Consider the following 46,627-nt stretch of genomic DNA (forward strand, 5'->3'; position numbering starts at 1 on the left):
GGCATCACCCCGTGGGCTGTGAGTTCGACTGATCAACTGCAAGTAGGAACTGGCTCTAGAACTGACTGGGCCGGTTATCGGGGACCTGCCAGAGATGCACAACCCGTACGGGCCTGGACGTCAGAACACTCGATTAGCGTATCTGATTGGCACCCTCAAGCGGATGTCCGATAAGTTGCGATGACGCACAGCACTGGCCGATTCTGAATTTGCTTCTCAGAATTACCGGACCCGACATCCGCGGCCGCGTCAAACAGTCAATGCGTCACAGTGACGAAACGCGAAGATCCAAAGTTGACCGGGAAGTCAGTCTAATACAGGATGAGATTCGGTCGTCTCGGCATAAACATCAAGGCGGACAACAGCTCCCGGACGGTGCGCAATTACGGCTTAGTCGGCAACGCGTCAGCGCTCGACTCAACTCAGGACCGAACCGTTGTCAAACGCCGACAAAACCACGGCCAGATTCGCCAACTCGATGACATTTCGCCAGTCTGGGCGATCATCGACACACACCGGTGTGACCGAGCAGGAGGAGTGGCAAACAGCGGCATGCTGACCTGCGGTTTGACATTCTGGGTGAATATGGCGGCTTCGGCTTGTGTTCAAAACCGCTGTCAAATGTTCGGGAACGGCGTCTACCAGGTAGTTTGCATGCTGGAATGACAGCATCTCATCACTTCCGGCGTGATCGCCTTCGAGCGAAAAACCCACTCAGCGACAAGGATGTGCGGCTTCATGCCCCGCTCAACCTGGACGACAAGCAACGGCTCGACGAGCCGGTCCCCGGTGGTCTCGTGGCGGCCGCGCAGGGCCCGTCTATCTCGCGGGATGCGGATTGGCGGTACCAGCCGAGTCTCATCGCGCCGCGAGGGAACTAAGGAGTCGGTCGGCAATAGGACTGCGTAAGAGCGCGATTGAGATGATGGGCGGCTCGGCAAGCAAGGTCGGTGAGGATCAGCCGTCTGCGCTGGGCATTGGTAAAGCCCAACCTCGGCAACGAATCTCGTTGCCGAGGTTGTTTGTTGTCGGTCTAGTTGAGCAACTCGCGGATCTGCCGCATGACACCGAGCGGGTGGGGCGCGGAGCTGTGGACGACGATCTCGTGGTATCTCTCCGCGTCGATCTGCAATGGTGGGAGCGGGGCTTCGCGGAGTCGGACGACGATCAAGCCCTCGGCGAGCAGGTCGAGTGACTTCTGGGTGTCGAGCTCGATCTTGTCGGCGTGCCAGTAGGCGCCGTCATACTCGACGGCGACCCGTCGGCCGTCGGCGAGCGTGATCAGGATGTCGACGGTCCACGATGCACGTCGTACGAAGGCGTCGGTGCGAGCCCTGACGCCGGATGCCGCGGTACCGAAGACCTTGCGGGCGGCGTCGAGATGGTCCAGCTCGACGCGGGACTTGCCGGTGGTCCGGCACTCCGGGCAGCCGGTGCCCCGGACCATCGACGCGGGTGTGGCAGTCCAGCGATGACGGGGATTGGTGTCACAGATCCAAGTGACGAGGTGTTCGGTGTCGGTGGGCCGGACCTGCCACGGTGACAAAGTGTTCTCCGCCGCCCAGCCAGCAGCGATCTCGGGGTAGTGCCACGCCAGGCTGTCGAGGACCGTATCGCACTCCGGGCAGCGGCGGCGCGTGTACTTGTCGCGCTCACGCGGGGTCTGCTGCCACTCATGACCGCACACGGGGTCTCGCCACCAGGCTAGGCGCCGGGACTCCCGACTTGCCTGTACGGCGGTCCAGGAGCCGTTGCGGTCGGGATGCCACAGGGAGGCGATTTCGGGGCTCAGTCTCGACTGGCCGGTCGCGGTATTGCGGTCACGGGTCGTCTTGCTGCGGCACGACGGGCAGCCACGCTCCAGGAAAGATGTCGGCGAGATCCGTGGGTGGTGCCCGTTCGGGCACTTGAAGCGATAGGTCGCTCGCGGCTGGAACCCGCGGGAGTACGGACCCCAGCCGTTCGTCGTGAATGCGCCGTCGAGGATGCGGGCGAAGCGGGGGTGCATCTCGTCGTCCCAGGCTTTGAGGAGTTCGGGGACGTCTGCGACGGTCTTGCCTTCGAACGAGGCGAGCCAGTCGCGGTACTCGCGCAGCCGGCGCTCGGCGCACGGCGGGCAGGCCGGCTGCTTGGTCATGTCGCGGATGACGGCGGTGAAGTGGTGGCCACACTCGGGGCACTTCCACGCCGCGGTCTTGGGCGACTTCAGTTTGGCGGTTTCCCAGAGCGATTCAGCGTTGCCGTCGTGATCCCACCACGACAGTGCCTCGCTGTCGGAGGTGCGCAGGAGGTTCGCAGTCGGTGACTTGGCCGGTATGCTCTGGCGCTTGGGGTTGCGCCGACAGGTGCAACCCCATCCCATGTCGCCGACGCGCTCGGCGCTGATCTTGCCGCAGTCGCGGCAGCGGGTGCGATGGGGGTCGTCGGGCAATGATGGTGAGGTGAGCGGCCCCAGGTAGTCGAGGTGATTGGCCTCGGCGAGTGCCCGCACCTCGTCGAGGTCGACGGGAATCATGCCCTCACCCGACATCGAGCGGGCCCAATGGGCCCACTGACGCCAGTGGCAGGCCTGGCAGATCGGCTCGTCGGACTTCATCGGGAGCTTGTCGAGCACGTATTGCAGGCGCAGGTGCTGCTCACAGCCGCAGCTCAGGCAGCGCATGAGTGTCCACGAGTCCCGCTTTGCGACCGGTTCGAGCGGTTCGAGGCCCGCGGTGCGTAGGATCTCGGCGAGGTGGGGCTGGCACCATGCCGGCCGGGTGCGGGAGCGGAAGGCCGCAGTCTCATCGCACCCGTCGACGGCACACGGGGTGGACGTGGTCATGCAGTCTGCCTCGCCTGTCCGACGGTGATCACCCAGTGCACCATACCGACCGACACCGCGACGCTGGCGGCGATGTCGCGGATGGACTCGTCGCGGTCGTGGCGGGCCAAGATGGCGGCGCGTTTGTCGGTGGTGACGACGGTGGGCCGGCCACCCACCCGCACGGCCTTGGCCCGGGTCGCCTCGTCGTACTTCGTAGGCATGATGCCAACCCTCCCTCGCAACGAGGTGTGCACCAAACGCGGGGACGTTCATCATCGTCACCAGCGTGGACGACTGCGTGGGGGACGTTACGTCGGCGCTTTCGTATGCTCACAGCATGACGATGGGTGGTCGCGAGGCAGGAGGGGACAAGATCCAATGGACCAGACTCGATCAGCCGTGGTACGACCGCATTGTGGAAACGCTTCTGCTGCGCAAGTTCCGCGGCATCGCGAAGGTAGAGGCGATTGACGGTAGAGGCGGCGATGGAGGTATGGATGTCGGCGTCACCTATCCGGACGGCCGCTTGGTCATCTACCAGTTGAAGTACTACCCCGAGGGAATGTCCGGCGGTTGGAAGCCTCGAAGGACCGAAGTCAAGAAGTCGTTCAAGCAGGCGGTGAACAACCACGAGCCACACGAATGGGTCTTGGTGACCCCGCGCAACCACACCAACTCCGAAAAGCGTTTCGTGCGTTCACTACCGGACGAGACTCCCCACGGGAAGCGGCGACCGACGAGCGACCGTATCGGTCGAGCAGAACTTGACCAGATGCTCATCGATTACCCCGAGGTCGACCGATGGCTGACACTTGACCACGTTCGACACACCCGCGAAATCTTCGAACGGGAAAGGAGAGCCTTCCTCGATTCCCCCGCAACCGACCTCGCCAAGCGCATCTCTGATCTGGGCGAGCTGATCGATTCAACCGACCCCGACTGGACATGGGACTTCGCACGCCACGAGAATATGTCCGTACAAGCGCTCAGACCACTGCACGACAACGCGGCGGAGCGCAGCCCCATCGCCATCACTTTCGGCACCAGCCTCGACTCGAATTCCTCTGTCGGACGGGCCTTCCGCCGCTCAATCGAGTACGGCACACCAACGCAAGTCGTGATTCCGGGTACTGCGCTCACCCGCTTTGAAATCTCCGGACCTCCCATCGTGAGCGGACTGACCAACCCTCAGCACCTGGTCGTCACCAGCCTCCCCATCGAGAGCAGTCCCGCTGTCGGCATGCTCATGGAGATTCGATTCCGCGCCGACGGGGAGATCGTTGCGACCCAAGAGGGAACGACAACGGAGGTCCACCATGGCACCCGAGGGATCACCAGCGTGATGTCATTTCACGGCGGTCGTCTGACCGTCAACGCCGAGATTCCATATACAGAATCATCAGGCGCGACAACGATGACAGTGGGATACGACCCACATGGGTTGAGTCCTCGCGCCGTGGCACAGCTACTAGAAACCGTTCTGAGACTGCACGTCGAGCAAGAAGCTGAGTTTCTTCTCGATGGGAGACTCCTGACGAAGTACAGCCGCCCAGCACAGGAAATCGACGACAACGAATTCAAGGAAGTGGCTCTGATCTGGAACTTCGCCGACGACCTGGCCAAAGTCCTCGACCACTCGCGACAGAACATGACATTCCCAGACAGTTTCAGCGTGGACGACCGGGTGCACGCTCGCGTCGCCCGCCAACTGATCAGTGGCCACATCGTCGCATCACCGTTGGCCCAAGGCGTAATTGGTCACATCCCCGAAGACTCACCAATCAACGAGGACGTGCGCAAGATTTTGACAACACGGCAGTATCGCCTGTGTCCCGCGGGACGGTATGTCGCCCCAATTGCCGGCCGAGACTTCGATCTCGGCGAGGCGATCGCCGTGCACCCAGAAACATGGGTTGAGAACGGCAGCAACATCGTCGAAGCTCTTGAACGTCATGAGAACAGTGGCCGCCACTTCGTCTTGCGCCCAGGGGACGATCCTTACTTCTTCATCTACCTCGCCGACACAGCTCCCCACGACTACGCCGACCGATGGTTCGTCGGGTGGAATCTCGACGGAATCGACGAACCATGGTTGGATCGGCCATGGCTGGCCACGGAGGAGAACCAAAGCGCTTAGCGAAGAACCATCGCCGGGGGTGATCGCATTGCAAAACCTGACAGCCGCCTGTCCGGTCTCAGGAAGGTGATGGCGCGCCCGTTCGAGATCAGACGTCGTGCCACAATGGATGGCCGTTTGAAGAGTGTGAACGAGCAGGGAGAGTGACAACGCAGGCCGACCTGGGGTTTGCCATTTTGCGTGAACACAGTGAGCACGAAGTCTGTTCAAGAACCTCGGCAAAGGTCTTGCACAGGCCGATCGCCGACTCCATGGGCGCACTATCGAGGGCATCGCCGACGATCCTATGGACCCGGTGATGTGTGCGTCACGCAATTCTTTGGTGAACGCGATGCATGCGTACTCACTTCCCGCATCGCTAAGATGCACCAAGACTGTTGGGGTAAAGGAGAAGTCAGATCTACGACGGGGCAAACAAGTCTTGTTCGAGAACGCTGGTCACCAGCGGTGTTGACGGCGCTCAAGAAAATTCCCCAGTGATGCTCATCTAATTTCCCCACCCCCGTGGCTCCGCCAAAGAAGGCGAGCCTCCCGTTGTCATTTGCCACCGCTATGGGACCATCTGATTTGCCACGAGCATGGGACCACCTTGGCGCGTTATTGAGGATGCTCGTTCGGGGTCGTGACGGTCAAGTCCGGGGCGGTGTCGTTGGCGGTAGGACGGGCCTTCGATGACGAGTGTGTGAGCGCGTGAGGTGAGTCGGTCGATGGCTGATTGGGCCAGGAGTGCGTCGGCGGTCATGGTGAGCCATTCGGCGTGTTCGCGGTTGGAGGCGATGATCGTCGTCTTGTGCTGGTGGCGTTCGACGACGAGTTCGTAGAAGTCGTTTGTTTCCGTCGCGTCGAGACTGCGTGGCGCGAAGTCGTCGATGATCAGGACGTCCACGGCGGTGATGCGACGGAGTTCGGCCTCGACGCTGTTGTCGAGGCGGGCGGCTTTGAGGCGGTGGAACAGTTTGTCCGCCCGCGCGAACAACACAGTTTTGTGGCGGCCGATGGCCATGTGGCCCAACGCGTTTGCCAGATGTGTTTTGCCGACTCCGACGGGGCCGAGGAGGATCGCAGAATGTCCGGCATCGATGAACCGCAGCGTGGTGAGGTCCTCGAGCAGGGTGCGGTCATAGCGTAAATCGTCTGCCGTGCGACGACAGTAGTGCCACGTTCATCGGTCTCCTGCATCGCTCGTGGACCTGTGTCAGACCGCACCGAACTCACGCGGCATTGGGACCGTCGCCGACTGCAATGGGCACAGTCGGCGACGAGGCGAGCAGAGGTCTTGGCGCCGCTAGCGGCGATCACACGGCGCGCCTCGGGTCGCCTATCCCTGACGCCACTCGAGTGGTTCCTCTACCCATCACCAACACGGCATCGGTCAGATACACCCCGGGCTCAGCGCCTCCGAATGACGAGAATTAATGTGCCGCAATGAAATTACTCACACGAACGGTCTTCTACATGGTTAGGCTCTCTTGGAGCACAGGGTGCTGTCTGTCACCGCAATTCGGATAGCACGCTGTCGGTGTGTTCACCCAGAGAGGGCACGGCAGGTTGTGTAGCCTCGTCAGGATCAATGAGGTTGAACGGCGGTCGAACTGTGGGCGCGGGCCCTCCTTGGGTTCGTATCGTCATCCATCGATCACGCGCGGCGAGTTGTGGATGGTCAACGAGGCCGGCGAGATCGTTGACTTCGCCCACCGGAATGCCCGCGGCGAGTAGGCGTTCGAGCGCCTGGTCATGTCCGATGGACCACAGCCGCTTCTCGATCTCGGGTTCGAGGTCGACACGGTTACGGACGCGGTCGGCGTTGTTGGCGTAGTCAGGGTGATCGGTGAGCTCGGGTGCCTCGAGAACCTCCTCGCACAGAACCTGCCAGTGATTCGTGGTCTGTATGGCGAAATTGACCGATGTGGATGGGCCGGTTCGGTAGAGCCCGTAAGGCACCATCATGTTGTGTCGTGCGCCTTCTCGGCGAGGTGATTTCCCGGTGTGGATCTGATGGAAGGCTGGGGCCATCATCCATTCGGCGAGACAATCGAGCATGGAAATGTCGATGCGACGCCCTCTATCGCTGGTGCTTCGGCCGATCAGTGCGGCCTGAATCGCGGAGAGCGCGTACATCGCTGTGCACATGTCCACGATCGAGATGCCGACCTTGGCCGGCCCGTCTTGGGTGCCCGTCACCGACATCAGTCCGGCTTCTCCTTGGACGAGCAGATCGAACGCTTTACGTTCGGCCATCGGTCCAGATGTCCCGTAGCCGGATATGGCGCAGTCGATGAGTCGGGGATTGGTTTGTGCCAGGTTCTCGCCGCTGAACCCCAGGCGGTTCATTGCGCCTGGGCCCAGGTTGTGGATCAGTACGTCGGCGCCGGCGATCAGCGCGGTGAAGTCCGCGCGACCAGATTCCGAGCGCAGATCGAGCACGACACTCCGTTTTCCATAGTTGGCCCAGGCAAAGTACGCGGAGTCGCCGCCGACGACATCGTCATATCGCCGCGCGAGGTCGCCGCCGGGCGCTTCGACCTTGATCACGTCGGCGCCCAGGTCGGCGAGATGTCGGGCGCAGAGCGGGGCGCAGACGGCGTGTCCCACCTCGACCACCCTCAGGCCGTTCAGAGGACCGGCGCCGCGTTCGGTCACGGCGACTGACGATGTCGTATTCAATTGCGGGCTCCTTAGTTTCGCGACGAGGCTGTGTTGTCGACGTTAGGGCCGGGGCAGTCGGGTGCGCGTCGGGTAGACCTACGAGAGCTGAACCACTGGGTTGGCGTTTTCTGCAATGAGGCGGGCTCGTGGCGTGCGCATGACTCAGGGTCGACGCTGCGGTGTGATCGCACAGTTCATGCCGGGGGACGTGGTGCATTTCTCCAACGCGTGATGGGCGCCACAGGCAGTAACTTTCGAAGCGGCCGAAGACCGCTTGCTTGAACGTCACAAGGGCGAGCGCATTGGTCATTCCGTCGCTGTCCGCGGGGTTGCCCACGGAGTGAAGCGAGCCACCCCCCACCCGAGTGTCGGTTTTGCAGCTGTTCACAGATCATCGCCACCACCGAGCTCTTGCCGCTGCCCCAGGGCCCGGTGAGGCCGAAGACGATGCTGTCGTCCCATGTGTGGCTCGCTGCGATGAGGTCCGCAGTGTGGATGGCGTAACCGGCGCGTCCGAACTCATCGTCGGCGCAGGAGGTAATCGGCGCATCGTTCCAGGTGGTGTTCATCGATACCTACTCTAGGGGCGGGTTTGGTAGCGCCGCAGGAGCACCCAGACAGTGGTGGCAGACCCCAACTGGCAGGTCAACTCGCGGCTGCAGGGAGCAAGATGCTCAACTTAAGCGATCCGGACAGCGCTCGTCACGTTCCGACGCGAGCGTGACCACGTCACCACCATCCGGTCACGCGGAGACGAAGCGATTTGCTCCACACCTTCGCACTGTGCCCGATCCGGAAACCGACGCAGAGGTCACGACCGACGAGACAGCAGGGGCCGCGGTCTCGGTGAGCGCACCCGGAAGGAATTCTTGAGTCCCGTAACCTCGGCGCCACAGTCAGTGTCGTCGTGCACCGCTACATGATTCTGAGAAGAGCGATACCCGTTCGCGCGCTTGCGTTACGCCCATTGCCACCAATCCAGCGACTTAGGCTCAAAGGTGGCTCCGAGTAGTCGTAGGAACTCTGCGCGCGCAACGGGATGCAGGTATTTGGTTAGTTCTCGCAGGTCATCGTCGCTGTAGTTGACCGTGCCATGCGAGAGCCCGTTGCGGATCACTCGTAGCGCATCGATGGTTGACGACGCACCATTCGCTGAAATAAGAGCCGCAACAGCCGGAATCTCGGCGAGATGAATTTCCGTGCTCAGGTTGGAGTGTTCATTCAGGTAGTGTCGCAGTGCTCGTTCAAGGGTTGGGTAGACCACCTTCGGCATTGATTTTGCCAGAAGGAACTCTCTTGACGTGAGGATCTGCTCGTCCCTCATCGCTCTGAGTTTCTCGATCAGTGCGGCGCGATCCTCGCCATGGGCAATTTGGTCGATCTCGACCTGATCGCGATTCTCGAATCCGTAGCTCGCTTCAAGTAGCTGTAAGAGTAGCAGCAGTCTTCCGCGTGGATTCTGGTCAGGAGCCAAGGCAAACGCGTTGTACCCCAGCATCAATGGATGCCCATCGTCATGCAGATCGCCCCACTTTTCCAGGGCGGAGGCGAGCGAGAACTGTCGGTCGTCGGCGGTGAATGCGAGCAAGAGTCTGGATTGCTTCACCGCGTTGTATGGCTGTTGTGTGATCGGCTTCGCGTAGACGGTGTACTCGGTTCCGTCGAGCCTGCCGACCCTCATATGAGTCAACTTTTCCGGCTTGCCCGTCGAAGCGGCAATTAGTTGAACAAGCGGATAGCACCACTGCTCGTGCCAAACCCGAACATCAAGCGGCTCACTGCTTTTGATCACTAACCACGGAGCAAACCGCACTGACAGTAAGAACGGGTCAATGGTTGATTTGTAGCTGTAGCAAAACGTAGCCGATCCGCGTGTCCCTAGCCATTCACGACTCAACTCCGTTGCTGTGGCTCCCCATCGCCTATGGCTTCCTTCAGAAGTTGGAATCTCCTGATTACTGAGTGGTGCCACTCCCGAGAAATAGTCGAGGTTGGTCACTTGTGCCGTCATCTGGTCGAACCGTAGATCATCGGGAAGCGGCTGACCTCGTCCGACAATTGCAGCGGCAGCATGCAGGAGCGCCTGGCCGCCGAACCAAGTGACCGCGGCCACTTCCGTCAAAGCTACATAGGCATTTTGGTCCTCGATGAACCCGCGAAGCACCGCGTAGGTTCGTTCGTAGGGCAGTCTGGTGACGTTCGGATCGAGGACCACTCGTGCAGTCCCCACCGGCGCACCATTCCCACGAAGATCGATAGACCCGGACACGTCTCGCCCATCGACGCTCCAGATACATGGGTACTCACCCGGCGGAATCGAACCAGCGACGTCGACATGATTGGGTTCGTCGGTCACACCCGCATCGTAGTGGCTTTTGCCCACTATCACGGTTCAGAGTCGAAGAAGACCACCGACGCCACCTCGGGCCATTGGTCGTAAATCTGGTAATCGGGGAGTCCCGTCATCCAGTCGTTATCAGACAAAGGCGGTCCCTTCGCGTGGGCAAAGAACTTGCCACCATTAGCAATGGTGGCCTGCTCAGAAATGCTTCCGCCGGCGCTCGGGCGCCGAGTATCGGATGCCGCAGTGTCCCAACGGGGTTGCCGACAAACTGTCGGGCCAGCGAGAGATGATCACCACATGGGCAACCGGCGCATCAAGCGTGGCAAGGGTCGATCAGACGGACTCAAGTTGTCGTTCATGGCAGACCCGACTTGCTCAATGCTGCAGATTGCTCAATGCTGCAGACTTCCCCCATGGACGAGCACGCCCTGAAGCGGGGGGCAGGCGTCCGTGGACGCGTCTCATGATCAGCGAACGCACCACTACCAGGCCGAGTTACTCAAACACGATTCCCTCGACTACCGTCGTCACTGGGGTCGGTCGATCGCCGAGACCGATCCCTGCATTTCTCGCGATATGCCGGGGTTGTTCCGGCTTCTTGTACCAGGAGTCTGCCAGTGCTAAGTATCTTGTCAGCCCGCTTCGTCTGTGAGACTTCATGGTTGGAGACGCCGCCGAGCGCACCGCCCACTGCAGAACCGCAATGCCGAGAACGCCGGGACTCGCGCGCGAGCCTGACGTGAGGCTCTACGCGATTGAATGGGACGGTAGAACCGTCACGCTTCCACCGGCCGGCATGATCAATCCGGGCGGGGTGTCGTGGGCCTCGATCAGAGACAACGATGGTGAAGGCGTTTACGATCGTCGTTTGGTGGAGTTCGCGGACGCCGCCTTCGCCGGCAACAGTGTCGGTGTGGGACGCATCTCCGTGCCGGTTGTACTGATACCTCGTCCCGACAACCCATTCGACAGCGACGCTGTATCCATCGCACTCCCGGCTTCGCAGGGCGGAGATAAAGAAGATCGTTGCCTCGGCTACTTGTACCGACACACAATCGATTACTGGAGCATAGCTAACGACGGTCGCAAAGATCTTGTGACCCGGCTGGCAGCGCTCTGCGAGGACGGCGAAGTTCATTTCACCGCAACTCTTTCACGCGACACCACCCCCGCCGACATCGAACGCTTTCGGGGCTACGACGACGAGGAAGGGTGGGACATCGCCCTGCGCATGCCCGAGCTCAGCCTCGACCTGCCGGACGCCAGGATCATGGGAGCAGCGATCGCCACTTTCCTCGCGCAGCATGAAACGAATCGGAGTCGCCGTTCCGGCGGCTGAGTACCGAGATCGTGCGCGATGCGCGGACACCGAGGTTCTTCGAGTCCCACCACCCGAGAACCCCAAAGTGGCACGAACTTTTTCATCGCTCGCCAAGTTCGTGAAAGTCGAACATGAATCCATGACAATTCGCCAATCTCGTTGACAGCTGACAACAACGAATCTGTGACCGAGCAGGGGGAGTGGCAAACACCGACAGCCTGACCTGCTGTCAACGGCCAGTTTGATGTCCCCGCTGGTGGCCAGGTAAAAGTCCCCGCCCTGTGCGGTTGGTTTAGTGGTGGGGCGCCTCCGTTCGGTGGGTCATGCGGTAGGAATCGCCGTCGGTGATGACGGTGGTCGCATGATGGAGCAACCGGTCGAGGATGCTGGCGGCGGTGGTGTGTTCGGGCAGGAACCGGCCCCATTGTTCGAAGGGCCAGTGACTGGCGATGGCCAGGGAGCGGCGTTCGTAGGCGCCGGCGACGAGCCGGAACAGTAGTTGGGTGCCGGTGTCGTCGAGCGGCGCGAATCCCATTTCGTCAACAATGAGAAGGTCCTGGCGCAGCAGGGTTTCGATGATCTTGCCGACGGTGTTGTCGGCCAGGCCTCGGTAGAGCGTTTCGACCAGGTCGACCGCGGTGAAGTAGCGGACTTTGTACCCGGCGTGCACCGCGGCGATCCCGAGCCCGATCAGGGTGTGACTCTTGCCGGTGCCGGCGGGCCCGATCAGTGCCAGATTGTGTTGGGCGCGTATCCATTCCAGCGATTCGAGGTAGGCGAAGGTGTTGGCCGGGATCGAGGAGGCGGCCACATCGAAACTGTCCAACGTTTTGGCGACCGGGAAGCCTGCGGCTTTGAGTCGGTTGCGGATGTTGGAGGCATCACGGGCGGCGATCTCGGCCTCCACCAGGGTGCGGATGAGTTCCTCGGGTGTCCAGCGTTGGGTTCTCGCCGTCAGCAGCACCTCGGGTGCCAGGTGGCGGATCGCGGCCAGTTTCAGCCTGCGCAACGCCATGTCCAGATCCGCGGCCAGGGGTGGTATCTCCTGCGGTGCAACTGGTTTCGGCGACTTCGCGGTGGTGCTCATGACACCACCTCGTCGGTGCCGGTGACCTTGTAACGCTGCAGATCACGGGTCGGTGCTTGGGGTAGCTCGGTGACCAGCGCGTCACCGGCCGGGCGCGGATTGGGTGTACCGGGGCCGGCAGCCAGGATCGAGCGCACGTCGGCGGCTTTGAACCTGCGGAACGCCACCGCCCGGGTCAACGCCGCACCGAACTGCTCGGCGCCGTGGGCAGTCGCCATCGCGAGGAGTTCATCGATCTCACCGCCCAGTCGGGTGTTGCCGATGGCCGCCGCCCCCACCAGGAACTGTTCAGCCACCTCGCCGATCGCGCAAAACTGTTTCTCCGCATTAGTTTTCGGACGTGGCGCCCGGCTCGGAGGTTTCCGCGCACCACCGTAATGGGCGTCATCGAGCACCACCTCACCCGGCGCACCCAACCGGTGATCGGCCACCACCTCACCACTGGCATCAACGATGAGCAGCCGACCGTCGTCCTGCACCAGCCGCACGGTGGTGCCCACCAGTCGGGTCGGCACCGAGTACCGCACCGAGGCATACCGGATACAGGACAGCTTGTCGACCTTGCGGGTCACCGGCGGCGGGCCGACCTCGGCCCGTAGAGAGGGCAACGGCGCCGACACATCCCGCTCGATCAGCAACTGCTCGGCGGGTATCTGGCAGGTGTCGGTGTGGCGGCGGGTGTTGACCTCCACACACCAGCCCACCGCCGCCCGGTTCGCCTCATGCACATCGAGTGCGATGTCGTCGCGGCCGGCGGCGATCTTGGCTTCGGTCCACAATGGTTGCGCCAGATCCGACTGCACATAGCCGCATAGGTTCTCCACGATGCCCTTGGACTCGGGGTCCTCGCCGTGGCAGAAATCCGGCGCGAACCCGTAGTGGGTGGCAAACCGGATGTAGGTCGGGGTCGGCACGACCACGTTGGCGACGACCCCACCCTTGAGGCACGCCATCCGATCAGCCAACACCCGCTTGGGTACGCCGCCGATCTCCTCGACAGCTTGGGCGATGAAACCCAAAGTGGTGGTTGCTGTTTCATCGGTAGCGAACCGCACGAACCGCCAGCGGGAGAATGCCAGCACCGCGCAGAACACGTGCAGCCCACCCACGGTGGCCCAGTCGATCACCAGATAATCGCCCGGGGTCCACACCGCCGGCCGCCGCCCCGAGTACTGGCTGCGCCGCCACTGGGCTTTCGTCCGCGACACCAGCCGCCGGAAATTGCGGTCTGAGCCGGTGTAGCCGGCTGCTCGCGCGATCGGCAGCAACCGCTTGGCGGTGATCCTGCCCTGGGACTTCGCTACGCGGTGCGCGACCAGATCGGTCACCGCCTGATAGTTGTTGACCCGCTGCTTGCGTGGCGGCGGTGCCTGGCCGGACTGGCCGGCCTCGAAACGCTCCACGACACGCTTGACGGTCTTGTGAGTGGTACCGCAGATCTCAGCGGTCCCACGATAGCTACCGACATCGCGGTAGGTCGAGATGATGTCCATTTGGTCCCTCGCAGTCAACAATGGAACTCCCGGGCGGTGATGGTGATCGGTTGGCACCTTCACCGTCACCGTCTGGGCTTCCATCACAGGTTCGACACGTCGAACACAAGGCGGGGACTTTTATCTGGCCACCACCGGGGACCTCGATCTGGCCACCAGTGGGGACTTTCTCATGGCCATTCACACCTGCGGCTTGCCATCCGAGGTGAATTTCGCGGCTCCAGATTCTGTTCAAAACCGCTGTCAAATGTTCCGACAACGTCTCTACCAGCTAGTTCAGGTAGAAACGGGCGGTTCCCCGGCCTTCGGACTCGGCGTCCCGTCGGATCATTAGATTACTCACCGCACTGCGCATCATCCGTACCCAGCTTCGTGATCACCCGCAAACGAGGCGGGCTCGGGTTCCATTGAGCTTCCTCGATCGCTGCCTGGATCGCGGCGACTGACGACTGTTCCCACTCGTCATGCGTTGTTGCAAGAAGGATCTGGTCTGCCTCGATCATCTGGGCAGCTCGGACACGTTTGCGGGCGGCCGCGCGCCTCTCCGTCGAGGTCGATCCAATGCAGTTTGCGTTCTTGACCTCGGCAACGATGAGTTCGTCGTCAGCGAACGCGGCGAGATCAGTCTCATGCTGCTTCTTTCCTTCAGATATCACTTCGAACTCGACAACGTCGGCGTATTGACGGCTTGAATTTCGCTCCAGGTAATTGGCGAGAACCAGCGGATACTGACCATTCTCCTTGATGAGAAAACGAAACGCTGGGTTGAGATCGTAGAACCATGCAGGCTCATCGATTGGCTGACGCCAACGCGGTTGCGTCAACGAATTGGTGTCGAGACACCGTTGGCAGGTGAAATCCGCACTCAACACCGACAACGGGTAGAACGCGACGTAGGAACAAGAACTGCACCCTAGAACCAGTCCTCGAACCAGAAGTCCAGCCGTAATCAGCTGATCCACGCGTCTACGGACGTCTTCTCTCGACTCTTCACTGAACTCGGCGAATCCGGAAAACGTCAAATAGCCCTCGTTGCGAACTACGCATCCATGTGCCGGATCGTACGCATCCGATGACGCGCCGGATCGGAGGAACGCCGCGAGTGCTGGCAGCGAACCCGAACCAATTACCTCGCGCAGTACGCTGCGCCCACCTAGCCTCGTCGCGACGACATCACTGTAGCGACCAGCCGCAGACACTTGGATTGTCATGTCTCGCAGAGCGGCTCGCATTTCAATCCACGACCACAAGGACGGAAAAGACAATCGAGGGCGGGCGAGGCGTTGCTCGGGAGTCGGATTAGCAGGCACAAAGTTAAAGCGTTGCGCCTCATACGAGATCGTGTTCCCCCGGCCGATCCGGATCTTGGTGTGATACCTATCCAAGTCTGAGTGTGAGCTGACAAGGCTTTCCGATCGAATGGCTCGACCACTTGGAAATTCACGCCCACCCAGAGTCGCATCTACTTGCCACGATAGCCTGCTCGACGGCAGTGATGTGTTGGTGACGACCGGAAGTGGCGGAATGGTTGCGAGGTCTGCGCTACCTCCATGCCCTATTGCGACAGCGACAGACGACTGTCCGAAGAACTGATCTCCGATTGCTAGATGCCGAGAGGTTCCAGACGTAAACTGCAGCAAAGCAGGTGGGGTGACGTCGACGACCTTTCCGGGGACAAGTTGCTCGCCATCCGCGGAATAAAAGATTGGCTGAGTCAACCTGAGTTCCTCGGCGAATGCGCTTTGTCTGTCTGGGGATTCGGACAGGGAGGTCACTTGATTGCTGCCAGACTCATGGAGGTTTCGGGGGTAATGCACGACTTGTTCGATGGTGTGCCTGTGATTCTGGTCAGCCCACCATTCCGAGGGAAGCCACATACCGCACCCGTAGGTGCGATCGATAATGGTCGCCAGACTGAAGTCGTCCGCTGAATCACCATAGACGACAGTCGATTTCATGCCGAGACCAGCTCGTGCGACATCTGTGAGGGCGACACGTGTGCGGTCGAAGTCTGAGGGGAGAGGGTCATCAGCGGTCGGATAGCTGGTCAAGGGCCTACAGTCGGTCACCGGAAATTCAGCCGAGAACACAGCACGAATGATGCGGCGGCGTTCGGCAACGTCGAGTTCGGGTCCGCTCGCCTCCGTCGGCTCAGCGCGCTGTCCCCATCTGGCCGCCACCGCCAGACCAAGGAGGCCGGCGTCGGCGACCGGACCGCCGACTGTCACATTCCAATCGTGAGCGTCATCGTCAAGGTCTGTGACACTGACGAGTGATCCATGCGCGGTGCCTGACCAGTGTCGGATAGGTAGATCGGCGGGGCCAGGCGTCAGTGGGGTAGGAGCCTTGATTTGCCGGTAGCAACCGCAGGCTGCGGCGATCGACGACCATGCCGATTCGCAGTCGTGAGTGGCGAGTTGTGTGGGCAACATCAGGACGTAGTCAGGATCGTAGGCGCGAACGGCCCTGAGTAGGGTCGTGTCGACCACGCCTGCGCTGTGGGACACGAACGTGAATCCGCTGCCTCCCCACACCTGTGATGCAAGGTGTAGACACACCCTCGCATACCAGGTCCAGTTCGGCACGTCGCCAGGGAACACCAGAACGACCCGAGGAACTCGGAGCCCTAGGGTCAGGATTTCCTGCCTCAGCGACTGACCGCTCGCCGTGATTGCATCGCGATCACTTCGATTTCCTGCCACGACGGAACTCTAAGGCATTTGGGCGAACTGCCGTTTGCAGGTGTGCCCCGCTTCCGCGATCGCCACAGGTGCGGAGCCGCACTGGAGGTCGGTGCGTCGGCTCACGGTACCAGCGACGGCATGCCCGCGCGGCGGGCCGCGTGTCGGGGGGAGAGAACGCACCGGTAGCAGACTGCCCGTCACGCGAGCGCGAGGGTCTACTGCGTTGTGATCTGTCGGTAGGCCGATGCCGCCTTACCGAAACGAGTCTCGACGAGCGTCGCCTCGGCCGTGGTCGCGCCGACAGTGGAACGGTCTCCGAGCCTGGTGCAGCAGTTGTGTCGGTGTGCGCGAGTAGGATGAACGCCGAGAGCCAGAGTCACATCGATGTAATTCTGCCTCACCCGTTCGTAGGAGGCTTGTGACAATCGACGGAGCGTTCGAACAATACCAGCGCACCGTGAACGCCGACATCAGCCAGGTCAGGCTTGCACGAGAACGCCGCGATACCTTCAAGGGTGCGTTCAAGTCGCAAGCAGACGTCCTCGACTGCTTCGGGTCAGGCTCACTAGCTCGGAGCACGCAGCTCAAACCAGTGCACGATGTTGACCTCGTCCTCGTTTACGATCCGGAGCGGCATCAGGATTGGGGCCAGCCCGGTGGCTCTGCAGAGGCTGCGGTTCGGCATGTGCAGGCCGAAGTCACGAGGTTGCTCGGAATGAGCGGCACCATTGACCAATTGGTCCGTGAGACGCGGGTCGCCGGACGAGATCGCGCGGTGAAGTGCTTTATCGATCCGCCAGATTCAGACGATGCTTTCACGGTCGACGCAATGCCGGCGTTACGGTCGCCTACCGGCACACTCCTGTTGCCCAGTATCAGCAGCCAGAGTTGGACTGAGGCAGACCCCGAGTACCTGATCGCGGAGGTTGCTGATCGGCAACGAAAGTGGAGCTACTTCCGACCCATGGTCCGGGTACTTAAGGACTGGCGACTTGACCAGGACACGAAGATCAAGTCGTTAGTCATGGAGGTCCTTGCCCTCAAGTGCCTGCCCACTAACCGGAATCGAGCGACAGCACTTCGAGAGTTCTTCGCAGCAGCGGCGGTGGAAGTGTTCTACGGAGTGGAAGACCCAGCGCGATTCTGTGGTTCTGTACAAACCGATCTCGATACCGCTGCTGTATCGGCTGCGCTCTCGTCGGCCGCCGATAACGCGCGACTCGCGTGTGCCGCGGGCGATGACGGCGACACCGACACCGCGAAGTTTTGGTGGCGACAGGTCTTCGGCACGGATTTTCCCGGGCCCGAGAGTCAGCCGAACCCACCGTATAGCGCTCCGGCAGTGACAGCCCCACGACGAGTTCGAGACGCACCGCAGGGATGACCACTCAAAGACTCGCTGCGACTCAACGCAGGTGGCGCGATCGAGATCAAGTCCGCTATGCGCGAGACCTCCAGGACGTTGGGGCGCGCTTCCCCAATCTACGGTGGGTCGATGACGAGGCCGGGGGATGGGATGGTCGCCTACCGTTGTGGCCGTTCGACCGACCTGCGCCTAGCGGGCTGCTCCAGCACGAGATTCGTGGTCTCGCAATCGAATTGCGCTACTTGCAGGCCTATCCCATGGTCGCTCCAATGATCCGCCCGATCGATCCCCAACCAGAGTTGCGCGAGTGGACGGCGCACGCTTGGCACGTCAACGGTGACGGCACCCTATGTCTTCTCCGGTCAACCTCATTGTGGGACCCGCAAGCGTCTGTGACAGAACTTCTCCTGAAGGCGGCAGGGTGGCGAGTCGAGTACGCACTAATGAAAACCGGCCTCATCGAGACGATGAGCACGACCGGCATCATCTCCGATGATTCGCTCGATCATCTGGTCACTGACTTCACTCTCCAGAACCCCGAGTCTGGAGAATCTCGGTGACATCCTCATTGGTACTCATCCCCAGCGATGCTGCTGACCGAATACGCAACGGCGGACGCTGGGGCAAGATCACCACCCGAGCTTCTGTCGCCGAAAACACTGCCGCAATAACGCATCTCAGCGTCGAGCACGGGCCCATTCTGCCAGTTGAACTTCCCAAAAACCACTGGCTTAGTCATGCAGACACCCATCCCAGTGGCCGCTGGTATCGCGTAACCGCCGATTTGCATGCCGCGTGGTGCCTTTCCGCCGCGCGAAAAGGCACCGGCATACCTATCTCCGAGTTCAGCAGACTCGTTCCCACCAACCTTCACCCTCGTCCGCACATCGCAGTCACCTACAGCCCCGACGCAACACTGGAGTTTCCCGGCGTCGGTCTGCCCGAACTACTTGGCTGGCACGTCACCGACGATGCCGCAATACCAATGGATGTCGAGGTATCGCCGCACGTGTGGGGAACCGAGCAGCTTCGCGCGCATTGGCCGGTGAACGTGTTGGAAGAATCCACGGTGATGGTGGTGGGCGCCGGGAGCATCGGCGGAGCGGCAGCCCTCGAACTAGCCACCTACGGGATTGGGGAACTGCATATTGTCGATCCCGACCGGCTGCGCTGGCACAACCTGATCCGTCATATTGGCTCTCAACGCGACGTCGGACGACTCAAGGTGAACGCCCTTCACGGCCAGATCACGAGTACACGGCCCGACACGAACGTTAGACCGCACGACCTCGACGTCGTCTCCGATGCCGATACGATTTTCAGCTTGCTCACCAAGTCCGACGTCGTTCTCTGCGCTGCCGATGGCGTGGCGCCACGCCGCACAATAAGCCACCTCGCACGTCGCGCCAACATCGACGCAGTCATGGCATGCGTCCTCGAAAACGGCACTCTCGGTGAAATTGTCCGCATCCGACCGTGGGCGGGACGAGGATGCCTCCTGTGCCACCGCCGACACCTCCGCGACACCAGCGCTCTCGACCCCGAGCCGACACTCGATGCCGGCTACGAAACAGGTTCCACACATCAACCAATGACTGCCGTCGGCGGGGACCTCCACCTTGTCGCCGCGCTCGCAGCCAAAGCGACCGTCGCCACGATTCTCGAAAGACGCGGACACCCCGCCCACCGACTACCGGGCGAACACGCAGTTCTCGGCCTACACCCAAATGCACACTGGGCAGCGCCATTCGACGTCAAATCCGCAGGTGATATCAAGTGGTCAGGCGCGTGGCCGTCGTACCCCGACTGCATTACATGCGGACCCTGATGCACCACAGGTTTCAACGAATCACGATGCACCAGCGAGCGGCGGATCTGATCAGAGCCGAACTAAGCCAAACCGATGACGGCCGCGAAACCGGTGGAATTCTCCTGGGCCAAACCGCGCGTGACACCGCAACAATCCAGCACGCTGGCAGACCAGGGCCACGGGCAATCCGCACACTTACGTCATTCTCTCGGGACCGGAACTACTCCCAGGCGTTCGCTGACGCATGCTGGTCCTACGACCACAGCGTGTGGATAGGCGAGTGGCATTCGCACCCAACCGGACCCCCAATCCCTAGCAATAAGGACTCCGAGACCTATGAGCAACTCCTGGCAGATCCCGATCTCGATTTCGACGTCTTCATCTCAATCATCGTGACTCCTAGTCAGAGCGATCTCCTGCTCGGTGGTTGGTGGTACGACGTGCAGGGCTCGCAACGTGCCACAATCAGGTTCACGAGAAATGCATTGTGATGCAGTCTATCTAGACAAGAGATACCCGATAGTTGGGCGTACCTGCCCCCGGTCAGACCGATCCGCGCCGTTGCGACTTCGGCCGCGTTCAGGCAGAAGTTCAACGCGAGCCACACCACAGGAACCACGCCTAATGTTGTCTACGATCGAGTCTCCAACATCGCTATCACACTACGAGGCAGGATAGAAGGGCAGCCGGTATGACCACCGATCAGTCTTCACCGCGGTTCGATTTGCGAAACGCCTTCCTCAACAAGCAGCGTGCACTCGAAGCTTCCTACCTCGCGATCAGAAGTGTGACAACTCATCCTGGGACCAAAGGCGACGAATTCGAAGCCGACTGGATCGGCCTGATCCGGGACTTCTTGCCTCGACGTTACGAAGTTGGTCCCATATTCGCGGTTGACCATACGGGAGCGATGAGCGACCAGATCGATGTGGCGGTGTATGACAGTCACTACTCGCCCCAGTGGTTCGGCGCTGCCAACGGAACTCGATTTGTACCAGTTGAAAGCGTATACGCGGCATTCGAAGTCAAGCCCGAGTTCAACGCGGACTATGTCCGATACACCATGGACAAGATCGCAAGCGTCCGACAACTAAAGCGGACAAGCGCGCCGGTAATCCACAAAGGTGGGCGGTATCCGAAGTCCGAGATCGCAGTCGAGCCGATCATCGGTGGACTCCTCGCAATGCGCTCTTCGTGGGCCGACTTTGTCACGACCTTCGACACCTACCAACCTACAAGCCGAAGCGATGATCGGTTCCTCAACATTGGAATAGCCGCTGACTCCCTCTGTTTCGACTACACACCCTCGCTCGACCCAGATGGCGACCTCAATGTCGAGCAGACCGTGAGCCAACCCGGCCAAGCGTTAATTCACTTCGCTATCAGGCTATTTCGTCAGCTTCAGGCTATCGGCACAGTGCCGGCGATCGATATGCAGTGCTACGAGAAACGACTCGTGGGATCCGTTCCGGAAACGTGAGCGCGGTTCAGCACGCATACACTGAGGTAGCCGTTCTCGTCGCGTCTGAGCGTGCGGACAAGACGATCTTCTCGACGTAGTGACGTTTCTAGTGCACATGAACCAGGCAGGGAGAACAGAGGGAGTCGCTTTGCCAGACAATCCAGCTCGCAAAGCACCTACAAGAGCCCCGACGTTCAATCACGTAAGCCACACCAGCACCCAAGACCCCAAAGTGGCACGAACTTTTTCACCGCTCGCCAAGTTCGTGAAAATCGAACATGAATCGATGACAATTCGCCAATCTCGTTGACAGCTGACAGCGGATGTGATCGGTCAGGCGGAGTGGCGAACGAAGACGCTCTGACCTGAGGCTCGCCACTTGGCGTGAAATTCAATAGCCGCACATATTGTCAAAACTGGTGGCGAATGTTCGGGAAGGTGTCTGACCTGCGGATTGTGGTCCTGGTGTTCTGTCAGTCATCATTCTGGGGTTGTCGTGGAGGTCAGCGGTGATGGCTCGTTGATGAGTGGGCGCAGTCCAGGATGGCAGTCCAGAGTTCCTCGATGTCGAGGGCGGCGATTGAGCAACCGCGGGAGGTGCGTGTGCACTCCTGGCCGACGAGGGTAGCGAGACGGGCGAACCCTGGGTGCGACCGGATTGCTATGTACTGGTTTCAATTTCCGTAGGCCATGAGTTGGCCGGACTGGTCATCCGATCAGATATCTCCGTTCTCGAGGTTCCGCGTTTGAGGCCTATCGCGAGCCTCGAGCCGTGTTCGGCTAGCCGCGGTAAGTTCAACCTATGGATGAGGAAGAGCTCGCAGGTTTCCTGAATCAGTTCGAAACCATGCTCACTGAACTGGGGTTTGGAGCGCCCGTAGATCAGGAGCGGCGCGCAGCAGCGGAAGGCCGTGCAGTCGAAACGGAGCAGGCGCGCCTACCTCGTCGGCGAGTCACTTCGTCAGCTCAAGACAGGGGAGATGTTCGGCTTGTAGCACTTCCGACACGAGATCGACTCGCTATGTTGATCGACCTTCTCGAGGCGGCTATCGGCGGAACGTACTTGATAACGGAAGATCTCCAGACCCTTTCTCGGGAAGGAGGAGTAGCCGAAGTTCGGTTCTCTCCCGACCGCAGTGAGGGGCTTGTGTCCGATGACGACAGGGGATGGATATTGCCTACAGTTGAGGAACTCAGGCAACGCCGCACCGCCGTTGAAACTGTCCTACGAGACCTCACCGAACTCAGGGAACTGGTGGGCGTATCACGTTCGTCCGATTTAGACCGGCACCGGGGTGACCTTCACACTGGCTCCGATCAGATTGTGGGCTGGTCGTGACGGTGCCCGCTTCAAGGACGCCTGACGAACTATTGAAAAGCCTCAGGTCAGAGCTCCCAGCTGCGCTGCCAACAACAATGACATCTTCGGGGCCGAAGCCTACTGCCGGAGATGATCTATACGAAGCATATATATTCGGGCTTGTTATAAAGGCAGCAAAAGCGGTCGGATACACTGTCAGATTCTGTGTGGATGGTAGTGCACCGGCGGCTATCCTTCATTTTCGCCGTAGCCCGGGCCGAATTTGCAGTGGCCCCGCAGTGATACCCTTCACCCATGCGGTTTTGGAGATCGGCACGCGCCCCGCATTGGAATTGCACGTAGGTGTTGTGGTAGCGGGTAAGTCAAAAGTTCTTCACGAGGCGGACATTCTGCTGTTACCCAAGGCTGATGCAGATCGAGCTCGCAGTACCAACTCAGATCCATCAAGTGCGAAAGCAAGGCTCCTGGTTGAGGCAAAGTACTATACAAGTCCGGTAAATCTTGGAACTTCCCGTGGTTTCTTGGGTCTCGGAAAGGATCTATCGACACAAACGATATTTGTTTGCACAGTATCAGATCCATCCGCAATTGCACTTCTAGCAGGAACTCCAAGTGTTGAGTACGACGTTGGCGTCCTGCCCTTCAAATCCGGAGAGTCGAGCCTTCTTCATTTCTTTCAACGCACCTTGCGCGATTATCGTGATCGCCGTTGAAGCTCTTCAAGGTGAAGACGGACGCTTCGCAATATTTCAGGCCTCCGGAGCCCAAGGGCTTGGCGTCTCCGTCACCCGTGCCCGAAGCTCTGACCACGAAACTTCAGCTCAGACACCTTCGCCAACTCGATCAATTTTCGCCAATCTGGTTGATCATCGACAAAAGCATCTGTGAACGAGCAGGGGGAGTGGCAAACACCGACAGCCTGACCTGCGGCTTGCCATTCGAGGTGAATATCGCGGCCCTGGATTCTGTTCAAAACCGCTGTCAAATCTTCCGGCAACGTCCCTACCCGGGGGGGGGGGGGGGGGAGTTCACGTACCGACGGTTTCCGGTCACTGGCGAACATGATTTTCGAGTGGCGTGTCAACGGTGTCATTTGCCACCGTGAAGGGACCATCCTGGGCTGATTGTTTGCCATGAGGACGGGACCACCTCGATTGCCAGTTATGGGATCACCTGGAACGTCGCGCTTGTGGTTCTTAGATCTGCGAAAGCATCGTGGGCGCAAATCGTCTCCGACGCCGGGAGAATGCGACCGTGGCAGCGGTCGCCTGCTGCTGCGGACGCTGCGGCGGTCCCAACGCGGTGGGGCCGGAGGTACTAAACCAATTCCTGTTTGCCAACAACGAGTTCTGGGTCGCGGCTTTCGGTTTCGGCTGCTTCCTGTGCCTCACTCGCCTTGAGCAGTTCGTTGAATCGCGGTCCGACCTTGGCGATGAGGTGCACACTTGCAAGGCTGAACCCGATGGCGATGAAGGCGAAGAGATACTTCATCGGCATCGACCATCCCGAGTTGAGCGCAGTGGCGATGGGCCAGCCAACGATGCCCGCGGCCGCACCGAGTCCGGCACACGGCAGCAGGATCAGCCACAGCTGCTGGGCACCCTTGAGTCGCCGGTAGAGGAAGAACGTCAGCGTGCCACCGAGGGTGACGTTGAGTCCGTCGATCGCGGCCCACCACACGGGGAATCCGGCGATCATCATTGGTCCGTCGCCGTAGAACTGGATGATTCCGAGCCAACCCGAGAGTCCGATGGCGGTGAAATCGACGACAAGAACGCCCAAGTAGAGCAACCAGATCACCTTGGTGGAGTACCACCGCTCGAAGACTCGCGCGAGGACGTAATGCAGTCCGCCGCAGAACCACGCGTAGCCGATGAACACGAACATGGGCACGAAGCGTTCGTAGGCGATGAAGGTGGGCAGGTTCTGGTCAACGGGCCATCCGACCAGGATGATGTTGTCGAGCCAGGACTCCATCAGACCCGAGATGCCGCCGCCGATCAGCAGCATGAGTAGTGCAGGGCCCTTCTTCCTTTCGCTGATCAGCCACCAGAATAGGAAGCCCAGGGTAATGAGCGTCATCAGGACGGTGAAAACGATCAACGCGGTTTGTGGCGTTGTCCGTATTGGCATGTCGGGGATTGTGTCGAGCATGACTAGCGAGACTCCTCATAGTTGGTATCAGAGTGTGAAGTACACGACGTGATGATCTGACTATAGGACGCATTTCACCGAATTCCAAGACTAGATACAAATTTTGCGTAACTCCACGGTGAATGACGCGCTACCATGCCAGATGGATGCTGGTCATGGCGGTGACGAATCGACCTGCCGACCGGCCCATCCGGTCCGAGCTCATATGCCGGCACGTCTCTGTATTTCCACCCGTGAAGGACGGTCAACTGTGTCTCTGCTATCGAATAGTGCTGTGCAAGTGGGAGTTTCCCGTCGCATTCACTGGAACAGTCACGTGGAGCGGCATGCCGCGATGCAACCCGATCGCGTGGCGATGCGTTTTGAAGGCGCAAGCACGACGTGGGCACAATTGGCCACTCGCGTGAGTATGTTGTCCGACGCTTTCGCGCAGCGGGGTGTGGGCGCGGGGGACCGGGTGGCCGTCATCATGGGAAACAGGCCTGAGTTCATCGAGACGGTGCTGGCTACGAACCGCCTCGGTGCGATCGCTGTACCGGTTAATTTCCGCCTCACGGGCCCGGAAGCCGCCTACATCGTCAACGACTGCGGAGCAATCCTCGCGGTAGTCGATGAGTTCGGCTTGCCGATCATCACCGCGGCATTGCCGGAGGTTGATCAGACAATCCAGGTCGTTGTCGCCGACGCGGAGTGCGATGGTTTCGAGTCGTATGCCGAGGTGGTGAGCGATGGCACGTTGCGGCAGGCTGTCGATGTGCCGGAGGAGTCGGCGGCGTTGATCATGTACACCTCGGGGACGACCGGCAGACCGAAAGGCGCGGTGCTGTCCCATCTGAACTTGCAGGCGCAGGCGGTTACGCTCATGCGCGCCTTTGACTACATCGATGAGGCGGAGACCAACCTGATCGCCTCGCCGCTGTTTCATATCGGCGCAATCGGTTCGGTGGTTCCGACCATCTTCGTCGGCGGCACCCTCGTAATCATGCCTACCGGAGCGTTCGACGCGACCCACCTTGTCGATCTGCTGGACACGGAATCTGTGACCAGTGTCTTCTTGGTACCCACGCAATGGCAGGCCGTGTGCGAATCGCGCTCAGTGACTACCCGCAGTCTCCCCAGACTGCGCGTTCTGGGATGGGGTGCGGCACCGGCGTCAGACACATTGCTGCGGAACATGTCCCGCACGTTTCCTGGGGCACGTCGGATTGCACTGTTCGGGCAGACCGAGATGTCTCCCGTGACGTGTGTGCTGCACGACGGGGACGCATTGGAGAAGCTGGGGTCCGTCGGTAAACCGGTCAGTACGGTGGCAATGCGAGTGGTCGACGCGCAGATGAATGATGTGGCCACCGGTGAGGTCGGTGAGATCGTCTACCGCGGACCAGGTTTGATGCTCGGCTACTGGAACAACCCTGCAGCCACCGAGGAAGCCTTGCGCGGTGGCTGGTTTCACTCGGGAGACCTGGTGCGCGTCGACGGCGAGGGCTTCGTCTACGTCGTCGACCGGGCCAAGGACATGATCATCTCTGGTGGCGAGAATATCTACTGTGCGGAGGTCGAGAATGTTCTCAGTGCGCACCCCGATATCGCCGAAGTGAGCCTCGTCGGACAACCGGATCCGAGGTGGGGTGAGACGCCGGTGGCATTCCTGGTCCTACGGCCGGGGGCGCACGCTCCGAGCATTGAGACGTTGCGCTCCTGGGCGGCATCATCGTTGGCGAAGTACAAGTTGCCGACCACGGCAGAAGTGGTGGAAACACTGCCGCGCAACGCTTCTGGCAAGGTTCTGAAGGATCGCCTGCGCGCGTCGGTGACCACCGGTAGCGTCGGCTGACGCCGGAACGCGGGAATGATCCACCCTGGCATCCAGGGTGGATCATTCCCGCGATAGGTGATTACGGCACGTTGACGCCGGCCACCGGCTTGGGTTGCGGCGAGCTCGACTCTCCGACCTCGACCGATGCGTTACCCAAATAGGCGGTCCTGACGTTGTCGTCGGCGCCGACATCCGCGGGGTCGCCATGGAAAATGGTGCGTCCGAAATCCAAGACGTGGACGGTGTCCGAGGTGCGGAGCACCATCGCGACGTCATGCTCGATCAGCAGAACGCCCATGCCCCACTCGTCGGCGAGACGACGGATCAGGTGCCCGAGTTCCTCGGTCTCGGTCGCGTCGAGCCCTGCGCCTGGTTCGTCGAGGAGCATCACTGACGGCGACATCGCAACGGTTCTCGCGATGGCGACCCTGCGTCGTTGACCGAAGGACAATTCATCGAGTCGCCGATCCAGGAACTCGCCGAGTTCCAGTTCATCAACGGCGGCGCGTGCGGTGGGCGACAGGCTGCCTGGCCGCGGCCAGATCAAGTCGATCAGGTAGGAGCGACGACTTCGTTCGTCACAGGCCGCGAGGAGGTTCTCGCGAACGGTGAGTTCGTCGAAGAGTTCCAGGCTCTGGAATGTTCTACCGAGACCCGCCCGGGCCCGTCGGGATGCCGACCAGCCGGTGATGTCCTCGTCACCGAGAAGGATTGTGCCTTCAGGATTCACATATCCGGTGATCGCATCGATCAGGGTGGTCTTCCCCGCGCCGTTGGGCCCCAAGAGGCCAAGGACCTTGCCGGGTTCCACAGTGAGGGTGACCTCTGAGAGTGCGGTGACACCCCCGAAACGTTGCGTCAATCCAGTGACCTGGAGCGTCTGCTGCGGCACGGGAACCTTATTGCCGGCGGACTCCACTCCGGGGACGGAACTGCGCTCACGGATGCGCGCCGGGATGAGTCCGGTCACCGCCGCTGCGATGCCATTCTGGTTGACAATCAACAAGACAAGCAGGATGAGCCCACCGACCAGGGGCACGTAATCCTCGAACCCGCCGCTGGAGAGATCGCCCACGAGAACGACACCCAGGCCGCCGGTCACGAGGAGCGTGCCCCAGATCGGGCCGCACACCCAGCCGATGCCACCGATGACCGCGGCGGTCAGCACCGCGATGGAGGTGAATGGGCCGAAGAGGTCGGGATAGAGGATCGTGGTGTAGGAGAACGCCAGCAACACTCCGCCGAGGCCGGCGATCGCAGCGGACAGTGAGAATGCGTAGAGCTTGGTTGCAAAGACGTTGATACCCAACGACGCTGCGGCCCGCTCATTGGAGCGTACGGTCAGCAGACGCCGTCCGGTCGCTCCTCGGCGCAGGTTGGCCACGATCACCGAGGTCAGCGCGAACGCCAACACGGTCATCGTCGCGTAGTTGTTCATATGGAGGACCGGTTCGATCGAGATACCCAAGATCTCTTGCGGGACGATGCTGGTTCCGCTGGTGCCGCCGGTGAAGCTGCTGTTGTTGAACAGAACCGAGAACAAGGCGAATCCGAGGCCGAATGTGACGACCGTGAGGTTGATGCCCCGGGTCCGCAGCGCGGGCAGGCCGAACACGAGTCCGGCGATACCTGCCGCGAGTACGCCGATGACCAGTGCTGGGACAAACGGCCACCCGTGGTCGGCCGCCAGTCGGCTGGCGGCCCAGGCACCCACTCCGGCGAGGGCCATCTGCGCGAGCGAGAGCTGCCCTGCATATCCGGTCAGCACGACGATCGAGAGCACAACTATCCCGATTGACGCCGACACCACCATCGCCTGCATGGCACTGTCATCGAACACGAACCGTACCAACACTATTGCTGCCACGGTCAAAGCGACCACGACCAAAGGACGGATGCGGCCGGTACCGACGCTGGGCAATCTGTCGGTCGACGTTCCGCGGACGGGCAGCCCCTTGCCGCGGACGATGAGGAGGATGACGATGAAGATGAATGGAATGGCATCGGCAAGACCGGTCACGTCGATGTAGCGCGTAGACAAGCTCTGCGCTATGCCGATCGCGACGCCGGCGACCGCGGCCAGGGTGAAGGACCGGAACTCGGCGAACAGTGCCGCGGCGAGGGTTCCCACGATCAGCAGCGACAGCGATCCGGTGGAAAAGAATCCGTTGGTCGTCGAGGTGACCAAGGCGCCGGCGAGACCGGCGAGGGCGCCGCCGACACTCCACGTCACGATTGCCAGGAGATCCGGCGACCACCCGAGTGCGGCTGCCGCCCTGGTATTTTCGGCCGATGCGGAGATCGCCAGGCCCAGGCGTGTTCGTGCGCTGATGACGGTCAGGATGAGCACGATGATCACCGCGACGGCGACCAGGTACAACGATTGCCGCCCGATCACCACCGAGCCCAGCGCGACTGTCTTGGTCGACAGGATGGAGTCCATCGACAGCTGACCACCACCATAACGAAGGCGGATCGCCTCGTTGATGACGGTGAGAACGGCGAGCGTGGCGATCACCCGCGACAGCGGGCTCGCCAGACGGAGCGGGCGCATGATCAACAGATGGATCAGCGCGCCGATCACGGCAGTGGCAAGGATCGTCGCCACCAACGCCGGGATCGCTCCCACCTTATGTTCGGTCTGCAGCTCGTACATCAGGTAAGTGCCGAGCAGGGCCATGTGGCCTTGGGCCAGGTTGATGGTTCCAGAGCCGCGATAGATGAGGACCATTCCGGCCGACAGGATCGCGTAGATCGCGCCGATTCCCAGGCCGAGGATGGCGAATTGAACGATGTCGACCACGATCAGGCCTCCAGATAGAGTTTGGCAACGGTCTCAGGCGAGGCACGAAGCTCGTCCGCGGCACCGCTGTAGACGATGCGGCCGCGTCGCATGATGTATGCGCGGTCGGCCTTCTCCAGCGCAAGATTGACATGTTGCTCGACGAGCAGGACCGCGACACCCTCGTCGGCGGCCGCGCGGATAGCGGTCAAGAGTCGCTGCACGATCACCGGTGCAAGTCCGAGTGAAAGCTCGTCGGCCAGAATGACTTTGGGGGAGGCGGCGAGGACACGTCCGAGTGCCAGCATCTGCTGCTGTCCGCCCGACAACAAGCCGGCGGTGCGGTCGAGATGATCGGCGAGCTCGGGAAAGTACTCGAGCGCCGTGTCTGGATCGCCCTGTCCGATGCGGAGATTCTCCCGAACGGTGAGACGACTGAAAATGCACCGCTCCTCGGTGAGCAGGCCCATACCCATGCGGGCACGGCGATGCAGCGGCGCCGAGGTGGCATTTCCCAGGATCTCGACGGTGCCGCCGGAGTTCTTCACGGCCCCGGCCAGCGCCATCAGCGTCGACGTCTTGCCTGCGCCGTTGGCACCCAGGAGAGTGACCACCTCACCTGCAGCGACCTCGATGGAGACATCGCTGACCGCTGCGACGCCGCCGCCGTAGGTCACGGTCAGGTCGTCGGCCCTGATGGCGATCGCCCTGGTCTTCACTGTTGTCGACATGCGACTGAACCTCTCTTGAACTGAAGAAACGAGGGACCAGGGTGACGGGTCATCCGTCACCCTGGTCCGGGGAGCGTCAGCTCGCGAGGGTCCGAAGGTCGACGAACCCGCCATCTTGCACGAGCTTGCCGTCCTTGATCTCGAAGTTGACCACGACCGGGTTGAAGATCCGACTCATACCGGGCAGCGGCAGACCCTTGCTGAAGTTGATCGGCTTGGTCAGTCCGCCGGTGTCGACGGCCGTGGCCTGGTTCATCGCGTCGAGGACAGTCGCGGCGGTGACGTCACCGCTTGTTCCCTCGAGCACCTTCTGCAGCACGACAAACGAGACCCACGTGTTCTGGGTGATCGGGTTACCGAAGTCGAAATCCTCGGGCAGCGCGGACTTTGCCTGGTCCCACGCCGGATCATCGACCGACGGGAACGGGGACAGCGTCCAGGAACCGTTGACGGTGGACGCGAAGTCGGACAAGATCTTCTCGTCGAACGTGCCACCCATGGTGAACATCTTGGTGTTGACGCCCAGCTGCGCTTGGGCTGCGACAAGCGAGGCCATCTGCGAACTCCCGAGCAGGGTGACGTTGCACTCGTGTTCACCCATGGCCTTGGCCGTACCGGCGAAGTCGACGGTCGTCGGAGCCACCTTGATTGAGCTGCTGAACTTCTTGCCTTCCTTGGCCAATGCCTTCTCGGCCACCGGCAGCAGGCCCACGACGCCGGGGGTGTCGAATGCGACGACGGCAATGTCGTCGCCACACTTGGACCCTGCCTGAGTTGCGACAGCGGCCAGCGCGAGCGGACCGGGATAGATCGGGTAGGTGACCTTGGAGCTCATCTGCTTCGCCGACGACGCGAGGTTGCCGATGTAGGGGATACCGGCGGGGTCGACATAGTCCAATGCGCGATCGATGTTCAGCGTATGGCCACCGACAACCGCGGCCACCTTCTCCGACACTGCCTGTCGGCCACAGTTGGCGGTCTCGTTGGGATCCCCCTTGTCGTCGCAGATGACGAGATCCACTTTGTGCCCGGAGATTCCGCCGGTGCTGTTGACCTTGTCAACGAAAGCCTTTGCGACAGTGTCGGTCTTGAAGTCCGTGGAGGTCCCCGTGGACGTGATCGACATGACCTTGATGGGTGTACCCGTGTACGCCACCGACGGCGATGCGGACGACGAATCGCCGGCGGCGTCGTCGCTACAGCCCGCGAGTGCGGCAGCGGCCAACGCGAGTGCGACCGCCCCGCTACCGACCTTGAGTCGAGACAACATGGATGAACTCCTTTGGGATGTGTAGGTCGAGGTGTGACCCGAATGCGGGCAGGCAATCGGTGTGATGCACCTCATGTACCTGGTGGCATGCTGATACTGCACTAAATGCTGACCCTAGTCAACAGTTTGCGTGCTATTCACACCGCAGATGATGAGCAATATGCCATCACGTCGGAGATATCGCGGCAGTATGCGATGCACATGGCTTTTGATTCGGCGATGATGAGCAGCGCCGCGCGCCGTCGATGAGGCGCAAGATATCGCACGTAAACCCTTGCGCCGCAGTGAAAGCACGTGGCGCAAGGGTGCGGCTACCCGCCCTGGGGGCGTCTCAGATGATGTAGGACCAGAGGTAACGGTGGTTGAACACGCGCCAGATCTCGAATGCCTCCGCGCGACGGACGCCGGGGATCGGGCTGATCTGATTGAGGATGACGTCAACGAGAGCGTCGTGGTCCGCCGCGTGGGCCATGACCATCAAGTGATACTCCCCGAACGTGCGGACCACGACGGCCAGCGGATCGAGGGTCAGCAGGTGCTTGGCGACGTCGTCGGTGAGATGCGCGTCGACCCGGATCCCAATGAGTGCAGCGGCGGCCACGCCGAACGCACTCACGTCCGAAATGGCCTGGATACGGATGATGCGTTCGTCCTGCATGCGCTTGATGCGGCTACGGACGGTCCCTTCGGACACGCCCAACTCTGCGGCGATCTTACGATTGCTCTGCCGCGCATTGTCCTGCAGCAGCCTGATGATCTCGACGTCGGTAACGTCGAGAGTCTCCGCCTGGGCGAAGTCATCGGCGGTCATGGGTGCGAAGTCGCCGTCAAGGGAAGCCCACATCGCGTCGAACTTCAGCACCTCGAGAACCAGGTCGCCGCGACTCTCGTCCACGCCCTCCACCTCCAAGAGCGAGCCGGTGAAGACCTCGCCGAGGTGCTGATGATCCTTGGCGATGAAGAACACGATCAGGTCGTAGCTACCGCTGGTCACATTGACGCCCAGCGCCTCCGGTAGGGCGGCGATTTCCGCGGCCACATCGACCGCCGCGCGGCCCTTCACACGTATCAGGGCGATGCAGAGTTCGTTGCGACCAACCGCCTGAGGCGAGACGACGGCGACAACTCGCATCATCGAACTCTGCTCGAGACGCCGAATGCGGTTGGAGATGGTCACCTCGTTGACGCCAAGGGCCTTGGCCAAGGACCGGCTGCCTTCGCGTCCGTCGATCCGGAGGCGCTCGACGAGTGCGTGATCCAACGTGTCGATCTCACGCCCGTTGGTCTTCGTGGACACCAGGTCGTTGGTGTCGGTCATTGAGGGGCCTCCGATCACCACGGACATCTTCACGTGACTGTACCCAAAGCGGCGGGGGAGTTGCGGAAGCGCGCTCGTGCCGCCGGCAGCGCTCTGTTGGGCGGGAACTTCCACACACCCACCGTCCGATAATCAAAATGCAGATTCATAGTGAAAAACTACCACGAGTTATTGACATCGTGATCCCACTCACTGTAGTTTGCGTAGTACCAATCGTGTGACGGTAGCAAGCTTGAGGACTTCCCGGGCACGCTGATTGATTCCGTTACTACAACCGAGGTGAAAGCGATGTCATCGCCCAATGGGCTCGGACGCATAACCGTCGACCGCGACGGGGACGTCCTGATCATCACCATCGACCGGCCCGCGCGCCGCAATGCGTTCGACGGGGCACTGGCGCGCCAGATGGAAGCGGCCATCGACGGATTCGATGCCGGTGACGCCCGCGTAGGCATCATCACCGCCATCGGTCCGACCTTCTCCTCCGGCCAAGACCTCAAAGCGGCGGCGGTCGGAGACCTGGGAGTTACCAAGCGACGGGGAGCCTTTGGTGTGATGGGTAGTCCGCCCACCAAGCCGCTGATCGCCGCACTCGAGGGTGATGCGTTGGGCGGAGGGCTCGAACTCTGCCTTGCGTGCGATCTGATCGTCGCCAGCGAGTCGGTGTCGATGGGGTTGCCGGAGGCCGCGAGAGGCCTGATCGCCGGCGGCGGCGGCCTGTTCCGGCTGCCGAAGCGCATTCCGTTCAATGTCGCAATGGAACTCGTACTCACCGGAGAATCGTTGCCAGCCAGCGAATTTCATCGTCTCGGCTTGGTCAACCGCCTAACGAAACCCGGCGAAGCCCTCAGCGAGGCGTTGACTCTCGCCAAGAAGATCACGGCCTGCGGCCCGGTATCGGTGGCTGCCGCCAAACAGATCGTTCACCAGAGCTGGACCTGGGAGGACGAACGGGCCTGGGACAACCAGTCCGAGTACGTCCAGCAGGTCATGAAGTCCGTAGACCTGCGCGAAGGACTTCAAGCCTTCGCGGAAAAACGTGCACCACAATGGAAAGGCCGCTAGAGACATGTTGACCACACCGACACTGTCGAGTGATTTACTCAAGGGACAGACCGCGATTGTCACTGGCGCGGGCAACGGCATAGGCCGGGCCACCGCCGAGATCCTTGCCGCCAACGGCGCCGCGGTGACCGTCGTCGATCTCGACGCCGACCTCGCCCGGGAAGTGGCCGGCGAACTGGGGCCAGACGCGGACGCCTTCGCTGCCGACCTCACCTCACCGACCGCGGCCGAGGAACTGATCGACCACGTCGCAACCCAGCGAGGCGGGATCGACATCCTGGTCAACGGAGCGGGCTACTTCTGGGATGCCCCCGTACACAAGATGTCCGACGAACAGTTCCAGGCCATGCTCGATATCCATCTCCTGGCTCCGTTCCGGATCTGTCGGGCCGCTGCCCCGCACTTCCGCGACGCGGGAAAACGAGACGCGGCAAACGGGATTCACCACAATCGCAAGGTCGTCATGGTGTCTTCACTGGCCGCCAGCTTCGGGAGCGCCGGAGCCGCAAACTACTCTGCGGCCAAAGCAGGCTTGCTGGGTCTCACCAAAACCCTAGCTATCGAGTGGGGTAGCGCGAATGTGAATGTCAATGCCGTCGCATTCGGCGTGATCCAGACACGTTTCGGGGCACCGCAGTCCGCGCAGCACACGATCACCGTCGACGGCCGAGAGATCGCCCTCGGCGTCCCCGATCGAACGCTCCAAAAAATGGGGCTGGAGGTCGATGCGACCGCCGACATCTATGACACCAAGCCCATCTCCGGGCCGACCCTCGGGCGGACCGGCTCGATTCAAGAAGCAGCCGACGCCATCTTCTGGCTCTGTTCGCCGATGTCGAATTACGTCACCGGCCAGGTGATTCCCGTCAGCGGTGGAGCTCGCGGCGGATTCGACTAGCACCGCTCCGAACGAGTCATGCACGGCAACAACAAGATTGGAAGAACCTATGACGGAACCAGTCGAGTCGGGATCAGCGCCCTTCGCACCCGACGACCCGAACAGCGTGTGCGGTATCGAGGGCGATACCCAACTTACCTGGGCGGAGTGGAACGATCAGGCAAATCGCCTCGCCAACGCTCTGCACGACAGCGGAGTTCGCCCCGGCGATGTGGTGGCAGTCCGCGTGCGCACCCGCCTGGAGTGGTTGACGATCTCACTGGCGGTCGCAAAACTGCACGCCGTCATCGTGGCAGTGAACTATCACCTCACGCCCACCGAAACCGCGTTCATCCTCCGGGACTGCAAGGTCCGCGCCGCCATCGTCGACGACGCCGACCCCGCACCCCTGGTCGAGCATTGGCGGGCACTCGACCTGGCGGTCATCGTGTCCCTCGACTCCGTCGTCGATGGGACCGCCGGATACGACTCCATGCTGACCAACGGAGACAACACCCATCGTCCCGCAGCCGATCTCGCACGTCTGATCATCTATTCGTCGGGTACCACCGGCTCACCGAAGGGCGCACCGTTCGGCAACTGGCAGAACCCACCCGACGAGCAGGTATTGCGTGAGTACCAGCGGTCGTTGGCATTCGACGGCGGATGCGGCGGCCCGGGCAACCGGATGCTCATCAACCTTCCCATGCACCACGGAAGCGGCCCCGGATATGCCCGGGTCTCATTGGCCACCGGGGGTTCGGTGGTGTTTGCACGACGCTTCGACGCCGAGGAGACGCTCGCCCTCATCGAGCGACACCAGATCACCCATTGGATCGCGGTGCCCACCATGCTCGAACGCATCTTCAAACTGCCCGCCGAGACCCTCGACCGCTACGACGTCTCATCGCTGCGCTTCCTGCAAGGCGGAGCGGCGCCCTTCTCCGTAAGCCTCAAGCAGGCGTGCAACGACTACTTCGGCCCCGTGCTCTACGAGACCTACGGTGCAACCGAGTGCGGCATGATCGCCGGTGCCACACCGAGCGACCTCGCAAGCCACCCCGGAACGTCGGGACGTCCGTTCCGGCACGTCGATGTACGCATCGTCGACGCGGATGGGAACCCCGTCACGACCGGCACGGCAGGCGAAATCTGTGTGCTCAGTCCCCAGGTGATCGGCGGATACATCGGTCGTGGACCGCTCGGGTCGGACAAGATCGATGCCGACGGCTACTACCACACCGGAGACGTCGGCTACCTCGACGAGGATGGGTTGCTCTACATCTCCGACCGAATCATCGACATGATCATCTCCGGTGGTGTGAACATCTACCCGGCCGAGATCGAAGCCGTCATCGCCACCCACCCGGACGTCATCAACGTGGCCGTCATCGGCGTGCCCGACGACGATCGCGGCGAACAGCCGCTGGCCTTCATCGAGACTCGACCCGGCGCGGAGGTCACCGACCGCGACATCGCCGAGTTCTGCGCGGGAAAACTCGCGAAGTACAAGTGGCCCCGGCACATCGAGTTCATCGATGAGATCCCCACGAACTCAATGGGTAAGTCGCTCAAGCGAGAGCTGCGTGACCGGGCGCCGAAACGGGTCACGGCATGACGACCACCAAGCGGTCAGCCGAACCGCTGGTCTACGACATAGCCGAGGACGGCCGGCCCATCCTCACCGGCGTCCGTGATACGAGCGGACACATATCGTTTCCTTATCAGCAATTCGGATCGCTGTGCAACGGCGACCACGACGCCCAACTGACGCCAGTCGACCTCAGCGGCCGTGGCCGGGTCCAGGCGGCCGTGACAATCGAGCATCACGCCGATCCCGATGTCCGGACCCCGTTCACCCTCGCCGACATCATCCTCGACGAAGGCCCGGTCGTGCGCGGCGTTCTCACCGCGACCGTCGACGGCTTTGTGGGCACCCTCGTCGAGGCCACGACCGAGCCGATCGTGCGCGCCGATGAGACGCTGTACGAGTTGCGCTTCCACGCCGTCGGGGGCGAAGAACAATGACCCGACACTTGGCGCAGATGGACCCGGTATACGTCGCCGGGGTCGGACTTCATCGATTCGGCCCAGCCAGCCAGACACCGTACGTCCAGTTGGGGTTGACCGCCGTCCGATCGGCATTGGCCGATGCCGAGGTCGACTGGCCAGACGTGCAGTCCACCTACACCGGCACCGCCATGCTCGGCATGGCTGTCTCGAGACCCATGCTGCGACACCTCGGCGTCAGCGGAGCGCCGATGACACAAGTGGAAAATGCCTCTGCCTCAGGCTCTTCGGCTTTCCGATTGGCGTGTCTCGAGGTGGCGAGCGGAATCAGCGACATCGCACTGGCGGTCGGTGTCGACAAACCTGCTCGGGTGCGCAATGCCCGGACCATCGCCGGGACACCGGAACTCTCGGCCCACCGCGTCGAACCGGTCACCCACTATGCTCTTCTGGCCGAGCAGTACATGAACGATTTCGGGGTCACCGCGGAGGAAGTCGCCGCGGTGGCGGCCAAGAACTTCTCGAACGCCGCACTCAACCCGAATGCGCACCGACAGACCGCGTATTCGGTCGATGAGATCCTTTCGGCACGAAGAATTTCCGGAGTACTCACGAAATTGCAGTGCTGTCCGGTCGGTGAGGGTGGGGCAGCGGTCGTCGTGGTCTCCGACTCGGCCATCGACCGGATGGGTCTCGACCGCTCACGGTGTGTCCGCGTCGTGGCGTCCGTCCAGCGAAGTGAGCAACTCTACGGCGCAAAGAGTTTCGACGCCGAGCTGACCCGCGAGACCGCGAATATCGCCTTCGAGCAGTCAGGGATCGGTCCATCCGACCTCGATCTCGTCGAACTCCACGACGCCTTCAGCATCGAGGAACTGCAATACCTCGAAGCCATGGGTATCGCCGGAGAAGGCCTTGCCGCCAAGGAATTGGCCGCCGGCGCATTCAACCGTGGCGGGCGAGTTGCGGTGAACACCTCCGGCGGGCTCTTGGGTTCCGGGCATCCCGTGGGCCCCACCGGCATAGCGCAGATCGCCGAGTTGACCACCCAGATCCGCGGGGACGCCGGCCCCCGGCAACACCCCGGCGCCCGAACCGGCTTGGCGCACATGGTCGGCCTCGGCGCAGTGTGCGCCGTCCACATCCTGCAGGGCAGCCAATCTCCCTGCTGATCACGACATACCGAGTCACAACCACTGAAAGGAACAGTCATGGCTCCCGTTACCCATCTCCCACCCCTCACTGGGGTCAGCGCGCCGATGCGCTTCGAAGCGACCGTCGAGGACTGCCTGGTCGAAGGAGACATTCCCGAATCGCTGCGCGGTGTGTTTGCCGTCGTCGGCAAAACGTGGAAATACCCTCAGCCACAGGGGAGCTTCGCGCAGCAGTCCAAGGACGGCATGGTTCAGGCCTACCTGTTCGAGAACGGCCGTGTGACCTACTCGAACCGGTGGGTGCGGACCCCGAAGTTCGAACTCGAGGCCAAATACCATCGCGGACTCTTCGAATACGAGGACGCGTGGGGCGACTGGCGCGACACGTGCATGTACCCCAAAAGCGGCGACGGCCGGGTCACCGACGGGGTGCCCTCGGGCGTGGCCGGCACCAACATCTTCCCCTGGTACGGGCTGGCCGGCGGTGCTCTGCTGACTGCGAACGAACTCGGTATCGTGCCTATGGAGATGGACCCCTGCACTCTCGAAACCAAGGGCATCATCGACTGGGGCTATCAACTGGCCCCCGGCCTCGCCGGCACACCGTCGTTCACCGCGCATCCCAAGTGGGATCACGAGACGGGCGAGGTCTACGGATGGACCTACGGCACCAACCCCGACGGCTACATCACCATGCATTTCGTCCAACCCGATGGACGGGTGAAAACGCGCACCCTGGACGAGGTTCCCTACGCCGCGGCAGTCCACGATGGGTGGCTGACCGAGAACTACCTGATCCTGCCGGTCACCCCGTGGTACGCCGACCCTCAGCGGCCGCTGACCCAAGACCTCGGCATGCACAACTGGGATCCGAGCAAGCCGTCGTGCCTGGTGCTCGTGCCCCGCAGTCTCGAGGGTGAGATCAAATACATCTACACCGATTTCGACGCCGAGTTCGTGCTGCACACCGTCGGTGCGCACGAGCGCAACGGGAAGATCTACTTGGAGGGTCCGCTCTATGACCGTCCTCCGTTCCCGCTGAACTTCGAGGATCTCCCCAAGGGTGCCGACTATCCGCCGTTCCCGGCGGCGGTCTACGGCCGATGGGTTCTCGACACACAGTTGGGCAAGATCGTCTCCGAGCGTCTCGACGACGTGCCCTGCGAGTTGCCCAAGATGGACGAACGCTTCTACGGCAAGAACTTCGAGAACGGCTTCTACCTCGCCGGCGGTAACGCCAATCTGTTGGCGTTCAACACCATCGTCCACCGCAACGTGGTCACCGGCGAACAGAAATCCTTCACCTACAAGAGTGCCGACGACGTCACCGTGGTCGAACCCACCTTCGCACCCCGCTACTACGGCGCACCCGAAGGCGACGGCTACCTCCTCGCCCCGGCGATTCTGCACAGCGAACGGCTCTCGGAACTGCTGATCTTCGACACCGCCGACATCTCGCGCGGCCCACTGGCCACAGTCAAACTGCCCTTCCAGACCGGATGGATCTCCCACGGCCACTACATGGACTTCAACCACGTGGCCAAACTGCAGGGAATCTGACCCACCCCACCCGAAGCCCGGGCAGGACCGGACCACGCCCGTGCGGCCCTGCGCGGTCGCTGACGCGGCATGTGTGGCCGCCGAACACCACAGGAGTAGACGATGGGCGACCACACCCAGTCCAGCATCACCATCCCACCTGAAGCATCAGATCTCGATCAGTGCACCTTGTTCATCGACGGAGCCTGGGCAGAGTCGATCGACGGCACCACGCATACGTTGATCGAAGCCGCGACAGAGCAACCGTTCGCCTCGAGTGTTCTGGGCGGCCGCCGCGACATCGATGCTGCCGTCGCCGCCGCACGGCGGGCGCTCACCGGTCCGTGGACGAACTATTCCGCTGTCGAACGAGGGGAGGCCCTCGGTCGGTTCGCTGCCGCGCTGCATGCGCGCGGCGACTCGACCGCCGAGCTCGTCAGCCGCGAGAACGGCATGCCGATCACCTTGTCACGTGTCGTCAACGGCATGGCACCGGCTGCGATCGCCGGATTCTATGCGCAACTGGTGACGCAGTTGACCCTTCGAGAGGAACGGCCGAGTCCCACCGGAGGCAGCACGGTCGTCACCCGCCGCCCGGCCGGCGTCGTGGCCGCGGTGACCCCATGGAACTATCCGCAGCCGTTGGCAATCATGAAGCTGGCGCCGGCGCTCGCGGCCGGCTGCACCGTCGTGCTGAAACCACCGCCCGAAACGGCCTGCGACGCTTTCGCGTTCGCCGAGGCGGCCGAATCCGCCGGCCTTCCCGCCGGTGTCGTGAACGTCGTACCCGGAGGGCGAGAGACCGGAGTCGCGCTGGTCGAACACCCAGGGGTGGACAAGGTGGCCTTCACCGGCTCCACACCTGCCGGACGCGCCATCGGCGCTACCGCCGGGAAGCTGTTACGGCCGGCCACACTGGAATTGGGCGGCAAGTCGGTGTCCCTGGTCGCCGACGACGCCGACCTCGAACTGTTCGGCAACAAATTGCTCGATGTCTCACTACGCAACAATGGACAGACGTGCCACGCCGCAACCCGGATTCTCGCTCCGCGCAGCCGGTATGACGAAGTGGTGGAGGTCGTCACCAGTACCGTTGCCGAACTGCGAGTCGGTGATCCCCTCGATCCCGACACACAGGTCGGCCCACTGGTCTCCGCCGCGCAGCGCGACCGAGTACTCGACTACATCGAGCGCGGAAAGGCCTCCGCAAAACTCGCGACCGGAGGTTCGATGCCCGATCGTGCCGGATGGTATGTCGACCCGACTGTGTTCATTGACGTCGACAACAGCTCGGTCATTGCGCAGGAAGAGATCTTCGGGCCGGTGCTCACCGTGATCTCCTACGACGACGACGAGCACGCCATCGCCCTCGCCAACGATTCCGACTACGGCCTCGGCGGGGTCGTCTGGAGCGCCGACACCGAACGCGCGATGGCACTCGCCGAACGCATCGACAGCGGGACAGTCGGCATCAATCACTATGAACTACACCTCAACGCGCCCTTCGGCGGCGTCAAGAACTCGGGCATCGGACGCGAACTGGGAGCAGAGGGTCTCGACCCCTACCTCATTGCGAAATCCATCTACCGCCCGGCGAACTGAGAGAGATCCAGTGTCATCACTACAACAGTCACGACCGCTCGACGGCATCCGCGTCCTCGACCTCACCGCTAACGTCGCCGGGCCCTTGGCCTGCCAGGTCCTCACCGATCTCGGCGCCCAGGTGATCAAGGTCGAGCCGCCCGGCGGTGAAGCCGCCAGGCGAATCACCGCTACCGCACGAGGTGCCGAACACGTCACTCCCTACTTCTCACCCAACAATCGCGGCAAGCTGTCCGTTGAACTCGCATTGGGGAGCACCGATGGTGCCGCAGCCCTGACCGACATGATCCGGAACGCCGACGTCATCGTCCAGGGCATGCGCCCGGGCGCCATGGCGCGACGGGGCTTCGGACCCGATGAGGTCGCGGCCATCAACCCCCGATGCATCTACGCGTCGTTGTCCGCCTATGGCGGTGGCAGCGAGCTCCAGGATCGTCCCGGCATCGACATGATGGTGCAAGCCGAAGCCGGCTGTCTCAGTGGCCAACCCAAAGGAAGGACACCTCGACTGATTCCGTTTCAGCTCGTCGACAGCGCGACTGGACACGTACTCGCGCAGGCCGTTCTCGCTGCGCTGCTGCACCGTGAGCGGGCCGGAGTTGTCAACCGGGTCGACGTGTCGCTCTACGACGTCGCGTGCAGCCTGCAGGCCAACTTCCTGACCCTGCAGATGAACTTGCCGCCGAAACCGGCTCAAGCACAGGAGGACTCCACCAAGGAGCGCCGCGCCGTCGCCGTCGAGCCGTCCGGTGTGTATCCGACTTCCGACGGCGACATCGTCCTCGCAGCCTATGTTCCCGCGCACTGGAGTCGCCTCGTCGGACTCATCGGTTCGCCAGAACTCGCGGCCGATAACCGATTCGTCGACCAGGCGGCCCGATCCGTCAATGCACAGGCACTGCGTGAGGTCCTCACCCAGGCCTTGGCCGCCCGTGGCGCAGACGAGTGGGTGGAGCTTTTCGACAAGGCCGGGCTGATGGCCGCGCGTATCAATTCGTGGGCCGACGTCATCGACTCCGACATCTTTGCCGACCGCCATCTCCGAGTCTCCGCCGAGCAGGATGGGCGACGTGTCGATGTGCTGCGCACACCGGCCAGATACTCGTCGTTCAGCACAACCACGGAAACCAGGATTCCTGCTCGCGCCGAACACTCATCCCTTCTTGCCGACCGCACGGATGCGGCTCGTGTGCGCAGTACGGTCTGATGAACGTCGAAAGTCAGTCGCCACCGCCGGCCGTATCCGGTACAGAATCAATGGCTCGGTTCCTCAGCCTATTCAGCAGATTCGGGCACTTGTTGGAGTACGCCGTGGCCCGGGCCTTTGCAGACCCGGAGGTCCGACAGTGACGGGCGCAGCGATAGTCGGACTGGGCATGAGCGACCTGGGCAAAGTCTACGGCCGCACAGCCGACTTCGCCGCCACCGCCGTTCGACGTGCGGTCGCCGATGCCGGACTGTCGATGAGCGATGTCGACGGACTGCTCGTGAGTTCCGGGATGAAACAAGAGTTGGACCCGCGGTTCGCCGGTGTACTGGGACTACACGAGTTGAACACGCTCGCGTCGATCAATGCGTTCGGCGCCAGCGCCGGGACTATGGTCGCCAACGCCACGCAAGCCATCTCCGACGGAACTGCTTCGACGGTGGTGTGCGTCTTCGCGGATACGCCGTTACGGGAGGGGCGTCGAGCGGGGAGTTCGTGGAGTACCCAGGCACGGGAACTCGCCGGTTTCGCCGGGTGGCAGACCGCCACCGGCGCGGTCACACCCAACATCCTGTACGCACTGGCGGCGCGCAGACACCTCGAGGCCTACGGCACCACCACCGAGCAACTCGCGGAAATCGCGGTCAGCCAACGCAAGTGGGCAGCAGGTAATCCGCTTGCCCAGCTTCGTGATCCGATGACCGTGGCCGACCACCATGAGTCGCCGTGGGTCGCCGATCCGCTGCGTCGGCTGGATTGCTGCTTGGTCAGCAACGGTGCCATCGCTGTCGTGGTGACCGCCGCGGACCGGGCCCCACAGTTGGCGCAGCCGCCCGTTCATGTTCTCGGGTACGGCCAGGGCCACCGACCGCGCCGAATGGCGCGTGACTCGACGTGGGGTGTGGAGACCGGTGCCGTTGAGTCGGGGCGCAGAGCGATGGCTCGTGCCGGTGTCAGCCACGCCGACATTGATTTCCTCGAACTCTACGACTGCTACACCTACACCGTTCTGGTGACGCTCGAGGACTACGGATTCTGCGCGAAAGGTGAAGGGGGCGCGTTCGTCGAGGGAGGACGGCTCGCGCCCGGCGGCGCGTTGCCGTGCAACACCGGGGGAGGACAGCTGTCGGGGTACTACATGTGGGGATTCACACCACTGAGTGAAGCCATCATTCAGCTGCGCGGCCACGGTGGTGACCGCCAAGTACCACGCCACGGCGTCGCCATGGTCAGCGGAAACGGCGGAATCCTCGAATATCACTCGACGCTGGTGCTCGGCACGGAGGCGGCATGACACAGACCGACAGCGCTATCGCAGAGTCGGATTGGCCGCATCCCTTTCCCACACCGGTGCGGCGAACTGACGGCAGCGCCGCGTTCTTCGACGCCGCTCATGAAGGTCGAGTGCAGGTACTCAGATGCACGACGTGCGGCAACCATGGTTCTCCACTCGACTCGGTCTGCGCGCAGTGCGGGGCAACGCAGTTCGATTCCGAGCTCGCCGTCGGATCAGGCACCGTCGTGTGCTGGGCTGTCGTGCATCGGTCGCCGCTGCCGGATGTGACCGGCCCCTACCGCGTGGCGATCGTGGAATTGCTTGAAGGACCGTGGCTTTCGGTTCGCGTGCTGGGCGACCATGACGAGCCGCTAGTGGTGGGGGACCAGGTCACCTTCGTGGCCGTGCCCAGCGGCATGGCCGGAGAGGGCGAACCCGTGCTGGCGGTCGTCACCGCGCAGACCGATTGAGAGCGCGAATCGCCCCGCCTCGTCGTATCTTGACGTCGCCGTACGCCAATTATGTTATCCAACAGAGAGTCCCCACGATGGCCATCCCGTCAACCCAGGCGGTAGTCTTACGCATGGAGAATTCGCGACCCCGATCTTGGAATCGGTCGTGCAGTCCGAGGCTGTCGAGATCAGCCTCGGACTTGCCCAGCGCGCCACAGGCACATTCACCCAGACTGTTGAGCGCAGTTCTCGTCGATTCATGCACGCCTTCAACCTGCCGGCCGCCAGCGACATCAATCGCATCCTCATCCACGTCGCCTCGCTGGAACGCACGGTCCGCACACTGAACAATAACGTCGACGACCTACTTCGGGAGCAGCAGCGATGACGATCTCCCTGCCCGGCATCGGTGACATCGAAGAGCGAATCCGCCAGATCGGCGCAGGCCTCGACGCAACTGGAGATTACATCCGAAATGCGCTGCTGCACTTCAGTGGTGTGCGGGAGGCAGAGGTTGCCGCCTCACCTCGGGAGGTGGTCTGGAGCCGCGACAAGGCCCGACTCTTCCGGTACGAGTCGACCCAGCGTCGACATGCAACCCCGGTGCTGCTCGTGATGAGTCTCGTCACCAAACCCACTATCTTCGACCTCACGCCGCGCCACAGCCTGGTGCGTTCCTTGCTGGACGACGGGCATGACGTCTTCATGCTCGACTGGGGTGTGCCCGACGCCGTCGACGCAGGTAACACTCTCGAGACCTACAGCGACGACTATCTTCCCCGAGCGATCGAGCGGTGCGTTCAGGTTTCCGGCAACTCTGATGTGTCGGTGCTCGGCTACTGCCTCGGCGGCGTGCTTACGATGCTGACCGCAGCGGCGCGCCCGGAACTGCCCATCGCGTCGATGGTCCTGCTGGCCACGCCCGTCAACTTTCATGAACTCGGACCCGGCATACGGATGCTGGCGCGCGGCCGAGTCAGCGTCGATGATCTGCTCGACGTCACCGGAAACGTCGCGCCCGACACCCTGGTTGCCGGCTTCACGCTGGTTCAACCAGCGATGGACATAGCAACCTATAATTCTCTGTGGCACAGCTTCTTTGACGAGCGTTCACTCGTACGCCCACCAGGCCATCGTCGCCAACCCATTTGACCCAGCCCAGCCACGACAGTCAAACGTCAGAACGGCTCGCAACGCATGACCTCGACAACCGGTCACGGATTACTTTCGTCACGGTGACGTTTCTCGTCCTCACTGAGTGGCCGACTGATCGGGTAGCGGGTAGCCTTCTGACTTCCAATTACACCGAAAGTGACACGGTCACAGGGACATTGATCCGCAGCCAGCTCCAACACGCATTTATCGTCAATTCTCGCGCAGAGCAACTGAGAGCCTGACCGTAAGCAAACGTTGCCAACTTTCGGCTCCTTTTTGCCAACTCGTTGCACATTCGCCAATTTCGATGCTTGTCCGATTCAGAAATAGGTGAGACCAAGCCGGGCTTGTGACCTGGCAACTCTCACCTCTCCCTGGACGTTCGCACCGCTAAGTGTCTGTAGAGACATGAGAGTGTCGGACGGATTTCCATAAAGACGTGCGAGTGTCGAACTCCAAGATGCACGAGCACGAAGTGCTGTCCGATCCCGATAATGGTGACAGTCGACGGACCTCGAGACCAGGAAGCTGTCACGTCGCGCCGGACATTCGCGTTGCTAACCATCCACGATAACGTGCGAGTGTAGGACAAGAATCCAGAACGGCGCGAGAGTGTCAATCTCACCCGCCCGCCGGAAGTTGCATGCGCGCTCCTCGAACAGGCTGACGGACAGCTGGCTGTCGGCGAGAATCAGGTCACGCAACTCTGTTTACTGGCGCATAGCGACAAGCACAGGTTGGAGACTTAGCTCTGCCGCTTGCACAACGAGGCGCGTTGCGGTGGGGGTTTCCTCGGTCGGTTCGTCCCCACCTACCGGAAGCTGCTCGGCGGGTAGTGGGAGCAACTCATCTGGTAGAGGAGTTGACACCGCCGTTGCTATCTTCTGGTAAGGAAGTTCGACCTCATCCTCCGGCCCGGTCGCTTCGATCTGATTCTGCGATGCGATATCGATAGATCTCGATAGGTCTTCAAGTTGTCGGCCGAGGAAGCTGGCCAGACTTTCCGGCTCAGAGTCAATGAGGGGTGAAATTGTGCTTACAACGGCTTCATTGAATCCGGCTTGAGAGGGCTGGGAGGGCCGGGAAAATGCTTGCACTGTGTACGGACTCGCCGTGTCGTATGCAAACACATGCCTGTCGCCTTCGTCGATCATTCCAAGCAGTGACGGCTTGACGAATACACTGTGGTCATAGACCGTCCCAGCGAAGATGTGTCGACGGAGAGCATTATTCGTGTAGAACGCTGGCGAAGCGTAGAAGACCTCGGTTTTACGCACCCGTTCGAGCTCGATGAGTACATTATGCTGAATACAGCCATTCGAGGTGACGTCCGATTTCACATGAAATCGGTAGAATGGCGGAACCATGGGAGGGCTCTGACTCGCCCCTCTTGTCCATAGCAGTTGGGGGACTTTATGTTGGAAATAGTACATACCCCATCGAGCTGTTACACCTAGATCGTATCCTAGGTCTGCCTCATCCCTGAGTGTCGGCAGCAGTGGCACTGCGTCGAGCCCTGGCGGCCCGAGGCTCCTGAACGCTTCGGTGATTTCGTTGTTTACATGCTGTGCATACGTAGCCTCATTGAATTCTGTTGACTTTGGCACCTGAACCTCCTTCTGCTAGTCATGTTGAGCGTCTTGGGTACTCGTGGCAGGTCCCCGATAACCGGCCCAGTCAGTTCTAGAGCCAGTTCCTACTTGCAGTTGATCAGTCGAACTCACAGCCCACGGGGTGATGCC

At 61.6% G+C, this 46,627-nt stretch carries 35 protein-coding genes and 2 pseudogenes; 21 read left to right on the top strand and 16 right to left on the bottom strand.

Translation table 11 applies throughout. The features are described 5' to 3' along the window. Positions 1 to 1,033 precede the first annotated feature (1,033 nt). Complete coding sequence (locus tag AAFP30_RS28540) at positions 1,034 to 2,824, bottom strand: zinc-ribbon domain-containing protein (RefSeq protein ID WP_419233441.1); 1,791 nt, start codon at positions 2,822 to 2,824, stop codon at positions 1,034 to 1,036. Continuing rightward, a complete protein-coding gene (locus AAFP30_RS28545) occupies positions 2,821 to 3,027 on the bottom strand; it encodes a hypothetical protein (protein ID WP_419233442.1) in 207 nt (68 codons plus the stop codon). The genes AAFP30_RS28540 and AAFP30_RS28545 overlap by 4 nt, the downstream gene beginning before the upstream one ends. A gap of 116 nt (positions 3,028 to 3,143) precedes the next feature. Here AAFP30_RS28545 and AAFP30_RS28550 point away from each other — a divergent pair, with 116 nt between their 5' ends. Then, positions 3,144 to 4,943: a hypothetical protein gene (locus AAFP30_RS28550; RefSeq protein WP_419233443.1), complete on the top strand. Its 1,800-nt coding sequence runs from the start codon at positions 3,144 to 3,146 to the stop codon at positions 4,941 to 4,943. A gap of 223 nt (positions 4,944 to 5,166) precedes the next feature. Here the strand turns inward: AAFP30_RS28550 and AAFP30_RS28555 are convergent. From AAFP30_RS28555 to AAFP30_RS28575, 5 genes and pseudogenes are all read right to left on the bottom strand, one after another. Beyond that, positions 5,167 to 5,397: pseudogene (locus tag AAFP30_RS28555) on the bottom strand (IS3 family transposase); the annotation flags it as partial. Positions 5,398 to 5,540: 143 nt separating this feature from the next. Continuing rightward, positions 5,541 to 6,078: pseudogene (locus AAFP30_RS28560) on the bottom strand (ATP-binding protein); the annotation flags it as partial. A 356-nt stretch (positions 6,079 to 6,434) separates the two neighbouring features. Then, positions 6,435 to 7,583: a CaiB/BaiF CoA transferase family protein gene (locus tag AAFP30_RS28565; protein WP_419233444.1), complete on the bottom strand. Its 1,149-nt coding sequence runs from the start codon at positions 7,581 to 7,583 to the stop codon at positions 6,435 to 6,437. Positions 7,584 to 7,783: 200 nt separating this feature from the next. After that, positions 7,784 to 8,158: a P-loop NTPase fold protein gene (locus AAFP30_RS28570; RefSeq protein ID WP_419233445.1), complete on the bottom strand. Its 375-nt coding sequence runs from the start codon at positions 8,156 to 8,158 to the stop codon at positions 7,784 to 7,786. Between the two features lie 389 nt (positions 8,159 to 8,547). Next, positions 8,548 to 9,945 (bottom strand): hypothetical protein, encoded by a 1,398-nt coding sequence (locus AAFP30_RS28575; RefSeq protein ID WP_419233446.1) that lies wholly within the window; start codon positions 9,943 to 9,945, stop codon positions 8,548 to 8,550. Between the two features lie 646 nt (positions 9,946 to 10,591). On the opposite strand from AAFP30_RS28575, the gene AAFP30_RS28580 reads away from it, so the two are divergent. Beyond that, positions 10,592 to 11,272 (top strand): hypothetical protein, encoded by a 681-nt coding sequence (locus AAFP30_RS28580; RefSeq protein WP_419233447.1) that lies wholly within the window; start codon positions 10,592 to 10,594, stop codon positions 11,270 to 11,272. Positions 11,273 to 11,546: 274 nt separating this feature from the next. On the opposite strand, the gene istB is transcribed toward AAFP30_RS28580, so the two are convergent. The 3 genes from istB to AAFP30_RS28595 all read right to left on the bottom strand — a co-directional run bounded on the left by istB (position 11,547) and on the right by AAFP30_RS28595 (position 16,536). Beyond that, on the bottom strand, positions 11,547 to 12,341 hold the full coding sequence (istB, locus tag AAFP30_RS28585; RefSeq protein WP_419233448.1) for an IS21-like element helper ATPase IstB: 795 nt from the start codon (positions 12,339 to 12,341) through the stop codon (positions 11,547 to 11,549). Continuing rightward, a complete protein-coding gene (istA, locus tag AAFP30_RS28590; protein WP_419233449.1) occupies positions 12,338 to 13,855 on the bottom strand; it encodes an IS21 family transposase in 1,518 nt (505 codons plus the stop codon). The genes istB and istA overlap by 4 nt, the downstream gene beginning before the upstream one ends. A 314-nt stretch (positions 13,856 to 14,169) precedes the next feature. Further along, positions 14,170 to 16,536, bottom strand: coding sequence for a hypothetical protein (locus AAFP30_RS28595; RefSeq protein ID WP_419233450.1), 2,367 nt, complete (start codon positions 16,534 to 16,536; stop codon positions 14,170 to 14,172). A gap of 400 nt (positions 16,537 to 16,936) precedes the next feature. On the opposite strand from AAFP30_RS28595, the gene AAFP30_RS28600 reads away from it, so the two are divergent. From AAFP30_RS28600 to AAFP30_RS28620, 5 genes are all read left to right on the top strand, one after another. After that, a complete protein-coding gene (locus AAFP30_RS28600) occupies positions 16,937 to 17,902 on the top strand; it encodes a nucleotidyltransferase (protein WP_419233451.1) in 966 nt (321 codons plus the stop codon). 251 nt (positions 17,903 to 18,153) lie between these two features. Beyond that, complete coding sequence (locus AAFP30_RS28605) at positions 18,154 to 18,444, top strand: hypothetical protein (RefSeq protein ID WP_419233452.1); 291 nt, start codon at positions 18,154 to 18,156, stop codon at positions 18,442 to 18,444. Further along, positions 18,441 to 19,712, top strand: a complete 1,272-nt coding sequence (locus AAFP30_RS28610; RefSeq protein WP_419233453.1) for a HesA/MoeB/ThiF family protein — start codon at positions 18,441 to 18,443, stop codon at positions 19,710 to 19,712. The genes AAFP30_RS28605 and AAFP30_RS28610 overlap by 4 nt, the downstream gene beginning before the upstream one ends. A gap of 26 nt (positions 19,713 to 19,738) precedes the next feature. Then, a complete protein-coding gene (locus AAFP30_RS28615) occupies positions 19,739 to 20,185 on the top strand; it encodes a Mov34/MPN/PAD-1 family protein (protein WP_419233454.1) in 447 nt (148 codons plus the stop codon). A 200-nt stretch (positions 20,186 to 20,385) separates the two neighbouring features. After that, on the top strand, positions 20,386 to 21,174 hold the full coding sequence (locus AAFP30_RS28620; protein WP_419233455.1) for a DUF6602 domain-containing protein: 789 nt from the start codon (positions 20,386 to 20,388) through the stop codon (positions 21,172 to 21,174). Between the two features lie 2,620 nt (positions 21,175 to 23,794). Here AAFP30_RS28620 and AAFP30_RS28625 read toward each other — a convergent pair. Beyond that, positions 23,795 to 24,610, bottom strand: a complete 816-nt coding sequence (locus AAFP30_RS28625; RefSeq protein WP_419233456.1) for a hypothetical protein — start codon at positions 24,608 to 24,610, stop codon at positions 23,795 to 23,797. A 277-nt stretch (positions 24,611 to 24,887) separates the two neighbouring features. Between AAFP30_RS28625 and AAFP30_RS28630 the strand changes: the two genes are divergently transcribed. After that, complete coding sequence (locus AAFP30_RS28630) at positions 24,888 to 26,465, top strand: long-chain-fatty-acid--CoA ligase (RefSeq protein WP_419233475.1); 1,578 nt, start codon at positions 24,888 to 24,890, stop codon at positions 26,463 to 26,465. 61 nt (positions 26,466 to 26,526) lie between these two features. On the opposite strand, the gene AAFP30_RS28635 is transcribed toward AAFP30_RS28630, so the two are convergent. The 3 genes from AAFP30_RS28635 to AAFP30_RS28645 form a co-directional block, all read right to left on the bottom strand. Further along, positions 26,527 to 29,250 (bottom strand): ABC transporter permease subunit, encoded by a 2,724-nt coding sequence (locus AAFP30_RS28635; RefSeq protein ID WP_419233457.1) that lies wholly within the window; start codon positions 29,248 to 29,250, stop codon positions 26,527 to 26,529. Between the two features lie 2 nt (positions 29,251 to 29,252). Beyond that, a complete protein-coding gene (locus tag AAFP30_RS28640; protein WP_419233458.1) occupies positions 29,253 to 29,960 on the bottom strand; it encodes an ABC transporter ATP-binding protein in 708 nt (235 codons plus the stop codon). A 76-nt stretch (positions 29,961 to 30,036) separates the two neighbouring features. After that, entirely contained in the window at positions 30,037 to 31,230 is a 1,194-nt protein-coding gene (locus AAFP30_RS28645) for an ABC transporter substrate-binding protein (RefSeq protein WP_419233459.1), read from the bottom strand. A 105-nt stretch (positions 31,231 to 31,335) separates the two neighbouring features. Between AAFP30_RS28645 and AAFP30_RS28650 the strand changes: the two genes are divergently transcribed. After that, positions 31,336 to 31,479 carry a hypothetical protein gene (locus tag AAFP30_RS28650; RefSeq protein WP_419233460.1) on the top strand — a complete coding sequence of 48 codons (144 nt, stop codon included), beginning with the start codon at positions 31,336 to 31,338 and terminating at the stop codon, positions 31,477 to 31,479. A gap of 82 nt (positions 31,480 to 31,561) precedes the next feature. Here AAFP30_RS28650 and AAFP30_RS28655 read toward each other — a convergent pair whose 3' ends face one another. Further along, the gene (locus AAFP30_RS28655; protein WP_419233461.1) at positions 31,562 to 32,548 is read right to left on the bottom strand and encodes an Lrp/AsnC family transcriptional regulator; all 987 of its coding nucleotides are present in this window, start codon (positions 32,546 to 32,548) and stop codon (positions 31,562 to 31,564) included. A gap of 288 nt (positions 32,549 to 32,836) precedes the next feature. Between AAFP30_RS28655 and AAFP30_RS28660 the strand changes: the two genes are divergently transcribed. The 12 genes from AAFP30_RS28660 to AAFP30_RS28715 all read left to right on the top strand — a co-directional run bounded on the left by AAFP30_RS28660 (position 32,837) and on the right by AAFP30_RS28715 (position 44,882). After that, positions 32,837 to 33,613: a crotonase/enoyl-CoA hydratase family protein gene (locus tag AAFP30_RS28660; RefSeq protein ID WP_419233462.1), complete on the top strand. Its 777-nt coding sequence runs from the start codon at positions 32,837 to 32,839 to the stop codon at positions 33,611 to 33,613. Positions 33,614 to 33,617: 4 nt separating this feature from the next. Further along, entirely contained in the window at positions 33,618 to 34,511 is an 894-nt protein-coding gene (locus tag AAFP30_RS28665; protein ID WP_419233463.1) for an SDR family NAD(P)-dependent oxidoreductase, read from the top strand. Positions 34,512 to 34,560: 49 nt separating this feature from the next. Continuing rightward, positions 34,561 to 36,108 (top strand): class I adenylate-forming enzyme family protein, encoded by a 1,548-nt coding sequence (locus AAFP30_RS28670; RefSeq protein WP_419233464.1) that lies wholly within the window; start codon positions 34,561 to 34,563, stop codon positions 36,106 to 36,108. Next, positions 36,105 to 36,518, top strand: a complete 414-nt coding sequence (locus tag AAFP30_RS28675; RefSeq protein ID WP_419233465.1) for a Zn-ribbon domain-containing OB-fold protein — start codon at positions 36,105 to 36,107, stop codon at positions 36,516 to 36,518. The genes AAFP30_RS28670 and AAFP30_RS28675 overlap by 4 nt, the downstream gene beginning before the upstream one ends. After that, positions 36,515 to 37,672 (top strand): thiolase family protein, encoded by a 1,158-nt coding sequence (locus AAFP30_RS28680; RefSeq protein WP_419233466.1) that lies wholly within the window; start codon positions 36,515 to 36,517, stop codon positions 37,670 to 37,672. The genes AAFP30_RS28675 and AAFP30_RS28680 overlap by 4 nt, the downstream gene beginning before the upstream one ends. Positions 37,673 to 37,711: 39 nt before the next feature. Further along, on the top strand, positions 37,712 to 39,214 hold the full coding sequence (locus AAFP30_RS28685) for a carotenoid oxygenase family protein (protein ID WP_419233467.1): 1,503 nt from the start codon (positions 37,712 to 37,714) through the stop codon (positions 39,212 to 39,214). A gap of 102 nt (positions 39,215 to 39,316) precedes the next feature. Then, positions 39,317 to 40,795: an aldehyde dehydrogenase gene (locus AAFP30_RS28690; RefSeq protein ID WP_419233468.1), complete on the top strand. Its 1,479-nt coding sequence runs from the start codon at positions 39,317 to 39,319 to the stop codon at positions 40,793 to 40,795. Between the two features lie 10 nt (positions 40,796 to 40,805). Continuing rightward, complete coding sequence (locus tag AAFP30_RS28695; protein WP_419233469.1) at positions 40,806 to 42,002, top strand: CoA transferase; 1,197 nt, start codon at positions 40,806 to 40,808, stop codon at positions 42,000 to 42,002. Positions 42,003 to 42,141: 139 nt separating this feature from the next. Beyond that, a complete protein-coding gene (locus AAFP30_RS28700) occupies positions 42,142 to 43,296 on the top strand; it encodes a thiolase C-terminal domain-containing protein (protein ID WP_419233470.1) in 1,155 nt (384 codons plus the stop codon). After that, positions 43,293 to 43,748 (top strand): Zn-ribbon domain-containing OB-fold protein, encoded by a 456-nt coding sequence (locus tag AAFP30_RS28705; protein WP_419233471.1) that lies wholly within the window; start codon positions 43,293 to 43,295, stop codon positions 43,746 to 43,748. The genes AAFP30_RS28700 and AAFP30_RS28705 overlap by 4 nt, the downstream gene beginning before the upstream one ends. A 148-nt stretch (positions 43,749 to 43,896) precedes the next feature. Continuing rightward, a complete protein-coding gene (locus tag AAFP30_RS28710) occupies positions 43,897 to 44,118 on the top strand; it encodes a hypothetical protein (protein WP_419233472.1) in 222 nt (73 codons plus the stop codon). Beyond that, a complete protein-coding gene (locus AAFP30_RS28715) occupies positions 44,115 to 44,882 on the top strand; it encodes an alpha/beta fold hydrolase (RefSeq protein ID WP_419233473.1) in 768 nt (255 codons plus the stop codon). The genes AAFP30_RS28710 and AAFP30_RS28715 overlap by 4 nt, the downstream gene beginning before the upstream one ends. A 713-nt stretch (positions 44,883 to 45,595) precedes the next feature. Here the strand turns inward: AAFP30_RS28715 and AAFP30_RS28720 are convergent. Further along, entirely contained in the window at positions 45,596 to 46,225 is a 630-nt protein-coding gene (locus AAFP30_RS28720) for a hypothetical protein (RefSeq protein WP_419233474.1), read from the bottom strand. Positions 46,226 to 46,627: the final 402 nt, after the last annotated feature.

This window comes from Gordonia sp. CPCC 205515 (assembly GCF_048537925.1).
Taxonomy (GTDB): domain Bacteria; phylum Actinomycetota; class Actinomycetes; order Mycobacteriales; family Mycobacteriaceae; genus Gordonia.

Excerpts from the sequence above, each read along its gene's own strand:
- AAFP30_RS28705 (WP_419233471.1), top strand. The coding sequence starts at position 43,293 with ATGACACAGACCGACAGCGCTATCGCAGAGTCGGATTGGCCGCATCCC.
- AAFP30_RS28655 (WP_419233461.1), bottom strand. The coding sequence starts at position 32,548 with ATGACCGACACCAACGACCTGGTGTCCACGAAGACCAACGGGCGTGAG.
- AAFP30_RS28615 (WP_419233454.1), top strand. The coding sequence starts at position 19,739 with ATGCACCAGCGAGCGGCGGATCTGATCAGAGCCGAACTAAGCCAAACC.
- AAFP30_RS28640 (WP_419233458.1), bottom strand. The coding sequence starts at position 29,960 with ATGTCGACAACAGTGAAGACCAGGGCGATCGCCATCAGGGCCGACGAC.
- AAFP30_RS28625 (WP_419233456.1), bottom strand. The coding sequence starts at position 24,610 with ATGCCAATACGGACAACGCCACAAACCGCGTTGATCGTTTTCACCGTC.
- AAFP30_RS28675 (WP_419233465.1), top strand. The coding sequence starts at position 36,105 with ATGACGACCACCAAGCGGTCAGCCGAACCGCTGGTCTACGACATAGCC.
- AAFP30_RS28620 (WP_419233455.1), top strand. The coding sequence starts at position 20,386 with ATGACCACCGATCAGTCTTCACCGCGGTTCGATTTGCGAAACGCCTTC.
- AAFP30_RS28545 (WP_419233442.1), bottom strand. The coding sequence starts at position 3,027 with ATGCCTACGAAGTACGACGAGGCGACCCGGGCCAAGGCCGTGCGGGTG.
- AAFP30_RS28580 (WP_419233447.1), top strand. The coding sequence starts at position 10,592 with ATGGTTGGAGACGCCGCCGAGCGCACCGCCCACTGCAGAACCGCAATG.
- AAFP30_RS28690 (WP_419233468.1), top strand. The coding sequence starts at position 39,317 with ATGGGCGACCACACCCAGTCCAGCATCACCATCCCACCTGAAGCATCA.
- AAFP30_RS28670 (WP_419233464.1), top strand. The coding sequence starts at position 34,561 with ATGACGGAACCAGTCGAGTCGGGATCAGCGCCCTTCGCACCCGACGAC.
- AAFP30_RS28715 (WP_419233473.1), top strand. The coding sequence starts at position 44,115 with ATGACGATCTCCCTGCCCGGCATCGGTGACATCGAAGAGCGAATCCGC.
- AAFP30_RS28660 (WP_419233462.1), top strand. The coding sequence starts at position 32,837 with ATGTCATCGCCCAATGGGCTCGGACGCATAACCGTCGACCGCGACGGG.
- AAFP30_RS28605 (WP_419233452.1), top strand. The coding sequence starts at position 18,154 with ATGATCCGCCCGATCGATCCCCAACCAGAGTTGCGCGAGTGGACGGCG.
- istB (WP_419233448.1), bottom strand. The coding sequence starts at position 12,341 with ATGAGCACCACCGCGAAGTCGCCGAAACCAGTTGCACCGCAGGAGATA.
- AAFP30_RS28685 (WP_419233467.1), top strand. The coding sequence starts at position 37,712 with ATGGCTCCCGTTACCCATCTCCCACCCCTCACTGGGGTCAGCGCGCCG.
- AAFP30_RS28550 (WP_419233443.1), top strand. The coding sequence starts at position 3,144 with ATGACGATGGGTGGTCGCGAGGCAGGAGGGGACAAGATCCAATGGACC.
- AAFP30_RS28665 (WP_419233463.1), top strand. The coding sequence starts at position 33,618 with ATGTTGACCACACCGACACTGTCGAGTGATTTACTCAAGGGACAGACC.
- AAFP30_RS28680 (WP_419233466.1), top strand. The coding sequence starts at position 36,515 with ATGACCCGACACTTGGCGCAGATGGACCCGGTATACGTCGCCGGGGTC.
- AAFP30_RS28540 (WP_419233441.1), bottom strand. The coding sequence starts at position 2,824 with ATGACCACGTCCACCCCGTGTGCCGTCGACGGGTGCGATGAGACTGCG.
- AAFP30_RS28645 (WP_419233459.1), bottom strand. The coding sequence starts at position 31,230 with ATGTTGTCTCGACTCAAGGTCGGTAGCGGGGCGGTCGCACTCGCGTTG.
- AAFP30_RS28570 (WP_419233445.1), bottom strand. The coding sequence starts at position 8,158 with ATGAACACCACCTGGAACGATGCGCCGATTACCTCCTGCGCCGACGAT.
- AAFP30_RS28650 (WP_419233460.1), top strand. The coding sequence starts at position 31,336 with ATGCTGACCCTAGTCAACAGTTTGCGTGCTATTCACACCGCAGATGAT.